Raw genomic sequence first — 55,317 nt, forward strand, 5'->3', positions numbered from 1 at the left:
GCTTCAAGATCGTGTTCGCCCGCCGCAGCTCACGGTTCTCCTTCTCGAGCTGGGCGAGGCGAGCATTGCGATCAGCGGACACCGACGAGGCGTCCTGGCCCTCGGCCTGGGCTTTGCGGACCCAGGTTCGTAGCGCTTCGCGGTGCACGCCGAGTTGCTCGGCGACCCGCACGATCGCACCGTGTGAACGGTCGGGATCGGCCAGGGCTTCCAGCGCCATCCGCGTCGCGCGGTCGCGAAGCTCATCCGGGTATTTGCGTGGTGCTCCCATGATTCGATGATCCTTCCGGGTAATCGATGTCTCCATCAAACCCGGGGCGCTTCAGTCAGCGTTCTGGAGCGCGATCTGGCAGGCGTCGGGGCCGATCAGCGCGGTCCACGTGGCGCCGAGGAAGCTCAGCTCGGAGACCGGGCCGTGGTCGCGGTACCGGCGGGCCATCGTGGCCAGAGGATTCTCGACGTACTCGAGGGTCCCGCCCAGGATCGGCAGGTGGGAGCGGAGGGGGGCCGGACCCGGTCGGTAGACCGGATCTCGCGGATCGCCATCGATTGACATACTGCACCTCTTTGTCGGGTACTCCCAGTGTGTGACAGCACTCACATACTGTCGGCCGAATAGTGAAACCGACAGTGTCGTTTCTCCGAATTCCTCGCGCCTGGTTCCCATCTCGGGGTCACGGGGTCGCGGGGTGGCGGGTGCCGGGTGGCGTGCGCAGGGTGCCGGGATCAGGCGCGGGCGACGAGCGCGGCCACGTCCACGCCGTGGGGGAGTGCGCCGTACTCGGCTGCGCGCTCGTCACCGAGCCTGGCCAGGCAGAACGCCTCGGCGACCGCCGCCGGGGCGTGGGCGAGCAGGACCGCGCCCTGTTGGGCGAGGGCCATGGCCTCGACGAGTCGCCGTGCGAGCGCCGGTGCCGCGGCGGGATCGGCGGCCGCGCGCCCGATCAGCCCCCGGACCCGCTCGACGTGCCGGTCGAACACCTCGTGGGAGCCCAGCTGTGCGGAGATCTCGGCGTCGAAGGCGGCCACCGACTCGGGCTCGCGGGCCATCGCGCGAAGCACGTCGAGTGCGATGACGTTGCCCGAGCCCTCCCACACGGCCAGCACCGGCTGCTCGCGGTAGCGGCGGGCCAGCGGGAACGCCTCGGTGTAGCCGTTTCCGCCCAGGCACTCCAGCGACTCGTAGGCGTGGTTGGGGCCGCGCTTGCACGTCCAGTACTTGGCGACCGCGGTGGCAAGCCGGCGGTACGCGGCGGACTCGTCGTCGTCATACGCCGCCGACAGGCGGAGGGCGGTCCACGTGGCGGCCTCCGCCTCGAGCTGGAGGTCCGCCAGCACGGCGGCCATGGCCGGTTGGTCCACCAGGGTCGCACCGAACGCGGCCCTGTGACGGGCGTGCCACGAGGCCTCGGCCACGCCCTGGCGCATGCCCGCGGTCGCGCCCAACACGCAGTCCAGGCGGGTGCGCCCGACCATCTCGATGATCGTGCGCACCCCACGGCCGGGATCGCCGACCATCCAGCCCAGGGTGCCGTCGAACTCCACCTCGGACGAGGCGTTGGACTTGTTGCCCAGCTTGTCCTTGAGGCGTTGGACCAGGAAGGGGTTGCGCTCGCCGCCCGGGAGGACGCGGGGGACGAGGAAGCAGCTCAGTCCCTCCGGTGCCTGCGCCAGCACCAGGAAGGCGTCCGACTGTGGGGCCGAGCAGAACCACTTGTGGCCGCGCAGCACGTGCAGGCCGTCCCCGACCGGGGTGGCCGTGGTGGTGTTGGCCCGGACGTCCGACCCGCCCTGCTTCTCGGTCATGGCCATCCCGAACAACACCCCCGACTTGGTGGCGGGGTCGCGCAGCTCGGGGTCGTAGACCCTGGACATCAGCGCCGGCTCCCATTCCGCGGCCAGCTCCGGGCTCAACCGCAGGGACGGCACCACGGCGTGCGTCATGGACAGCGGGCACCCGTGCCCGGCCTCGATCTGTGAGACCAGCATGAAGCCGGTGGCCCGCTCCACGGTGGCGCCGGGACCCGGATCCGCCCAGGCGGAGGTGTGCAGGCCGCGGGACACCGAGAACTCCATGATCCGGTGATAGGAGGGATGGAACTCGATCTCGTCCACCCGGTTGCCCCACCGGTCGTGGGCGCGGTGCACCGGGGTCAGGGTGTTGGCCAGCTCCGCGTCGTGCTGGAACTGCTCCGTACCCACGTGTCGGCCGATCTCGTGGAACCGCTCGGTCGCGGCACCCGCCGCGCCGGGAGCGAAGACGCCCACGGCCTCACGGAGTGCGGGATTGAGGGCGTACTCGTCCACGTCCACGCGCGGCGGCGCCTGGTTGAGGACCTCGTGGGTGGTGTGGTTGCGCGTCGTCGACATGTGGTGGGTGCTCCTCCGGCCCGCGGTACTCAGGACTTGAAGTACATGAGTTGGTGGCTGGTGGCGAGCAGGGTGCCGTCGCGGCTCCACAGTCTCGCCGATTCATCGTGGTAGTTGCCGTGGAACCGGTGGGCGTGGACGCTGCCCAGGATGAAGTCCGTGCCCTGGGCCGCGATCTCGTCCGCGGTGGCCAGGTAGTGGATCGTCAGCGTGACCGTTCCCGCGGGGATCGGCCGGCCGAGCCGGAGGAACGACCTGGGGAAGAACGAATCGCACATCGCGGTGAGCGCGACGTGGTCGAGGGGGCGGGGCGGGGTGTCGCGGATCCACATCGTCGTCGTCGAATCCGGGCTCGTCTGTCCCTCCTCGACCGACTGCAACGCCCCCGTCACGAACCGCATGTCGTAGTTGTCCACCCACTTGACCCCACGGTCCGCCGCGGCCGGGGTCAGGTCCTCGGGTGCGGGGACCCCGGGCGGGCCGACCTCGGTCTCCGACCACGTCTCGCGCCGCAGCGCGGTGATCGCCGTGGCGGTGGTGACCACCTGATCGCCCTGGCGCATCTCGAGCCACCAGTGCTGGTTGGAGCGGTTGGTGCGGGTCGGCAGCACCTCGATCTCGAACTCGCCCTCGGCCACCGGGCCCGCGTAGTTCAACGTCAGAGCCAGCGGGTCACCGTGTAGCTCCGGGTGCTTCAGGATCGCCTGCAGCATCGTCGCCGCGGTCGTCCCGCCGAACGGCCCGACCATGTTGGCCCACGCGTCGACCGTGCGGCCCCGGACCAGGTTCTCGCCGCCGCGTTCGAGAGCGACGGCCTGATCCAGAGTGTGTCCAGGGGCGTATCGACCGGTCACGGCACTCTCCTCATCGGGCGGCGTGAGGGGTGCGCCGCCGGGTGGTCCCACCGTACCGAGGGGTCGGGGGGCGCCCGGTCACCACTCACGGTGGTTCTCCGGTGTGACCCGTGTCACCATGGGGTGTACTCGATCGGAGAGGCGATCTCGATGCCCGGAACCGTCAGAACACCGAACGTCAGAACACCGAACATCAGAACACCGAACATCAGAGCCCTGACCGCCACGGCCCTGACCGCCGGCCTGCTCGCGTCCTGGGCGCCCGCTGCATCCGCGGTCAACACCGACTCCCTCATGCCTCCGCCCGCCGGGTGTTCGGTGGACGTGCAGCGGATCGCCGCGCAGACCCCCGGGCCGTTCCCCGGGGTCGGGTGGACGGTGGGGCAGAGCGGGAACCTGTGCGGTGAACTCGGCTACCTGTTCCTGGAGACCGCGGGCGGGACGGTCTCGTCGCCCACCCGTGTCGTGCTGTTCCACCGGGGCGAGCAGGTCGCGACGCAGCCCGGCACCACGCCGCGTGTCCTGCTCGGGCAGCACAGCGACTTCCACGTGGAGCTGCGCGTGCAACAGGAGCCGGTGGCGGGCCAACCGAATGCGGAGGCCGTCTACGCCTCCACCATCTACGTGTGGAACCCGTTCGCCGGCGCGGGGGACGCGACCCCGATCGGTCCGCTACCGCCCGGGATGACCCTCTAGCCAGGGCGACGGGGTGGCGACGTGACCGGGGCCGACGGAGTACGGGGAGGCGGTCAGTCGCCGGTCTACGCGGCCCTCGCGGTGGTCGTGGTGGTCGGGGTCCTCGTCGCGACCGTCACCACCGTCGCGCTGATGCGATCGCGAGACGAGACGTCTCCCGAGGTGACCGCCCCGGCCGGCCCCAGCACCACCGCGACCTCGACCCGGGCCTCTCGCGCCACCACCACCGCTCCCGCCACGCCCACCGCGGTCGTCCCCGCACCCGCGGCGGTGTGTGACGCCGGGGTGATCAACACCGACCTGGGGTACCCGGACAGCGGAGCGCGGATCATCGACTGCGACGCCGGCTGGGCGGTCATGGCCGGCGACATCTCGGGAGACCCGTTCTGGGTGGTGTTCCGGAACGGCCGGTGGCGGCAGGCCGATGGGGTCTCGATCTACACCATGACCTGCCCGGACGAGGCCATCGCGATGGGCGCCCCAGCGTGGATGGCCCGCAGGCACCTCGTCACCTGCCGCACGTCGATGACCTCCGCCGTCGTCCCCACGCCGCGCGCGATGACGACCCGGGGCGCGGCCCCGCCGACGACGATCCGGACCACGGCGGCCCCGACGACGACCCGCGCGCAGACGTCGATGCCGACCTCGACGCCCGCGACCTCGCAGACGCCGACGGGGGCGCCCTCCGACACCTCGACGGCCACCGCGGGGTCAGCGACGGCGGGCACAGCGACGGTCGCGGCCCCCGGCGCCGCAGCGGACCGGGCGCCCTGACGTCCCGCCGGCCGGAGGGCGATCCCCGTCGGGGGGAGGGCGATCTTCCCCGGCCGGATGTCGATCCCCCCCCGGCGGTCAGATGCGCTCGAGGAACCCGGCGATCGCCGCCCATGACTCCTCGGGGGCCTCCTCCACGAGGTAGTGCCCGGCGTCGATCGCGCGGCCCTCGGCCCGGGGCAGCCGGCCGCGCCAGACCTCCAGCGGATCCACCTCCGCGCCCACCTTCCCCCGGGCGCCCCACAGCACGAGCGCGGGCAGGTCCGGCCGGCGGTGCAGATCCGCCTCGTCGTGGGCGAGGTCCACGGTGGCAGCCGCCTGATAGTCGCCGCAGATCGCGTGGATGACGCCGGGTCGAGCGATGGCCTGCTCGTACTCGGCCAGGGCCACCGGATGGAACGCCTCCAGCGGGGAGTAGAGGCCGGCGAGGGCCGAATGGAGGAATCGCACCGGGTCGTCGGCGATCATCGGCTCCGCGATCTCGGGCCGGGCCAGGAAGCCCCAGTGGTAGTAGGCGCGGATCATCTCCGGTGACATCTGCCGCCACACCTCGGTGGTGGGCAGGATGTCGAGCAGCGCCACGCCCCGCACCAACCCGGGCCGATCGAGCACCAGCCGATGCGCGGTCCGGGCACCCCGGTCGTGTCCGATGACGACAGCGGTGTCGTCGTCGGTCCCGTCGCGTTCCCCGTCGCCTGCCGGACCGGACCCACCTCCCCCGAGCTCGCCGATCAGTGCGGTGACGTCGGCGGCCATGGCGCGGAAGGAGAAGTCGTCGTCGAGGCACTCCGAGGCGCCGTATCCGCGCAGGTCGGGAACGGCGACGGTGTGCCGGGTGGCCAGCCCGGCGGCAATCCGGTGCCACATCGCCCCGGTCTGCGGGTACCCGTGCAGCAGCACGACCAGCGGTCCCGATCCGCCGACGCGCACCCTGATCCGGGCGCCGGGCGTCTCGATCACGCGGGAGCGGAAACCGGGGAAGAGATCGGGTCCGTCGGTCACCGGGTCTCCTTGGCCTGAAAGGGGGTCGCCAGGGCGACGCTAACAGGCACAATCGGTCCATGCACCGATCCCGGCGAGCCACATTCGTAGAGTTGACGCAGGGCAGGTCCTTCCCGCCGATGTCCGGCCGCGCGGCCCCGGACCTGGCGGCGGCCGGGTTCGGCGAGTCGGAGTGGGCGTGCAGCGGCGAGGCCGTCTCCTACGACACGGTGGCGACACCGGGCGACGGGCGCGTCGAGCTCACCGAGGCCGATTCCGCGCCGTTCGCGACCCGCGTACTGGTGCGGCAGCCGGAGCCGGGGTCGTTCAGCGGCGTGGTGCTGGTGGAGTGGCTCAACGTCAGTGGTGGACAGGACGCCGCGCCGGACTACACCTACCTCGCCGACGAGATCCTCCGGGCGGGTCACGCCTGGGTCGGGGTGTCGGCCCAGTTCATCGCGGTCGAGGGCGGGGACGCCGCGGTGGGCCTCGGCGGCCAGACCAAGGGACTCCGAGCCCAGCGGCCCGAACGCTACGGGGACCTGCACCACCCCGGCGACGCGTACGCCTACGACATCGTCACGCAGGTGGGGCGCTACGTGCGCGAGCCGGACGGGGAAGGGCCGCTCGCAGGTCTACGCGCGCGGTCGGTCATCGCGGTGGGCGAGTCGCAGTCGGCGTTCGCGCTGACCTCCTACGTCAACGGCGTCCACCCGCGGGTCGGGGTGTTCGACGCGTTCCTCCTCCACAGCCGTGGAGCCGGGTACCTGCCCTTCGACGACCGCGGCCGCGGAAGCGACATCGTCGCCGCCCTCGGTCGCGGCCCGGCGACGCTCCGCGAGGACGTGGGCGCGCCGGTGATGGTGGTGCAGGCGGAGGGTGACCTGATCGGTCGTATCGCCTCCCTGCCCGCCCGCCAGCCCGATTCGGAGTCCGTGGTGACCTGGGAGATCGCCGGCCAGGCCCACGCGGACCTCTACCAGCTGGGTGAGTTCGCACAGTTCGTCGACTGCCACGGCCCGGTCAACAGCGGCCAGCAGGTGTTCGTCCTCCGCGCCGCCCTGAGGCACCTGGTGTCCTGGGTCGCCGGCGGTGCGCGCCCGCCGGCCGCGCCGCCGGTGGAGATCGACGACGACGAGGTCGTCACCGACGAGCTGGGCAATGGCCGGGGTGGCGTGAGGACCCCCGTCGTGGAGGCCCCGGTCGAACAGCTCACCGGAGTGCCCCATCCCGAGGCCCAGCCCCTGTGCATGCTCCTCGGGCGGACCGTCGAGCTCTCCGAGCAGGCGCTGCGGGAGCGGTGGCCCGGTGGTGGGCAGTCAGGGGCAGCTCAGTCAAGGGGAGCGCAGTCGGGGCGTGAGCAGTACCTGGCGGCCTATCGCGCGGCCACGGACCGGCTCATCGCCGAGGGATTCCTCCTGCCCGAGGACCGTGAGGAGATCCTGGCCGACGCCCGCCCGGAGCGCCTCACCTGGTGAGTCGGGCGCGGGTGCCGCGGCGGGGTGCGCGGCCCCAGGTGAGTTCGGGTGATCGCGTGAGCAGGATGACCGCCACGAACAGCGCCTGGGCGCCCACATAGGTGGCCATCACCACGAGGTCGCGGTTCGCCCAGGCGACGAGATCGGGCCGGAAGGCCCCCAACGCGATCAGGCCGTCGGACAGGACGAACAGGGCGCCGCCGAGCGCGCCGACCCAACCGTGGCTCGAGGCGAGCCACGCCACGGCGAGCAGAAGCAGCCCGTAGACCACCACGGCCGGGGCGAGCATCCCGGCCTCCGGAACCGTCACCACCAGCAGCGCGACCGCCACCACGATGAGCAGCAGCGTCCACGCGAACGGCGACCGTCCCCGGTCCACGCGGGTGAACGCGACGATCCACAGCACCTGGGCCGCGGCGAACCCGCCGATCATCGACAGGAACTGCACGTCGGAGGGGACGATCTTCGGGAGTGAGTCCCCGACCCAGCTCGCGGCCAACGCTGCCAGGGCCCAGGGCCAGGCGGGCCCGCGGTCCTCGGGCGGCAGGACGAGCAGCACCACCGCCAGCGCGGGCATGAGTAAGACCTGCGACCAGGCTGCCACCGCGTCGGCGCCGGTCACCAGCGCGACCAGGTGGGCGAGCGTCACCCCGGCGACAGGGCCCCAGCTCAGTGCGCGCATGCGCACGACGCTATCGCCGCTCACCGCCCCGCGCCGTGGGATGCGCCACCTCGTCGTCGTCGCATGATGGCGTGCCACGTCAACGCCACCATCACCGCGGCGCAGCACAGCACGCCCACACCGAACGCCATGGTGATGCCCTCGTCGGTGGAGTAAGTCGACTCGGACGGGTGGGCGGCGAGCACGGCGGCGGACAACGCGGCACCCACAGCGCCGCCGACCGTGCGCAGGACCTGGTTGAAGCTCACGGCGCTGCCGAGTTGGTCCACGGCCACACTCCGGGCGATCAGCGCGGGCATGGCGGCGTAACCGGAGCCGATCCCCGCCCCGAACAGGAACATCCCGACGGCGAGCGTGAGGAAGTTGTCGTGAGCGGACCACAGCAGCAGCGATGCCACGGTCATCACGGCCGCGCCGACCGGCAGGAAGACCGCCATGTCGACCCGGCGCGCGAGGGCACGGACCGCGCGATTTGCCAGGAAGCTCCCCACGGACAGCGGCGCCATCATGAAGCCCGCCCACATGAGCGGGACGGCGAGCCCGAAGCCGGTCCCGGCGGGCGCTTGCGCCACCAGGCTCGCGATCGACAGGCCGATGTACAGCGCGGTGCCCAGCCCGATCGCGGTGGCGTTGGCCAGCAGCACCTCGGGTCTGCGCACCACCCGCAGGTTGATCAGCGGGTACCGGGTCCGCACGCTGTGCACGACCCACATGGACAGGGCGGCCAGGGCTACCGCAAGGGTCGACAGGGCGCGCGGTGAGGTCCAGCCCCACCCCTGGGCCTCGGAGATCCACAGCAGCAGGGTGGCCAGGCCGGCGCCCAGCAGAACTGTTCCCGGCAGGTCGAGGGGCGTGCGCGGGGCGAGCGGGTCGGGCCCGGCGGGCACGAAGCGCCACACCGCGGCTGCCGCGGTGGCCACGAACAGCGCGGCGAAGGCGAACGCGGACCGGTGGCCGAACCCCGCGGCGAGCAGGCCGGTGAGCGGGTATCCCAGCCCCATCCCCACGGAGACCGTGACCGACAGGGTGGAGATGGCCGGTTGGGATTCGGAGTAGCTCAGGTGCCGGCGGGCCAGGGCGATCGTGACCGGGACGGTCCCGTAGAGCAGGCCCTGCAGTGCCCGGCCGATCAGGAATACCGTGAAGCTCGTGGCCACGGTGGCGATGACCGATCCCGTGAAGATCACCGCCAACGACGCCAGGAGCAGCCGCCTGGTGTGGGGGCCGTCCGCCATCCGTCCCATGATCGGGGTGGCCACCGCGCCCACCAGCAGGTTCACGGTGAGCATCCACTGCGCGGCGCTGACGGTGATGCCGAACTCGCCGGCCACCGACGGCACGAGCAGCATGCCCAGGGAGCTGACGATCGCGCTGGTGAGCCCGGCGTAGACCAGGGTCTGGAGGAACCAGCGGGGCGCGGGCGCACGGTCGGTCGAGGTCACCTCGTGCCCTCGGTGTCCAGCCTGCTGAGCAGGGGCACGGCTGAGGCCAGCGTGGCGCGCTCGGACTCGCTGAGCTCGTCGGTGACCGCGTGGACCAGCCACTCCTGCCCGGCCGAGCGTTCGCTGACCAGGCGTGTGCGGCCGCTGTCGGTGAGGGTGATCAGGACCCGTCGGCCGTCGGCGGGGTCAGGGCTGCGGGAGACCAGGCCCATCTCTTCGAGTTCGCGGACCGCACCCGCCACAGCCTGGTGGCTGATCCGCTCGTGCGCGGCGAGGACGGTCGCGGTGAGTGCGCCGTGGCGGTCGAGGCGGGCCAGGATCCCGACCTTCCCCATCGACAGCGTCCGGTGCTCGCCGAGACGCCGCCACAGCGGGCGCAGGGCCTCGCGCAGGTCGGTGGCGAGCGCGGCCGGGTCGGTGGGGTCTGGGCTGGCCGCAGGGTGGGTCTGGTCGGTCACCCGGGCGATTCTACAAGCTGCTTGCGCAATCTACTTGCGAGACTGGGGTCCGAGGCCCGCACCTGCCCCTTGTGCCCCGGCGTTCCCCCGCGCCTTCCCGGCGCTCCCCATCGGCAGGCGCTCCCCATCGAAAAGAGCGTTCCGAACACCTGCTACTCGGCGGATGTGTTCGGAACGCTCTTTTCGATGCAGCGGAACGCTCGTCGCGACGCGCGGGGGTCGGCGGCTCAGTACGTCCCGCAGTTGACCGGCGCCGGGACGCCGTCGATCCGGTCGGCCAGGTACTGCACCGTCCCGCCGAGGCCGGAGAGCATCGGCACCGCGTGGTTGATGACCAGCCCGGTGGCCACCGGCGGGGTGTGGTCGATCACCATCTCGACCGCCGCACCCTGCGCGCACCAGTCGCGGCCGAGCCGCTGTGACTGGTGGCCGGGCACCACGTCGTCGTTCACGGGGGACAGGATCCGCACCGGCGTGGTGGGCGACATGCGGCCGATGCGCTGGCGCTCCAGGTAGTCCATGATGGCCGGATCCTGCCTGGCGATCTCACCGGCGGACTGGCCGGACAGCGTGAAGTTGTTGGTCCGCTGATGGAAGAACTGGATGGCGGTCTCGCCGATGCACTGGTCGGAGGTGGCGGCGAGCATCGCCCGGCCGTGGTCGTTGAGGTAGGCGTCGAGGAGTCGGTTCATCTCCGGGTAGGCGTCGACGAGGCTGTTGAGCGAGTACCCGATCACTCCGGCGATCGCCGACCCGTCCGCCCTCTCGAGGGTGGCCAGGAGGTCGGCGGGCGGCGATCCGGCGGCGGTACCGACGAGGTTCACCTCGGCCGCGTACCGCGGGTGCAGTTCGGCCGCCGCGGCCACCGCGCCGCCGCCCTGGGAGTACCCGGTGAACACGGTGCGCGGCGAGTCGCCGATGTCCGCTCCCGGGACCCGCGGCGCGGCGCGGGCGATGTCCAGCACGGCACGGGCCGAGGACTCGCGGTGGACGTACGGGTGGATGCCGGGCGTGCCCAGCCCCTCGTAGTCGGTCATCGCGACCGCGTACCCGCGGGCCAACAACGCGTAGGCCTGGATGATCTCGTAGCCGAAGCCCACGCCGGGCGGGTCCGTGCGGACCGTGGCCAGGTTCTGGAAGGTCTTCGACGGCGCGCAGTGGTCGGCCTGGCCCTGGGTGCCCGGCGCGAGCACAGCGAGCGGCCGAGTCCCCGGACCCGTCCACGGTGCGCGGGGCTGGAGGTAGGTCCCGGTCACGGCCACCGGCTGATTTCTCGACCCCACGGAGGTGTACATGATCCGCTGGGCGTCGGTCGAGACCGCGCCGGCGCCGTCCGAGAGGAACTCCGCCCCGGGGATGGGAGGGATCGCACCGGCGAGTGGGAACGCCTCGGACTTGACGAGCGCGCCCGCGCCCGCGGGCAGTTGGGCCGGCGGTTGGTAGAACGCGGGAGCGGGGTCGTTGGACGAGCCCTGTGCGGCGGCGACCGGGGCGAGCACGGCCCCGCCGCCGATGGTGGTCGCCAGAGCGGTGGCGAGTGCGGCAGCGCGCATCGCGGTTCGACGAAGTAACACGGTCCCCCCGGACTTAATGTGTCGTGAATCACTGATGAACGGAGTCTAAGTCGCCACCCTCCCGCGTGGGTCGGGCACCCTCCCGGAGCTACCGTCGTGGTCATGACCCAGCGCCCGGGCGGAACCTGTGGGAGCGCGCCCGCGATCGAGGCGCCGCCGACGCCGGACGCCTGCGGGGTGGTCACGCCGGAGGTCGGCCCGCCTAGGCCGACCTGGCCCGCGTCCGCGGAGATCCGGCGGTTCGAGTAGCCCTGAACCCCTCGTGCCCGACCTGCTGTGCGGCTCGACGATGCAGTACCGCCCAATGGGTCGCCAGTATCGATGCGCTGAATCCGAACACGACCCAGGAGAGCGCTGCGGAAACGGGTCCGCCGATGAAGAAGCCGAGCAGCAGAGCGATGACCCAGTTGACGATGAACAGCAGTGCGACCCAGAAGAACCCGAGCAGGGCGCGACCGGGAGTGCACGTGACGGTACGGAGTACGCCCGGGCTCGGCCTTGACGCAAGAGACGCGAGTAGCGGTACCGCAGCCACCGCGACGACGACTGGCAGAATCGGCGACACAACTCCGGCCAGGCCTCCGAGGACGACTGCCGCCGTCGCGCCTATCAGCACCGTCATCGGCGGTACTGAGAACCGTGCGTCGGCATCGACTGCGGCGGCCGACGCCCCCAGGATCAGCCAGAGCGCGAGGATCATCGCCAGTCCTGAGGCGCCCACGCGCAGTGCGAATCCCCACGCACCCTCGGGGGTTGGATCATCGACCACCAGCAGCGCCTGGAGAAGTGCGTTGACGATCACCACCGGGAGCACTACAGGGGCACCTCGGAGACACCCCCGCCACGTCCCGATCATCGCGCGCCCACCGTTCCATTTCGTTCGAGAACGGCCTGCACGGGACCCGAGTAGATGAGGCTCTGCCCGACTCTGAGGTCGAAGGACGCGCCGTCCTCGGAAGTCAGGGTCGCCGTGATGGTCTCGTTGCTGACGGTTTCTCCGACACATCGAAGAGCCGCGCCGTGGCCATCGCACACCGGCGCGACGAGAACGTCGACACCCTGCTCCAGCAGCACCTCGATCGCCGCGTACCTCAGGTCCGCGATCTCCGCTCCCCCGACGGGTGCGAGTGCGTCGATCTGCGAGCATCCCGCCAGGGCAAGCGTGAGGATCAGGCCTCCGGTCGCCCGCTTCACCGCTGCCCCCGTTGCTCGTGGGCGAGGAGGCGCGCGCGCTCGCGCAGGTGCTGCTGTTCCAGCGACGCGTCGGTGATCGCCTCCATCTCGAACGGGGCGGGCAGAAGGAGCTCGGTGTTGCGGTCCAGCGCCGAGCCTCTCCTCATCAGGGGGTTCTCGGCCCAATCGTTCGCGGCCAGCTCCCGACTCCGCGACGCCAGGTCCAGGTACCCGCCCGACGAGCCCGGGGTCACCGGCGACGCGTGATCGAGCACCGTCGTGAACAGTGACAGCGTTCCATCCCGGTTGTCGACGATCTCGACGGTCTGCTGTTGTTGTGGGAAGTCGATGCAGGACGCCGTCGTGATCTCCCAGAAGCCGGTGCGGTCGGCCCGGTGGGCGAGGATCTGATTCTGATGTGTGTGCCCGTTCAGCCAAGCGATCACCACCGGGTACGCCAACAGCATGTCGACGAATTCCTCGGCGCCGTGGAGCGTCATGTCCGAGCCCGGTCTCCGCGCCCGATTCTCCAGGGTCATGCTGTTGTGATGCGTCAGAACCAGGACGAGCTTCTTGTCGGACTGTGCACGGTCCAGCTGGCCCTTGAGCCACTCGAACTGGTCGGCCGGCACCGCACCGTCCGCCCCGGCGACGGCGTTGCAGGTATCGAGTCCGAACAGGCGCACGTGGGGTGTCACATCAGTGGTCCACCAGGTCTCTCCCGAATCGAGGTTGTGCTGGGTGAAGCCGTGCCCGACGGGGCCGGGTGTCGCCGTGGTGTTGAAGTGCTCGGCCATGAACTCGCGTTGCTCGAAGAGGTACCGCCGCGGATCCGAGGTGACTCCACGAAATCCCGGTCTGGTTCCTGACTGGACTCCCCATGCGTCACTCAACCGTTGCAGGGGACTCGCGGTCGCGGCGTATCCGGCCAGAATCGACGTCGAGGTGGCGGCGAGCGTATGGGCCTTCTGCGATCCGACCGCCAGCGAACGCAACTGGGAGGAGAGTCCGAACGTGCCGAGCAGGAGCGTGTCGTGGTTTCCGTACACCGAGTACCACGGCACCGGGAGGCCCACCGACTCGACAGGCCGGGCGATGGCCTCGGCCAACAACCCGGGCAGCCGGGGAAACCCGTAGTCGCCGAACGCGCCACCCGACGGCGACCCCGGTCGGTAGGCCCAGTGCGCGTCCTGCCATGCCTGCACACCCTCGAATACATGGGGGGACCCGCTGTTGGGCGTCACCGCCACCCCGTCGAGAACATCGATGTACCACCGCAACTCGAGATGGGAATGCATGTCGGCGCTGTCGCCGGTGACTATCGCCGCACCGAGGGGCGCCCCGGTCACCGGACTGGTCGAGTTGTCGGCGAAGGCCTTGACCATCGCCGCGGTCACATGAACGGTGAGTGGATCCTGCGGGTGGAACGCCGACCCCCATGTCGCGTGATCCTGAACGATCATCGGTTCGATACGGCAGGGGGACTGCGCGTCGATGACGTGCATATCGGACAGGTGTCCGAGATACAGGAGGGAACGGCGCGAATCCACCCGTGTTGGAGAGGGAGACGCGCGCAGGATGTCCGCTCGCGGAATATGGTCCTCACCAGGTCCCGCGGCCAGGGTCCGATACGAGTGGGCGTCGCCGCCGTTCCTCAGAATCGTCCCCGTCAACGTTGACGGTGGCGCGTCGGGAACCGTCCGAGCGGTCGCGAGCCGGCTGCTCAGCGAACCGGGAGCCACTCCCCACAACGCCGCCAGCAGGCCGACGCGGCTCACGAACTGTCGACGGGATAAACCGGGCATCGACGCTCCTCCGGCCAGGGGTAGCAGAAGAATAGCGCCGGAGTCGGCGGGATGGAACGGGGTGCAATGTCACCGGGTGGAACCCGTTCTGCGCCAACGCGACCTGCACGCACCGCATCCCGGCGGCGGGTCAACCGGTGCGCAGCCGGCCCGCCATCTTGTGCCGTTCCAGCTCGGTCATGCCGCCCCAGACGCCGTAGAGCTCCCGCTCCTCGATGGCGTACCGGCGGCACTGGTCGAGCACCGGGCACTGCCGGCAGAGCTGCTTGGCGAGTTCCTCGTTCTTCCGCCTCGTGCCCTTGAGGTCGTGGTCGTCGTTATAGAACAGGTCCTGGTGGCCGACGCAGTTGCCGCGGTCAGCCCATGCCCATCGATCGTCCACTGCGGTCGAGGCGGCCTCAGCCAAATGATCATCCCACTTCCCGGGTCGGCGACGAGTCGAAAGACCGTGCGCGGAACAACGTCCCATCATCCGTTGTATGAAAGCGGGCGGACTACACCCCCAGGGGTGTGATCGCCGTATCGGGGCATCCGAGGGTTCGTTGCTAAGGTCTGTCCATGCCGGTCAGGGTGACTGTGATCAACGACTACCTCGTCGTCGTAGCCGGGGTGAACGCCATACTCTCGGAGTACGCCGACCGCATCGAGGTCGTGGAGAAGCGCACGGTCTCCAAGGGGGCGGCTCCGGTGGACGTGGCCCTGTACGACACGTTCGCCGCGCCGGTCGGTAAGCACGCCCGCCTGGCCGCGTTGCGTCAGGACCCGTCGATCGGTGCGATCGCGGTCTACTCCTTCGCCGCCGGCCACGCTGCTGTGGAGGACAGTCTGGCGTTGGGGGCGAACGGCTTCCTCTCCAAGTCGCTGTCCGCCCCGGAGCTGGTCCGGGGGATAGAGGAGATCGCGGCGGGGCGCGTCGTGACGATGGTGGGGCCGGGGCTGTCCGCCACGGGGGCCAACGACTGGCCCGCCAAGGAGGCGGGCCTCTCCGCCCGCGAAGCCGAGATGGTGGGCCTGATCGTGCAGGGCATGTCGAACCGGGAGATCGGCGACCGGTGCTACCTGTCGGCCAACACGGTCAAGACCTACATCCGTGCCGCCTACCGGAAGATGGGCGTGAACACGCGCGCCCAGGCGGTGGCCTGGGGAATCGAACACGGCCTGAAGCCCGACCGCCAGGCCTGAAGCCCGACCGTCAGGCCTGAAGCCCGACCGCCAGGCCTGAACCGCGGGAGTCCGGTGGCGGGGAGACGTGGGCCTTGAAATGGGTACCCTAGGGGGGTACTGTATGTCGCATGGCCGAGCACGGATACACCCCGAACAAGGACGACCACCTCAAGCGGCTGCGCCGCATCGAGGGGCAGGCCCGCGGGCTGCAGAAGATGGTCGAGGAGGACAAGTACTGCATCGACATCCTCACGCAGGTCTCCGCCATGACCCGGGCCCTGCAGTCGCTCTCGCTCAACCTGCTCGAGGAACACCTGGGCCACTGCGTGGCCGGTGCGATCGAGCACGGCGGCCCGGAGGCACAGGCCAAGCTCGCCGAGGCCAACGCGGCCATCGCGCGCCTGGTCAAGTCGTAGTCCGCTCCACCGAGCCGCCCTCCACCCATCTGCCACCACCAGAGGAGAACCCCATGTCCGACACCGCCACCTTCACCGTCTCCGGGATGACCTGCGGCCACTGCGTCGCGTCCGTGGAGGAGGAGGTCTCGGAGATCCCCGGCGTCCAGTCGGTCGAGGTCGACCTGGAGTCGGGCCGCCTCGTCGTCGTCGCCCCCCATCCCGTCGACCCCGCGCTCGTCCGCGCGGCCGTGGACGAGGCCGGGTACACACTCCACGACGCGGAATGAGGGAGGACGCCATGACAGGCACCGATATCGCCGGCGGACCGGCGACCACCGTCGTCGACCTCCAGATCGAGGGCATGACCTGCGCCTCGTGCGCCAACCGGATCGAGCGCAAGCTCAACAAGCTCGACGGGGTGACGGCCGAGGTCAACTACGCCACCGAGAAGGCGCGCGTGGAGTACGCCCCGGGCGTGGAGTCGCAACTCCTGCTCGACACCGTCCAGCAGGCCGGGTACTCGGCGCGGCTCCCGCAGCCCCGCACGCCCGCCGCCACCTCGACCCCTCCCGCCGCCGACGGGGCCGCCGCCGCGACGGGACATGCCGGCAACGCCACCGACGACTCCGCGGCCCCTGACCGGGTGGAGAGCCTGCGCCACCGCGTGATCGTCTCCGCGCTGCTGTCGATACCCGTGATCGCGATGGCCATGATCCCGGCGTTGCAGTTCACCAACTGGCAGTGGCTCTCGTTGACCCTCGCCGCTCCGGTCGTCGTGTGGGGCGGGTGGCCGTTCCACCGCGCGGCGGCGATCAACATCCGGCACGGCTCGTTCACCATGGACACCCTCGTGTCGATCGGCACGTCCGCCGCCCTGCTGTGGTCGCTGTACGCCCTGTTCTTCGGCCACGCCGGGATGCCGGGCATGACCCACGGGTTCGAGTTCTCGCTCTCGCCCAGCGACGGCGCGGGGGACATCTACCTCGAGGCCGCCGCCGGGGTCACCACCTTCGTGCTGCTGGGTCGCTACATCGAGGCCCGGTCCAAGCGCACGGCCGGGGCGGCGCTCCGATCGCTGCTCGAGCTCGGCGCCAAGGACGTCGCGGTGCTGCGCGACGGCGTCGAGACGCGGATCCCCGTGGAGAACCTGCAGGTCGGTGACGAGTTCATCGTGCGCCCCGGCGAGAAGATCGCGACCGACGGCCGGATCGTCGACGGCGCCTCCGCCGTCGACACCGCCATGGTCACCGGTGAATCCGTGCCTGCCGAGGTCTCCACCGGCGACGCCGTGGTCGGCGGCACGGTCAACACCAGCGGGCGGCTGATCGTCCGGGCCACCCGCGTGGGATCGGACACCCAGCTCGCGCAGATGGCGCGGATGGTCGAGGACGCACAGTCCGGGAAGGCCGCCGCGCAACGCCTGGCTGACCGCATCTCCGGGGTCTTCGTCCCCGCCGTCCTGGTCTTGGCGGCCGCGACGTTCGCCTTCTGGCTGCTCACCGGATCCGGCACCTCCATGGCGTTCACGGCCGCGGTCGCGGTGCTCATCATCGCCTGTCCCTGTGCGCTCGGTCTGGCCACGCCCATGGCCCTCATGGTGGGGACCGGCCGCGGTGCGCAGCTGGGCATCCTCATCAAGGGCCCCGAGGTCCTGGAGTCCACCCGCCGCGTCGACACGATCGTGCTCGACAAGACCGGCACCGTGACCACCGGAACGCCCGCGCTGGTCTCGGTGACCGCCGCGGACGGCGAGGACGAGACGCAGGTGCTGCGCCACGCCGGCGCGGTGGAGGACGCGTCCGAGCACCCGATCGCCCGGGCCATCGCCGCCGGCGCCCGAGAGCGGGTCGGTGACCTACCGGCCGTAGCGGGCTTCCGCAACACCGAGGGGCTGGGGGTGTCGGGACGGGTCGGAGCCGACCCCACTGACGACACCCGTGACGACGACGAGGTGGTCGTGGTGGGCCGTCCGGCTCTCCTCGCCGAGCAGGAGATGCCGCTGCCCGCCGAGCTCGAGCGGGCGGTCGACGAGGCCTCCGGCCGCGGCCACACCGCGGTGGCGGTGGGCTGGGGTGGCCGTGCCCGCGGGGTGCTGGTGGTGGCCGACCAGATCAAGGACTCCTCCGCCGAGGCGGTCGGGAGGTTCCGCGGCCTGGGTCTCACCCCCATCCTGCTCACCGGCGACAACGCGAGGGTGGCCGCGTCGGTGGCGCAGCAGGTGGGCATCGACCCCGGCCCGGACACCGCGATCTCCGAGACGGTCATCGCTGAAGTGCTGCCAGCGGAGAAGGTGGACGTGATCCGCAGGCTGCAGGCGCAGGGCCGGGTCGTGGCCATGGTCGGCGACGGCGTCAACGACGCGGCCGCCCTCGCCACCGCCGATCTGGGGCTGGCGATCGGGACGGGCACCGACGCGGCGATCGAGGCCTCCGACCTCACCCTGGTCCGCGGAGACCTGCGCGCCGCGGCCGATGCGATCCGGCTGTCCCGCAGCACCCTGCGGACCATCAAGGGCAACCTGTTCTGGGCGTTCGCCTACAACGTGGCCGCGCTGCCCCTGGCGGCGGCCGGGCTGCTCAACCCGATGATCGCGGGCGCGGCGATGGCGTTCTCCTCGGTGTTCGTGGTGGCCAACAGCCTGCGGCTGCGCCGCTTCCGTGCGGCGGAGTAGCGGGTTTCGCACGGTTGCATCCGCGGTGAGCGTGGGTACGGTGACGGCCACGACGCCGACACGCACGACGCCGACACGCACGACGCCGACTAGGAGGTCCACCGGATGACCGCACAGAACCGACCTGGACAGACCGTTCCCGACCAGACAGTTCACGCCCAGACCGTGCCCACTCTCCGCCGAGCCCGCAGGGGCAGCGCCTTCGTCGCACTCACCGCAGCCGCGGTGCTGGCCGCCTCGTGCGGGACCGGGGAGGACTCTCCCGCCGCCGAGGGGACCACCACCCCCCAGGACACCGCCACCACCGCTGACGCGGGAGCCGGGGGCGGGGAGCAGGGCGACCGGGCCTTCGCCACCGCGGAGCTCACCGACCCTGAGGGCGGACCCCTGGGCACGGTGGAGTTCGTCGAGGCCGAGGGCGGCACCCTGGTCACCGTCGAGGCCAGCGGACTCGAGCCCGGATTCCACGGACTGCACATCCACACGACCGGGCTGTGTGAGCCGGACAGCGCCAATCCCAACGACCCCGAGGAGAGGGGCGCGTTCCTCTCGGCCGGCGGGCATCTGGCCGGGCCGGGCGGCGGGGCCGGGCATCCCGAGCACGCGGGCGACCTGCCGCCGCTGTACGTCGCCGGCGACGGGACCGCCCGCCTCACCACCCTGACAGACCGGCTGGACCGGGAGCTCCTGCTGGACGACGACGGTTCGGCCGTGATGATCCACGAGGACCCGGACAACCTCGCCCACATCCCGGAGCGCTACGCACCGGACGGGCCGGACGAGGACACGCTGATGGCCGGCGACGGAGGCAGCAGGATCGCCTGCGGGGTGGTCGTCGGCTGACCCCCTCCGACACGTGACCGGACAACTGTCCGGTCACGTGTCTGATAACCCCCCGATCAGGCGGCCTGCTCTGGTAGCGTCCGCCGCGAACAGGCGCGCGTCACCACGCGCCGCCTCAGGTCGGGAGGGGACACATGGCCATCCGGGTCGCACAGATCGCCACGGGGAACGCCGGGGCGATCGCCCTGCGCCACCTCATCGAGGACCCGCGCTTCGAGCTCGTCGGCGTCTGGGTGCACTCCGCGGACAAGGCGGGCAGGGACGCGGGTGAGCTCGCCGGTCTCGGGGTGGACACGGGTGTCACCGCCACCACGAGTGCGGCCGACATCGTGGCCGCGGCGCCCGACTGCGTGGTCTACTGCGCGATGAGCGACACCCGGCCGGTGGAGGCCGCGCGCGACATCCGCGAGTACCTCGCCGCCGGGATCAACGTGGCGGGCACCGCGCCCACTCCGCTCATCAACCCCGCCGCGGGCGTCCCCGGCAGCGCGCGCGCCAAGCTCGAAGCCGCGGCCCTGGAGGGCGGTGCCACCCTCTTCGTCACCGGCGTGGACCCGGGGTTCACCAACGACCTCCTGCCGCTCGCGATCACCGGCACCTGCCGCGAGGTGCGCCAGGTCCGCTGCACCGAGTTCTCCGACTACGCCACCTACGATTCCACCGAGTCGATGGTCGACGTCATGGGTTTCGGCACCCCGCTCGACCAGACCCCGCTGCTGTTCCTGCCCGGGGTGTTGACGGCGGGGTGGGGGGCGTCGATCCACCTGCTCGCCGCCGGGTTGGGCGTGGAGGTGGACGAGATCACCGAACACGTCGAGCGCGAACCCGCCCCGGAGACCTACGAGGTCGCGGCCTGCACCATCGCCGAGGGCACCCAGGCGGGGTTCCGCTTCCAGATCACCGGCATGGTGGCGGGCGAGCCCGTCATCGTGGTCGAACACGTCACCCGCACCCGGGGCGACCTGCGGCCGGACTGGCCGTACGCGGTCCAGGAGGGGCACTCGTACCGAGTCGAGGTGATCGGTGAACCGTCGTACGTCCTCGACCTGGCCGCGCAGAGCGCGGACGGCGACCACAACTACTCGGCGATCCTCGCCGGGGTCGGCAGGGTGGTCAACGCCGTACCCGCCGTCGTGGCCGCGGCGCCGGGGTTGACCACGACGCTGGATCTGCCGCTCACCGGCGCGCCGGGCATCGTCGGTACGCGCTGACGCGTCGACCGGCGTCGTCACCACAGCTGTTCACGAGTAGAGGGAGTCGTCATGGGTCGGGTCGAGGGCAAGGTCGCCATCATCACGGGTGCCGCGCGGGGGATGGGCGAGGCCGACGCGCGCCGGCTCGTCGAGGAGGGCGCGAAGGTCGTGCTCACCGACGTGCTGGACGATCAGGGCGAGGCCGTGGCGGCCGAGCTGGGGGAGGGCGCGCGCTACCGCCATCTCGACGTGTCCGATGCGGAGCAGTGGAAGGCCGTCGTCGAGGAGACGGTCGCCGACTGGGGCGGGGTCGATGTGCTGGTCAACAACGCGGGGATCGCCAACGGGGCCGAGCTGCACAGGTTCCGGCATGACAAGTGGCAGCAGATCCTGGACGTGAACCTCACGGGGACCTTCTACGGATGTCAAGCCGTCACCGAGACGATGATCGCCGCCGGTGGTGGGTCGATCATCAACGTCTCGTCGATCGAGGGCATGCGCGGTACGCCGTGGGCTCACGGGTACGTGGCCGCCAAGTGGGCCGTCCGTGGGCTCACCAAATCGGTCGCGCTCGAGCTCGCCCCGCACGGCATCCGCTGCAACTCGCTGCACCCGGGCCTCGTGCGCACCCCGATCACCGAGGGGATCCCGGACGACATGATCCCGATCCCCCTCGGCCGGCTGGGCACCGTCGAGGACGTGGCCAACTTCGTGCTGTTCCTGGCCTCCGACGAGTCCTCCTACGCCACCGCCACGGAGTTCGTGGTGGACGGCGGGACCATCAACGGGATCCCGCACAAGCAGCTGTAGGGCGTGACCGCGGCGGCCTACTTCTCCCGCGGCGCTCGGCCCATCAGGTAGAACTCCGGGTTCGGCCGCATGTCGGTGGCGTTGGCCACCCGGTTGCTCAGCCCGAACAGGCCGGTGATCGTCGCGATGTCCCACGCGTCCTCGTCGTCCAGGCCGTGCGCGTGCAGCGCGGCGAAGTCGGCGTCGACGAGCTCGTCGGACCGCAGGTTGACCTTGGTGGCGAAGTCGCAGATGGCGCGTTCCCGTGGGGTCAGCTCGGCCTTGTGATGGCTCACGGCCAACTGGTCGGAGAGGTACGGGTCCTTCTTGACGATGCGGAGGATCGCACCGTGCGCCACCACGCAGAACTGGCAGTTGTTCTGCGCGGAGATGGTCACGATGATCATCTCCTTGTCCGCCTTGGACATGTTCGAGCCCTCGCGGTCCATCACCGCGTCGTGGTAGGCGAAGAAGGCCCGCCACTCCGCCGGGCGGCGCCCGAACATCAGGAACACCTCGGGGACGAACCCGGCCTTCTCCTGCTCCGTCAGAATGCGCTCCCGCAGGTCGTCGGGGAGATCGGCGAGCTCGGCGAGGGGGAAACGGTCGGACATGTGCGGCTCCGGGGGAGTGGGGCGCCCGGGTGGGGCGCCTGGCTGGGGGGCGGGGAACTGAGCAGTGGAGGGGCTCAGGGCTGGAGGGGCTGGAGGTCTGCCCAGAGGCTATGCCGCGTCGCCCGCCGCCGGATCAGGATCGCGCCGCGGACCCCCACGTGTGTACCCGCTCGATCTCCAGCCAGGCGTCGACGCGGGCGCGATCGCGGACCGGGTACGGCTGGTCCGTGTAGTGCCGGGACAGCGCGTCGATGCCGGCCAGGTCCGGGTCCTCGGCGATCTCGGTGATCCGGCCCTGGATGCTCACGTGCGAGTACCAGTCGTCCGCGTCCAGCACGGACAGTGCCACCCGCGGGTCGCGCCGCAGGTGCTGGAGTCGGACCCGGCCGGCGTCCAGGTTGAGGTGGATGCGGCCGGCGACCAGCCGGTACCAGGTGGGCACGGTCACCGGGGAGCCGTCCTTGCGCAGCGTGGCCATGACGCACGGATTCGGCCGGGCGAGCAGGCGGCGCAGGTCGTCGGTCAGCGGGGAGTCGGACGGGTGTGATTCGTGCTGGTGCGATTCGGACTGGTGTGAGTCAGACACGGCGCGGGGTCCTCTCGTCGGTGGCGGGTACTCCGGTCCAGTGTGCGCGTCGTCCGCGCCGAGGGGTGGCGCTATACCCCCGAGGGTTTTACGGTGGAGTGTGTACCTGTTCCCCACGGAAACGGACACACACCATGCTCTTCGAGCGCATCTATGACTACGACCTGGCGCACGCCAGCTACTTCATCGGCTGCCAGAGCAGCAGTGAGGCGATCGTCGTGGACCCCAGCCGCGACCTGAGGCCCTACTTCGAGATGGCCGACCAGCACGGCATGACCATCGTCACGGTCACCGAGACCCACATCCACGCCGACTACCTGTCCGGCACCCGCGAGCTGGCCGCCGCCACCGGCGCCACCGTGTATCTCTCCGACGAGGGCGGCGAGGACTGGCGCTACGGCTTCGAGGGCGAGCGGCTCCGCCACGGCGACACCATCGAGCTCGGCAACGTCCGCCTCGAGGCCGTGCACACCCCCGGCCACACGCCCGAGCACCTGATGTTCCTCGTCACCGACGGCGCGTTCGCCGACGAACCCGGCTACGCACTCACCGGCGACTTCGTGTTCTGCGGTGACCTGGGCCGACCGGACCTGCTCGACGAGACCGCCGGCGGCAGCGACTCCGGCGGTGACGACTCCGGAGCGGACACCCGCGTCGAGAGCGCCGGGCAGCTGTTCGCCAGCCTGCGCGAGCACTTCCTCACCCTGCCCGACCACGTCCAGGTGTTCCCGGCCCACGGCGCGGGTTCCGCCTGCGGCAAGTCACTGGGCGCGCTGCCGTCCAGCTCGGTGGGATACGAGCGGAAGTTCGCGTGGTGGCCGAAGTACGTGGAGAACGATGACGAGGAGGGCTTCATCTCCGAACTCCTCGACGGCCAGCCGGACGCGCCGGCCTACTTCGGGCGGATGAAGCGGCAGAACCGGGACGGCCCCTCCGTCCTCGGCCATCCACTTCCGGAGCTGCCCGAGCTGCCAGCGGAGGAGGTGGCCTCCGGCATCGACTCCGGTGACCTCGTCGTCGTCGACCCCCGACCCGCCGACGACGTCCACGACGGCACCGTCGACCGCGCCATCAACCTCCCGGCCGGTCAGGCCGGCACCTACGCCGGCTGGGCCATCGACCCGGAGTCCGACACCCGCGGCCTGGTCCTCCTCGCCGAGGACGCCGAGGCGGCCGACGAGCTGCGGCGCCACGTCATCCGAGTGGGTGTCGACTCCACGCGCGGGTACGTCACCTCCACCGACGGACTGCCCACGTTCCGTCCGGAGACCGTGGACCCGAATGCCCTGGAGGCCCACGAGCACGCCATGGTGCTCGACGTCCGCGCCACCTCCGAGTACTCCGACGGCCACGTCCCCGGCGCCACCCAGCTGCACGGCGGCCAGGTGATGTGGGAGCGCGACGAGCTGCCCGACCCGGGCACGATCGTCACCTACTGCCAGTCCGGCACCCGCAGCTCGGTCGTGGCCAGCGCGCTGCGCAGCGTCGGGTACGACGTCACCGAACTCGAGGGCAGCTATTCCGCCTGGGAGGAGGCCGGACTGCCCACCGAGTGACCGGCCGGCCGCGGGTCCGCACTCGGCCGCGGGTGTGAACTCGGCCGCGGCCCCACGGCCTCGCCCGCGGGAAGGAACCGTCCCGCCGAGAACTGTCGGCCGTACCCCTCGGCGAACTCGCCGTCGGACCACACCACGTGGCCGCTGATGATCGTGGCGGCCACCGCGCGGTCGTTGCGGTTGACCATGCGGTGGATGCCGCCGAGCTCCGGCATCGCCTCCTCGTGGTAGCCCAGCGACTCGCCGTCGAGGCCGGCCGGGTCGATCACCACCACGTCGGCTCGACGCCCGGGTGCGATCCGCCCGGCGTCGAGCCGGTAGAAGTCGGCGAGTTCTCCGGTGAGCTTGAACACGGCCTCCTCGACGGACAGGAACGGGGTACCCCGACGATCCGCCTCGTGCACGCGCTCGAGCAGACGGACGCCGAAGTTGTAGAAGGCCATGTTGCGCAGGTGCGCCCCGGCGTCGGAGAAGCCGATGGTGATCCCCGGGGTCCGCGCGAGCCGGTTGGCGACCTCCTCGCGCGCGTTGGCGATGGTGGTGGTCCACCGCAGGTCGGCGCCGTGCTCCACGACCAGGTCGAGGAAGCAGTCAGCGGGGTGCAGCGACCGTGCGCGGGCGACGTCGCCGACGGTCCTGCCGACCAGCGACTCGTCGGGGCAGGCCACGATCAGGGCGTCGTCGAAGTCGCGGTGCCACACCCGTGGGCTGAACCGCTTCTCGAAGTCCCGCCGGAACCAGCGCCGGTAGCCCTCCTTCTCGAGCAGATCGGTGCGGGCCATCTCGTCCTTGAGGTGTAGCGCCTCGCGTCCGGAGCCGAACTCCTCGAAGACCACCAGGTCGATCCCGTCGGCCCACACCTTGAAGGTGGTGGGCAGGTGCTGCCACACGAACCTGCCCCTTCCGAGAGTGTTGGCCACCCATGCCAGCGGCCGGAAGATGCGGTTGACCCACGGCTCGGCCAGGGTGTCCGCGGCGGCGAGGAGTGAGACCCGCAGCGGCTTGCGGAAGAGTCCCGTGCTGGTGGCCACGTAGAAGGCCACGTCGACCTTGGTGTTGAGGTTCGGTACGCCCTGCAGGACCCGGTCGCGCCGGCGGAGGATCCGGCTGAGGCGCCGGAACTCCTTCCACGAGGCGTGTGTGGAGGGCAGGGTCCGCGAGCGGTAGCGGTCGCCGTCCATCTTGTCCCACGGGTTGGTCATGGTGGAGACCCCGAGGAAACCCTGGTCGAGGGCCTCGTCCACCCGCCGTTCGATCTCGAGCAACTCCTCCCGACCGGGGGAGTGCTCCGGGTCGGTCGCCCGGCCCAGGCCCATCACGGAGGCGCGGACGTCGGAGTGGCCGAGGAAGCTCGCCACGTTGGGCCCCAGCGGCAGGGCCTCGACCGCGCGCCGCCATGCCGCCGGGTCGGACCAGGACTTCGTGCGCTCGAGTGCCTCGAGGACGGCGTCCCGGGGCAGGGCCTCGACTCGGCTGAACAGGTCGGCCACGTCGACGGTGTCCGAGTAGACCCCGGACAGGGAGCAGTTGCCCACGAGCACGGTGGTCACCCCGTGCCGCACCGACTCGCCGAGCCCGGGGGAGACCAGCAGTTCGACGTCGTAGTGGGTGTGGGTGTCGACGAATCCGGGCATCACCCATCTGCCGTCGGCCTCGATGACGCGGGTGCCGGGCGAGATCGGGAGCGGGGTGGGGCTCACCGCCGCGACGACGCCGGACCGGATCCCGACGTCGGACCGGACGCCCGGCGCGCCGGTTCCGTCGTAGACGGTCCCGCCGTGGATCACGATGTCGAAGTCGGCGCCGCCCGGGCTGGCGTGATCAGTGGTGTCCACGAGGCACTCCCTGGTTTGTGACACAAAACACATACTTCACCAGGCTACCCGGACGCTGGTCCAAGTCCAGACCTCGTCGTAAATTCCCCTGCGCCGCCCGGTCGCCGTGGGCTCCGGCGAGAGGCCGCCGCCCCGGAGTGCCCGTGTCGTCGCGTGGTCACACCCGCTCACGTTTCCCCAGGTGGCGTTCCCGCTCAGGTGCCGTTTGCGACCACTCGCCGGAGGGCGCCCTGGAGCACCGGCGGCACGGCGCCGCCGCGCGGTATCGGCCGGTCGCCGCGCGAGTGAGGCGCCGACGGGCCGGGAGTAGCGTTGTCGCGCATGACCACACGCACGGAGCGCCTCGACGGCCTGCCGTTCACCCGCAAGCACCGCAGGCTGTTGCTCGGATCCGGGGTCGGGTGGGCGCTGGACGCCATGGACGTGGGCCTCATCTCCTTCGTCATGGCCGCGCTGGCAGTGCACTGGGCGCTCACCCCCACCGAGCTGTCCTGGATCGGGTCCATCGGGTTCGTCGGCATGGCGATCGGCGCCGCGCTGGGCGGTCTGCTCGCGGACAGGATCGGTCGCCGCCAGGTCTTCGCCGCGACGCTGCTGGTCTACGGACTGGCCACGGGCGCGGCGGCCCTGTCGACCGGCATCGCGGTGCTCATCGTCCTGCGCTTCATCGTGGGCCTCGGCCTGGGTGCCGAGTTGCCCGTCGCGTCCACGCTGGTCAGCGAGTTCGCGCCCCGCCGGATCCGCGGCAGGGTCGTGGTGATCCTCGAGGGGTTCTGGGCCGTCGGCTGGATCATGGCGGCGCTCATCGGGTACTTCGTGGTCCCGACCGGCGACGACGGATGGCGCTGGGCGCTGGCCGTGGGTCTGGTCCCCGCCGCCTACGCGTTGGTGATCCGGTTCGGGCTGCCCGAGTCGGTGCGGTTCCTGGAATCGAAGGGCCGGGTCGACGAGGCCGAACGGATCGTCCGCGACTACGAGGCCTCGGCCGGGGTCGAGCCGCCCGCCGACTCGGCCGGGGTCGAGCCGCCCGCCGACTCAGCCGGGGTCGAGCCGCCCGCCGCCGCGATCGACGGGGCGGCGACGGACCGGCTCGAGCCCGTCGAGGAGTCCGCCCGCGAGTCGATCTGGTCCCCGCGACTGCGACGCCGGACCGGTGCCCTGTGGATCGTGTGGTTCGGGATCAACTTCTCCTACTACGGCGCGTTCATCTGGCTGCCCAGCCTGCTGGTCTCGCAGGGTTTCGACCTGGTCAGGTCGTTCGGTTACACCCTCATCATCACGCTCGCCCAGTTGCCGGGGTACGCGGTGGCGGCGTGGCTCATCGAGGTGTGGGGCCGCCGCGTCACCCTCGCGGTGTTCCTGTCCGGTTCAGCGGTCGCCGCCGGCCTGTTCGGGCTCGCGGGCTCGCCGGCGACGATCATCGCCGCGGGCATGGCGCTGTCGTTCTTCAATCTCGGCGCGTGGGGCGCGCTGTACGCGATCGGCCCCGAGCTCTACCCCACCAGGACCCGCGGGTCCGGCACCGGCGCGGCGGCCGCGTTCGGGAGGATCGCCTCGATCATCGCGCCACTGCTCGTCCCGGTGATGCTCGGCGCAGGGGGCACCGCGATGGTCTTCGGGGTGTTCGCGGCGGCCTTCGTCGTGGCAGCGCTGGCGGCTTTCACCCTCCCGGAGCGCAAGGGCGTCGCGCTCGAGGAGACCTGACCCGCCTCGCGGCCCGTCGGCCGACCGAGGCGCGGATGCGGCAGCGGGCCGCGGATGTGACGATGACGCGGTGACCCCTCGCGTGATCGGTGCGCTCGTCTCCGTGCTCGGCCTGCTCGTCGTGCTCGGGGGGATCCTGCTGGGCAGCATCGGGGTGGCCACGGGCGGGTGGATCCAACGGGTGGACTGCGGCACCTACTTCAGCCCCGACTACCGCGAGGCCCGGGACAAGGACAACGCCCTCACCTCGTTGAGCTGGGCGGACCTCCTCCGGGGCGAGCGCCCCCAGCCGAGTTCGGAGGCGCAGGAGGCCTGTGACTCCGCCCTCGCCCAACGCAGGGTCCCCGTACTGGCATCGCTGGGCGTGGGGGCGACGATCGTGGCGGTCGGACTCGGTCTGGGAGTGTTCCCCGCGGCGGCGGCCCTCGGGAGGAGAGAGGGCGACGGCGGGCCGGGGATCGCGCACGGGCCGGGGACCGGGCACGGGTCGGGGACCGGGCACGGTCCGGGCAACCCCGCCGGGTAGAACCGTGGACGGCGGGACCCGGCCGAAGGGGTCAGTCCCGCGTCTCGCGCCCGTCGCCCAGCTCGCGGATCCGCTCGGTGGCCGCGCGGAGGCGTTCCTTGCGCGCCTCGTCGTCGGACTCCTTGAGCTCCTCGTAGAGCTCCTCGTCCGAGTCGGTGAACTGCAGGATGGCGCGCGGAACCCCCAGGGTCAGGACCAGCGACGGCCAGACGATCCACGCGTAATCCCAGCCCACCACGAACTGGAGTACGAGGAACGCCACGAGCGTCGCCCCCAGGACCAACCCGTCGAGCGTCTCCACCCTCTTGCCCCGTTTGCGGAGATCCTGGAGCTCGCGATCCGGGTCCGATGCCGCCGGCGACGACGAGGTGCGCACCAGCTCGCCACCGGCCGCCGTGGCCGACTGGACGATCATGCCGTCGACGCTGGTCAGGGGCATGCCGCCCGGGAGATCGCTGAACGACCCGCGCAGCTGACCCAGGGTGCGGGCCGCTGCGATGTCGCCCGAACGGGAGTGGAACTCCGGGTCGTCGAGGCGCCCCGCGGCATAGTGGTCGCCCAGCGCGGTGAGGGCGTGCAGACGCTCGGAGTCCGAGAGCAACAGATCATCGGGATCGGTCATGTGTCCAGGCTATGAGGGGACGCCTCCGACCGCCATAGGTGATCGCACCCATCCGCTGTCATTTCCGGCAGCGTGTCACATCCGGTGACGCTGGTGCGTCGAAGGGGAATGAGTACACATCAGAACGACCACGGACAGCGCAAACAGGTCAGCGCGGGCGCGATGGCACCCATGCTGGCGCTCGAGGCCTACACCCGGGCCCGGGTCTCCCGCTCCGACAGTCACCTCATCAGGCTCCGCGTCTCGGCGGTGAACGAGTGCCGCTTCTGCACCGCCATGCACCGGCGCGACGCCCGTAAAGACGGCTGGGACGACGCCCGGATCGTGGCCGCCGAGGACTGGCCCGCCCACGCCGGTGAGCTGTCCGAGGGGGACCTCACGGTCCTGCGGTTCGCCGACGCGGTCACCCACATCCACGGCGAGGACTCGGTCTCGGACGAGCTCTGGGACGACGTGGTCCGACACCGGGGCGAGTCGGGCACTGGACAGCTGCTGATGGAGGTCGTCACCATCAACGCATGGAACCGGATCGCAGTGGCCACCCGGAAGGATCCGGGCTCGCTCAGGGGCGTGCGCCGGGAGGACATCGATCCCGTTCGCCCGAGGTGACGACGGCCGGTGCGCTCGCCGGACTCGACCGGGCCGCGGTGGACCGGGTCCGGGGACGGCTCCTCGGGGTCGGGTACCGCATCACCGGGACGTGGGCCGACGCGGAGGACGCCGCCGACGAGGCCCTGGCCCGCCTGGTCGGTCTCGAGGCGGGATCGGCGCCCGACAACCCCGAGGCGTGGCTCACCACGGTCACCACGCGCCTGTGCCTGGACCGGCTGCGGCGACGCAGGCGGGAGGACTACGTGGGGGCGTGGCTCCCCGAACCCGTCGACACCGCCCTGTTGCCCTCGGAGCTGGCCGAGCAGCGCGACGACCTGCGGATCGCCGTCCTGCTGGCCTACGAGCAGCTCGGCCCCGAGGAGCGCGCGGCCTTCGTCCTGCGCGAGGCCTACTCCCTGCCCTACGCCGAGATCGCCGGCGCGCTGGACGCGGCCGTGCCCACGGTCCGTCAGTGGGTGAGCCGGGCGAGGCGCAGATTGGACACCGACCTGCGTCCGCCGGAGCGTGCACCGGATGCGGTGATCTCTCGGCTTGTCGAGGCCGTCCTGGCCGGTGACCTCCAGCAGACGATCGAGGTGCTCACCGCGGACGCCCGGGTGGTCTCGGACAGCGACGGGAAGGTCAACGCCGCCCGCAGGGACATCGTGGGGGCCCGCAAGTGTGCGTACTTCCTCATCAAGGCGGCGGAGCTGTCCGACGGCATGATCGCTCCGGTCGAGGTGAACGGGGAGTTCGCGCTGGCTGTGGTCTCCCGTGGGGTCGTCCGGGTGGCCCAGCTGGGTGTGGTCGACGGCCGCGTCACGCGGGTCTACTTCCACTCCAACCCGGCCAAACTCACGCGGCTCGCGTTGCCGGAGGGGTTCGAGCCGAGCGCGTGAGGCGGCGGCCCGCGGCAGCCCGGTCGGGGGCTACTCGGGCACCCACATGGCCATCTCGTTCCCGCCGGGCTCGCGGAAGTGGAACCGTCGGCCGCCCGGGAAGGAGAAGGGCTCGAGGGTCACCACGCCACCCGCGGCCTCGACCCGTCCGCGCGCCTCGGCCAGGTCGGCAACCAGGATCACCATCAGCGGTGCCGGTGACTGCTCGTCGTCGTCGCCCTGGATCCCCACCTCGATCCCGCCGCCGGTGAGGTCGGTGTACGACGTCCCGTACACGGTGGGCGACCAGCCGCACACGGTCGCCAGGAACTCGGCGGTCGCGGGCATCGACGTACTGGGGAATTCGACCATGGTGATCTGGTCCGGGGTCCTGTCCTGCATGCGCCCGACGGTACGGGCACCATGGGTGCGGTGGCGCGGTTTCGATCCCTCTACCCGGTTCTGGCTCCCCCGGTCCTCCTCGCCGCGACGGCCTGCGCGGGCGGGGCCGCGCCGACCCCTGTGCCGTCCCCTCCGACGAGCACCGGCCCGATCGGCGCGGCGAACGTTCCGCTCGACACCACGATCGATGTCCCCGGCTCACGCGCGGCACTCGAGGCGGGACAGGCGGAGATCCGACGGGTCCTCGAGGGCAGGATCGGTGCGGACGGATGGAGAGAGGCGCGCGCGGCGCAGGAGGTCGCCTGTCCCAGTCGGAGCGACGCGGCCGGTGTCGGGGACACCGGGATCGGCAAGTACTACGCCCGCGAGATGCGTCACCCCGACGCGCTGGACCCCACTGGGTGGGACCAGGCCCTGGACGAGGTCGTGAGGGCGGTCGAGCCGCACGGTTTCCGGCTCAGGCCGACAGAGAACCCCGAGGCGACCGACGAGGCGTCGACGCGTCCCGAGATCCGCTACATCTACCTGGTCAACGACCACCAGGACGAGCTGACGCTCTCCACTCACCCGACGATCGGCACCGGCTACGGCGGGTTCGGCGTCTGCCACCCCTGGGGCGACTGACAGTGCGGGACTGACCAGGCGCGGTCCGACAGGCGCGGTGCAGGGTCAGCCTCGAGCCCGATCGCGGGACCGGTCCCAGTGGGCGAGCAGTTCGTGGGCGGCGGCCCGTGGATCGGGCGCGCCCATCACAGCCGACACCACGCACACACCGTCCAGGGCGGTGCCGGCGAGCAGGCCGACGGTCGCGGCGGTGATCCCGCCGATGCCCACCGCCGCGACGCCCCGTCGGTGGGCCGCGCGGGCGATGCGGTCGGCTCCTGCCGGACCGAGCGCCGCAGCGGTGTCGGTCTTGGTGGCGGTGGACCAGACCGGGCTCACCCCGATCACGTCCGGTGCGGGCCCGGGACCGGCCAACGCGACACCGAGTTGCTCATCGGACTCGATCGACAGGCCCACCATCAGGTGGCCCGGGAGTGCGGCGCGGGCCCGCCGGAACGGCACGTCCCGCTGTCCCACGTGCAGGTGCAACCCCAGCTCCCGCGCCACGTCCAGGCGGTCGTTGACGAACACCGGCACGTCGCGGCCCACCCGTGCCCCGGCCCGTCGGGCGGCGTCGGCCACGGCTGCGGCGCGGGTGGCGAACTCGTCGTCGTCGCACTCCTTGTCCCGGACCTGGACGACCCCCACCCCGCCGAGCACGGCCTCGTGGACGATCCGGGGCACCACGTCCCGACCGCCCCCGAGGTGGGGATCGGTGACCAGGTACACCCGCCAGTCGACGGGGCCGTGCGGATCGCCGTGCCCACCAGGGGCGCAGGCGCGGCGCCCGGGGGCCGGGTGGGTCACGGCGAGGCGTCGAGGAGCGTGACCGACTCCGCGATCTCCTCGGGTGTCAGCGTGTACAGTGCGTCGAGCCACGCCACCGCGAACAGGCCCGGCCCGGCGGCGACCCGCCCGGCGGCCGTTCCCGCCGCACCGACGTGGGCGTGGGCGGCGACCACCGCGTCGTGGTCGGGGAGGCCGGCTGCCCGGGCCGCGCCGAGGTAGGCGGCCGTCAGCGCGCCGAGCGCGCAGCCGGTGCCGATCACCTTCTGCAACAGCGGGTGCCCCGAGGTGATCCAGGTGGCGACCGTCAACCCGCCGGAATTGGTGACGACCACGTCCTGCGCACCCGTCACCGCGACCACGCCGCCGGTGCGCTCGGCGAGTATCAACGCAGACGGCAGGGCGGCAGCCACGTCATGTGTCGAGTCCACTCCCCGGCCACCGGCCCCGGCACCGGCCAGCGCGACGATCTCCGAGGCGTTGGCCCGGATCGCGGCGGGGACGTGGTCGAGCCAGCCGGTGGCGAGCCCGGTGCGCAGAGTCAGACCGCCCACCGCGACCGGATCGAGTACCCACGGGGTGCCGTGCTCCCTCGCGGAGCCGATCGCGGCGTGCATGCCCTCCACCTGTTCGGCGGTCGGGTTGCCCACGTTGACCAGCACCCCGGAGGCGACCGCCGCGAAGTCGGCGGCCTCCTCGGGATGGTCGACCATCGCGGGCGCCGCGCCGGCGGCCAGCAGGACGTCGGCCGTGATCTGGCGGACCACCGAGTTGGTCAGGCAGTGCACCAGCGGTTCGGCCCTGCGCATCTCCGAGACCAGGTGCGCGATGTCGACGGAGCTGGAACTGGGGCTGGAACCGGAGCCGGGTGCGGTCATACCCCCAGTGTGCCGCCCCCGGCCGGACGCGGGACGGAATAGGCCCCGCAGGGCGTGGGTTGGACCGGTCATGACCCCCTCCCCGATGCCCCTGTCCGTGATCGACTTCGCCTCCGTCCGCCCCGGTCAGTCCGTCGGTGAGGCGTTGCAGGACTCGGTGGCGTTGGCGCAGAAGGCCGAAGAGCTGAACTACGAGCGGGTCTGGTATTCCGAGCACCACAACATGGGGTCCATCGCCTCCTCCGCGCCGGCGGTGCTCATGGCGCACATCGCCTCGCAGACCGAGCGGATCCGGCTGGGTTCCGGCGGCGTGATGCTGCCCAACCACTCGCCGCTCGTTATCGCCGAACAGTTCGGCACGCTCGCCGAGCTGCACCCGGGCAGGATCGACCTGGGTCTGGGCCGCGCGCCCGGCACCGACCCGCAGACGTTCCGCGCCCTGCGCCGCGAGCCGTCGGCCGCCGAGCACTTCCCCGACGACGTGCGAGAACTGCAGGCCTTCCTGGGAGACTCGCCGTCGGACCTCGCCCGCACCCGCGGGATCACCGCGACGCCCGGACGAGGGACCAGGATCCCGCTCTACATCCTCGGGTCGTCGTTGTTCGGCGCCCAGCTCGCCGCGAAGTTCGGTCTGCCGTACGCGTTCGCCTCGCACTTCGCCCCCGACGCGCTCGAGCAGGCCTCGGCGGTGTACCGCGACCGGTTCGAGCCCAGCGAACAGCTGGCCGAGCCCTACATGATCGCCGCGGTCAACGTGGTGGCCGACGACGACACCGGGCGCGCGGCCCGCGAGCTCCACTGGTATCGCCGCCAGCGCGTCAAGCTGATGGCCGGACGCGGGCGTCACTTCTCGGACGAGGAGCTGGACATGGTGATGGAGTCGGCCGCCGGTCGCCAGATCCTGCACATGATCAGCTGCACCGCCGTGGGGGACGGCCCCGAGGTGCGCGACTACCTGCGGGAGTTCGCCGAGCGCGCGGGCGCGGACGAGTTGATGATCGCCCCTGTGGGGTCGACCCGGGAGCGCGTGCACGGCACGCTAGAAGTGCTGCGTCGGGCTTGGAGTGACTGAAGTAGGCGGATCGTGGTGCGCTTGGTCACGAATTCATCGTCAGGACGTCCCACGGGTGGTTAAGGCCCCCCGTACCGGCCTAGAGTTGATCCATGGCCATTTCTGATGTAGGCGAGTACGCGCATCTCACTTCCGGGCAGATCGACGAACTGGGGCGGGAACTCGACGCGATCAGGGCCGACGTCATCGCCTCGCGCGGTGAGCGGGACTACCGCTATATCCACAGCGTGATCCGGCTGCAGAGGGGGATCGAACTCGGAGCCCGCGCCGTCCTGTATCTCGGCGCGCGGAACCGCACGGCCTGGGCTCTCGGCACGGGCGCGTTGGCCGTCGCCAAGATCCTCGAGAACATGGAGATCGGGCACAACGTCCTGCACGGACAGTGGGATTGGATGAACGATCCGGAGATCCACTCCACCACGTGGGAGTGGGACCTGGTCGGCAGCTCCGCGGACTGGAAGCACACCCACAACTACCTGCACCACAAGTTCACCAACATCGTCGGCTTGGACGACGACGTGGGGTTCGGCGTCCTGCGGGTCACGCGCGACGTGCCGTGGGAGCCCAGGTACTCCGCCAACCTCCTGATCAACACCGTGTTGATGCTGGGGTTCGAGTGGGGGATCGGGATGCAGCACGTGCGGTTCCAGGACGCGTTCCCGAACTCCGGTGCCACGCCCGCCTACCGGCGCACCGCCAAGGCCTTCCTCCGCAAGGCGGGCAAGCAGGTCCTCAAGGACTACATCCTCTTCCCCGTGCTCGCCGGCCCGGCGGGTCGGCAGGCGCTCACCGCCACCGTCACCGCGAACATCATCCGCAACATCTGGACCAACGCGGTGATCTTCTGCGGTCACTTCCCGGACGGGGCGGAGAAGTTCACCCCCAAGGACGTGAAGAACGAGACCCAGGCCGAGTGGTACCTGCGCCAGATGCTCGGCAGCGCCAATCTCGACGGCGGCCCCGTCATGAACCTCATGTCGGGCAACCTGTCGTTCCAGATCGAGCACCACATGTTCCCCGACCTGCCGTCCAACCGGTACTCGGAGATCTCGCTGCGGGTGCGCGACCTGTGCGAGCGGTACGACCTGCCGTACGTGAGCGGGCCGCTGTGGAAGCAGTACCTGCAGTCGTGGCGCACCATCGCCCGACTCTCGCTGCCCGACCGTTACCTGCACCGGACCGCCGACGACGCGGCGGAGACGCGCAGCGAGAAGATGTTCGACCGGATGCCGCAGATGCCCGGCCTGGCGACCGCGCTGGCCGCGTTCCGGCAGAAGGGGCGCGCCCAACTGGTGCACTGAGCGCTTTGGCAGACTGTCCGGCATGTCGCTGAAGAGCATGCTGGAGGCCGCCTCGCGCGGTGGGACCGTCGAGATCACCGACGGTTGGACGCAGGGCCGCGCGATCTACGGCGGGCTGACCGGGGCGCTACTACTCGCGTCGATCAAGGGCCGCCTGCGGGATGCGGCAGGAGACGGGGCCGGAGACGGTGCCGACAAGGCGTCTCCACATCCGTTGAGGTCGTTCACGGTCTCGTTCGTCGGCCCCGCCACGACGGGCGCGGTCGAGGTCCACGCCGAGGTCCTGCGGGTCGGGAAGAACGTCACGCAGGCCCAGGCCACGCTGCGGCAGGACGGAGCGATCGTGGCCACGGCGCTGGCGGCGTTCGGGAAACACCGCGAGTCCACCATCGTCGTGCCCCCGAGGCATCCCATGCCGCAGTTGCCGGAGCCCGGGACCATCGAGCCGTTCCCCTACATCGAGAAGATGACCCCGGAGTTCTACCGCTTCCTCGCGTTGAGGCAGGTCGGTGGCGCACTACCGTTCAGCGGAGCCGAGACCGGCGACCTGTCGGGGTGGGCGCAGCTACGCGAGGCCCCGGAGGAGTTCCACGAGGAGCACCTGCTGGTGCTCGCGGACGCGTGGCCGCCGGCGACCATCCAGATGCTCTCCGGGTTCGCACCCGCCAGCAGCCTGACCTGGACGCTGGAACTGGTGACGGAGATCGGTCCCGACACGATCCCGCCGGAGGCCGTCTTCGCCTACGAGGCGACCACCGATGCCTCCCGGGACGGGTACGCGCACACCCACGCCATGATGTGGCGACCGGACGGGGCGCTGACGGCGATCAGCCGCCAGACCATCACCGTGTTCGGGTGACAGCCGGCGGCTGATCGGGAGGAAGGCCGGACTCAGCCGGCGGCGCGGCTGGCCCTTCGGCGATCGCCGCCACGCGGCTGGCCCGCGCTCTGGGCGATCGTGTGGGTGGCGGCCGAACGCTGACCACCGGAACCCTGACGCGACGAACCCTGGCCCCCGGAACCCTGACGGGTGGAACCGTGGCCACCGGTCCCCTGGGCGCCGGCGCCCTGTGGACGACGAGGACGACGACGGGTGCCATCTGAACCGGACGACTCCTGCCCGCGACCTCCGCGCTCCCCGCCGTCGCGGCCCTGTCCCTGGCGGTTCTGGCCCTGCCCACCCTGGGAGCGGCCCTGGCGCTGCCGGTTCTGGCTCTGGCGACTCTGGCCCTGGCTCGGACGGCCCTCGGGGGCATGGTCCCCGGGGACGTGCGCGGGGGCCTCGGGGGCGTCGGCCAGTGCCGTGGCGGCGTTGGCCCCCACGGGGAGCACGATCTCGCCCGCCGTCACGCCGGCCGACCGCAGCAGTGAGCGCACCTCCCGGACCTGGTCGGAGGTGGCCACGGTGACCACGGTGCCGACAGCACCCGCGCGCGCGGTCCGACCCGAGCGGTGCACGTAGGCCTTGTGCTCGGCGGGCGGATCGGCGTGGACGACCAATCCCACGTCGTCGACGTGGATGCCGCGTGCGGCGATGTCAGTGGCCACCAGCACGCTCGCCTGACCCGAGGAGAACGCGTCGAGGTTGCGGACGCGCGCGTTCTGCGAGAGGTTGCCGTGGAGGTCCACGCTGGTCACGCCGCGGCCGGACAGCTGCTTGGCCAGGCGCTTGGCGCCGTGCTTGGTGCGGGTGAACATGACGGTCCGCTCGTTCACCCCGGCGAGGTCCGCCAGTGCGCGGACGCGGTCGTCCGGGTCCACGTGGAAGACGTGGTGCGCGGTCGCGCCGGGGGTGGCGGAGCCGTCGTCGACCTCGTGCACGACCGGGTTGTCGAGGAACTTCCTGACCAGCTTGTCCACGCCTTGGTCCAGGGTCGCGGAGAAGAGCAGGCGCTGCGCACCCGCGGGCGTGGCCGCCAGGATCCGGGTGACTCCCGGGAGGAAGCCCAGATCGGCCATGTGGTCGGCCTCGTCGAGGACGCTCACCTCGATCGAGTCCATGCGGCAGTGCTTCTGCCCCATGAGGTCCTCGAGCCGGCCCGGGCAGGCCACCACGATGTCGACGCCCTGGTCGAGCGCGCTGACCTGGCGGCCCTGCGAGACGCCGCCGAAGATCACGGTGGTCTTGAGGCCCATCGCCCTGGCCAGCGGCGCGAGCGTCTCGTCGATCTGACGGGCGAGCTCGCGGGTGGGGGCGAGGATCAGCCCACGCGGGGAGTTGCGCTTACGTCGGCCGCCGGCGGGCGCCGAGGCGGCGAGGCGGGTGACCAGCGGGAGGCAGAAGGCGTAGGTCTTGCCGGAGCCGGTGCGGCCGCGGCCCAGGACGTCGCGTCCGGACATCGCGTCGGGCAGCGTGGCCGACTGGATGGGGGTGGGGGTGACGATGTCGACGCCCGTGAGGACGTCGAGCAGGGATGAAGGAACGCCGAGATCGGCGAAGGAACGTGACAAGGGAGGAATCTCCGTACATAGATGGGGCGTCTTGCCCGGCGCGCTCCTGGGTTCCCGCGTCGCTCGGAGGCGACGCGCCCGGTGCGCGACCACGGGAGGTCGACATCCGATTCGGCCCGAGGCAAGAGTGGTACGGGCCGACTCGCCTACCCTACGCCCCATCGGGGTCTCACCCCCACTTCCCCGGGCCGAGTGTGACGAGGTCCTCACTTCCGGGCCCACAGATGGCACGATGTTGTGCGTGCGACTCGACCTGTCTCTACTGCGACGCCCGGAACTGGGCTCGGTGCTGCTCGGGCGGGAGACCGAGTCGCCGCGCCTGAGAACCCTGCGCGTCCGGGTCCTGCTCGTACTGATGCTGCTGGGCTCCAACCTCGTCGGCGTGGCCGTCGCCGCTGTGCTGATCCTCTTCGTCCTTCCGGGTCCCACCCTTCCCTCTCGTGAGTTCATGGTCCCCACGGCGATCGTCGTCCCGGTGTATGTGGCGCTGGCGACGATCGTGGGGACGATCTGGGTGCGTGGTGCCGTCCACCGGCGTGTCGGGTGGTTCCTCGACGGCCGCGAACCCACGGATCGGGAGCGGGTGTGGACTCTCCGTCTGCCCGGCCGGATGACCCTGATCCAGGCTTTCCTGTGGCTGTTGGGCGCGGCCGTGGTCACGCCCGCCTTCGGGGTGATCGACCCCGAGGCGATCCCGTCGGTCGGGTTCACGATCGTCTTCTCCGGGATGGTCGTCTGCGGTGTGGCGTTCCTGTTCGCGGACTTCGGACTGCGTCCCGTCGCCGCGGTCGCCTTGTCCGGAGGCCCGGTTCCCCGCGGCCGGTTCCTGGGTGCGATGACGCGGCTCCGCGTGTCCTGGGCGGTCGGCAGCGGGGTTCCGATCGCGGGATTGATCATCGTGGCGATCTACACGTTGGCGGGTCGGGCCCTGTCGCTGGAACGCCTCGCCGTCATCGTGATCGTGCTCGGCGCCACCTCGCTCCTCGCCGGATTCCTCCTCATCTCCCTGGCCACCGGGTCGGTGCTCGGACCGCTACGCAGTCTCCGCTGGGCCATGGAGGACGTCACGGACGGCGCGCTCTCCCGGCGCGTGGTGGTCTATGACGGCACCGAACTCGGCGAACTCCAGCGTGGGTTCAACCGTATGGCGGCCGGGCTCCAGGAGCGCGAACGGCTCCGGGACCTGTTCGGCCGCCACGTGGGTCGCGACGTCGCGGAGGCGGCCGAGGAGCGGGACCCCGAACTGGGCGGCAGCGCCTCACATGTCGGCGTCGTCTTCGTCGACATCATCGGGTCCACGGAGATGGCGGTGCGGTCCGAGGCGTCGGAGGTCGTCGACGTCCTCAACCGGTTCTTCCGGGTGGTCGTGGAGACGGTCGAGGAGTATGACGGCATCGTGGACAGCTTCCTCGGCGACGCCGCGCTCGTGGTGTTCGGCGCGCCGCGGCCGATGGACGACCCGGCCTCCGCGGCCCTGGCCTGCGCCCGGGTGCTCGGTGAGCGGCTGCCGGCCCGGGTGCCGGGGTGCCGGGCCGGGATCGGAGCCTCCTACGGGGGCGTCGTCGCGGGCTACGTCGGCGCGGACGACCGGCTCGAGTACACGGTGATCGGCGACGCGGTCAACGAGGCGTCCCGGCTGTGCGAGCTGGCCAAGAACCGGTCCGGCCTCGTCCTGGCCTCCGGCACCGCGGTCGCGTCGGCGGGCGACGCCGAGGCCGCCCGGTGGAATCGCGTCGGGTCGGAGGTGGTCCGGGGCCGTTCCGATGCGACGGAGCTGTGCGTGCCGGTCGCCGCCGGGAGCGAGGACCAGCCCGCGGACCACGGCGGTGGCGCTACCTCAGCGTGACGTCCGTGCCGATGAGCGCGACCTCGAGACCGCCGGGCACCACGCGGGCGCCGTGGATCGACACCCCTTCGGGCAGGGAGGCGACCGTCGAGTCGACGGTGCCGGTGATGCCGGAGAACAGCCCGTCCGGCAGGGGGATGCCGATCAGCTCGGTCTGCTCAGGGGTCAGGGTGAGTCGGCCGCCGGAGACGCCCGGGGCCACGCCGATCTCGGCGATCCCGCCGATGTCCGCACGCAGCAGACCGGCCTGCGCGTCCGGGCGCACGGAACGGACCTCGGTCAGGCCGGCCACCGGGGAGTCACCGGCCGGGTTCCCCTCCGCAGCCGCTGCGGCGAGCTGGTCGCCGCTGAGCGTCGCGGTGCCGTCCGCCGACGCGGCCAGGATCGCACCGTCCACCATCCTGACCGAGTAGCCGGTCACGTCGATCCGGGGCACGCCTGCGTCACCGGGGGAGGTCATCCGGACCGTGTCGACGGCCCGCGTGGTGGCCAGATCCCAGAGGATCGGCGTGGGTCCGAACCCCACCGACACCGGGGCCCCGAGTCGCGCCGACGCCTCGCGCTCCGCCCGATCCGCCAGGTACCACCGGGCGCCGAACTCGGCGGCCACGGCAAGCCCCAGCACCAGGAGCAGCAGCACGAGCAGGGAGCAGCCGCAGCCGCCTCGCCGGCGGTCGCGCCGTCCTCGTCGGTCGATCGGGTCTCGTCGTCGCATCCACGTATCGTGCCGGACCGTCGGGCCGGGGGCCACCGGCGGTCCGGTTGCGGGCCTGGGGGGTCCGGCCCCACGATCAGGCTATGACCGAGACCCAGGACGCACGCACTGACACCAGAACCGTCGTATTCCTCGTGGCCGGCGAGGGGATCGAACGGGTCGAGCTGACCGAGCCGTGGGGGGCCGTGACCGAAGCCGGTCACACGGCGCTCCTGGTCAGCACATCCGACGGCGAGGTCGACCTGGTCGACCACCTCACCCCGGCCGGCACCCAGGCGGTCGACCGGACGAGCGCCGACGTGACCGCCGCCGACGTCGACGTCCTGGTCCTGCCGGGTGGCGTCGCCAACCCGGATGCCCTGCGACAGGACCAGCACGCGGTGACCCTCGTCCGCGAAATGGTCGAGGCGGGCAAGCCCGTCCTGGCCATCTGCCACGCGCCGTGGGTCCTGATCGAGGCCGAGGTCGTCCGCGGGCGCCGCGTCACCTCCTACCCCAGCCTGCGCACGGACCTTGTCAACGCCGGTGCCGAGTGGGTGGATGAGGAGCTGGTCAGCTCGGACGGCGTGTTCACCAGCCGCAACCCGGACGACCTCCCGGCCTTCTGCGACGCCCTGCTGGGAGCGATCCGCGGAGTGGACTAGGGCACCGGAGACCGGTCGGGCGCGGCGGAGGGGGGCGGGAGATGATCGGCATCTACGTCCACAACCGTGGGCGGGGTCATCTCCACCGCGTGCTCCCCGTGATGGGTGCCCTGCGGGAGCGGGGCCTCGATGTGACGGTGCTGATCGCAGGACAGTTCGACGACGCGCTCCTCCCCCCGGGGGCCCGGGTCGTCCACCTCCCTCCCGGCATCGACGACGAGGAGGACGCGGAGGAACTCACCCTCTCGGCCCGCCGCGCCGCCGTCGCCTGGATCGACCACGCACGCCCTCGCGCGTTCTGGGTCGATTCCTCGCCCGCCATGTCGCTGGCCGCGCGGATGACCGGGATCCCGATGGTCAGCACCCTCCCTCCGGGGGTGAGGGAGGACGAGCCCCACCTGCTGCGCGTCCGCGCGGCGGAGCGTCTGATCGGGGCGTGGCCCCCGGGCGTGCACCAGGCCACCCTGCGGCGGACCGAGAGCCCGGTGGCGGAGATCGGGGGCGTGTCCCGGTTCGAACGACGGGACCGTGAACCACGGGACCGTCGTCGCCGACCCCGGGTGGTCCATCTGAACGGCTCCGGGTCGGGCGGGGACCACAGGTTCTGGCGGGCGGTGAGGACCACCGCTCGCGACCTCGGGGTGACCGAGTGGCTGGAGATCGGCGGCCCGGACGGATCGTGGCACGAGGACCCGTGGCCCGAGTTGTGCTCCGCCGATGTGGTGGTGACCGGTGCCGGGCAGGCGTCCGTGGCCGACGCCGCCTGTGCTGACGTCCCACTGGTGGTGGTCCCGGGTCGCCGGCCGTACGGGGAGCAGGACGCCACGGCCGAGGCGCTCGACGGGATCCCGGGGGCGTCGGTGATGCGATACGGCAACGGCCCGACGGCGGTCGCCCGGGCGGTCATGGAACAGGTCGACCGCTTCCGCGACGGGGAGTCGACCGGGATCAGGTCGTGGTGGGGTGTCGACGGAGCGGCGTCCCGCGCCGCCGAGGTGATCCGGGCCGCGACGACGGGGCTCGTCAGGTGACGAAGTGCGGTCCGCGCCGGATTGCCGAATTCTCACTTCCGCGACAATCTTGCTGACCAAGCAAGTAGCACAGGGGTTCTCAGGTAGTTAGGCACGCCTTGGTGTGCCGGTTTCCGTTTGACCTCTCCCTGTCGGCTGACAGGATGAAGGTCCGCGTTCTGAACATCCAGGGCTCATGGCAGGGCACTTCAGCCGCGCGGAAAGGAGATGCCGTGCCCCGATACAGAAACCTCGAGCCGACCGCCGAGTTCTGGTCCTGGCGGGACGACGCCGCCTGCATCGACCTCGAAGACCTGTTCTACAGCGCAGACGACGAATCCAAGGGGGAGCGCCGCCGCAAGGAGGAGAAGGCCAAGGCCGTCTGCCAGGGCTGCCCGGTGTTCGACCCCTGTAGGCAGTTCGCCATGGAATCGAAGGAACTGTACGGGGTCTGGGGTGGCACGACCGAGTCCGAACGGCACGCCATGGCGGGCCGGCACCGGACCGGCTGACACCGGCCGACCGACCGGCTGACGCCGGCCGACCCCGCGGGGGTTAGAGATCCTCCCGCGGGGTCGCCTCATGACCGGTGATACCCGCGGACCGGTTCCGCTCCTTGAGCTCGGCCTCGTAGACGTGGCGACGCCCTCCGGTGACCTCGTCGCGGACGGCCTTGCTCACCTCGCGGGCCGTGGTCCAGAACCCGTCGTCGAACTCCTCGACCATCTGGAACGTCCACCGCCCGTGGAGGACGTTCACCCCGACCATCTCGGTACGGATCAGCTCCGCGAGCTCCGTGCGGCCGACCGCCTCCAGCTGATCCGCGGCCTGCTGGTAGAGGATGTCCGCGCGCCCGATCAGCTGGTGCAGGTCGTAGAGGTGGCCACGGGCCCGCTCGACGTACTCCAGTGCCTCGGTGGCGGTGCCTGCGGCCTCCACCTCGGCATCGGTCGCGCCGGGGGGTCGCCGATGCGTCTCGTCGACGCTCGGCGTCCGGTCTCCGCCGGCAGCCCCTTCGTCCCCCCGGTCGTCCGCCACCGTCAGACCGTGCGGGTCAGGCGACGGAGCTGGTTCGGGGCGGTCCGGTGCTTCAGGGCGGTGACCAGGCCCGACCGGGGGCCCGCGTGATCGTCGTAGGTCCGCGGCTCACCCTCGAACATGCGCTCCGACCTGGTTTCCGGCGCGTCGTCCGTGGTGGCCTTGAGGAAGCGGTCGGGCAGCGAGAGCTTGGCGATCGTGCGCCACGACTGCCAGTACTGCTTGTAGAGCGGACCCGTCGTGTACGGCAGATCCCAGCGACGGCAGACGTCCTGGACCTTCTCCGAGATCTCGCCGTACCGGTTGGACGGGATGGTGGGGAAGAGGTGGTGCTCGATCTGGTAGGAGAGGTTGCCCGACATGAAGTGGGTGAGCTGGCTTCCGGTGAAGTTGGCGGAGCCGAGCATCTGACGCAGGTACCACTGCGCCTGGGTCTCCTCGGAGAGGTCCTCCAGGGTGAACTTGTCCGCACCGTCCGGGAAGTGCCCGCAGAAGATCACGGCGTTGGACCACAGGTTCCGGATGACGTTGGCGGCGGCGTTGGCGGCCATCGTCGACTTCCAGTTGGGGCCCGACAGGAGCGGGAACCACACGTAGTCCTTGCCCACCTGACGGCGGGCCTTGCGCAGGAACTGCCCGATGCGCCGCTTCTGCTCGGCCCGGCCGGACGAGTTGATGGTGCCCGGCGCGATCTCGAGGTGCTGGACCCCCACGCCCCACTGGAAGGTGAACGCCAGGATGGTGTTCCACACCAGGTTCAGTGAGTACGCCGGGTTCCACGGCTGGTCACGCGTCACACGGACCACGCCGTACCCGACGTCGTCATCCATCCCGATGATGTTGGTGTACGTGTGGTGGTGATGGTTGTGAGTGGCCTTCCAGTGCTCGGAGGTGCCCACGATGTCCCACTCCCAGGTGGTGGAGTGGATGACCGGGTCGTTCATCCAGTCCCACTGCCCGTGCATCACGTTGTGGCCGAGCTCCATGTTCTCGATGATCTTGCCCGCGGCCAGCATCCCGGTGCCCACCAGCCACGCCGGGCGGTACCCGGAGAAGAGGAGGACCGCCCGGCCACCGGCCACCAGGCCGCGCTGGAGCCGGATCGTGTTCTGCACGTACCGGCGGTCGGATTCGCCGAGCGAGTCCACGACTTCCTGGCGGATCGCGTCGAGTTCCTCACCGATCGCCTCGACGTCCTCGGCGGAGAGATGGGCGTATTCCTTCACGTCTGATATCGCCATGGGTTGACGGTACGGAGGGCCGGTGGAGTTGTCGACCGGAAAGGTCCAATCGGCGAGTCGATCCTCGATGAATCCTCAGCCGCCTATGATCCCTCCCATGGCACTCGTCGAGATCTCAGGCGTGAACAAGCACTTCGGTGACTTCCAGGCGCTCAAGGACATCACCATGTCCATCGATCAGGGCGAGGTCATCGTCGTGATCGGCCCCTCGGGCTCGGGCAAGTCGACGCTGTGCAGGGCGATCAACAGGCTCGAGACCTTCGAGTCGGGCTCGATCACCATCGACGGCAAGGAGCTGCCCGAGGAGGGCAAGGCGCTCGCCAAGCTCCGTGCGGACGTCGGCATGGTCTTCCAGTCGTTCAACCTGTTCGCGCACAAGACGATCCTCGAGAACGTCACCCTCGGCCCCATCAAGGTGCGCAAACAGTCCAAGGCCGTCGCGGAGAAGCGGGCGATGGAACTGCTGGAGCGGGTGGGTGTCGAGCACCAGGCGTCCAAGTACCCGGCCCAGCTCTCGGGTGGTCAACAGCAGCGTGTCGCCATCGCGCGGTCCCTCGCGATGGACCCCAAGGTCATGCTCTTCGACGAGCCCACCTCCGCCCTGGACCCGGAGATGATCAACGAGGTCCTCGACGTGATGACCGGGCTGGCGAGGTCCGGGATGACCATGGTCGTGGTCACCCACGAGATGGGATTCGCGCGCAAGGCCGCCGACCGCGTCATCTTCATGGCCGACGGGGAACTGGTCGAACAGGCCACCCCTGAGGATTTCTTCACCAACCCGCAGAGCGCCCGTGCCAAGGACTTCCTGTCCAAGATCCTGACCAACTGAGTCGGCTCGGGTCCGCTCACCACCCCCGAACCGGGCCCCCGTTCCAGAATCACCTCCCCCAGATCTCGACCCACCCATTTCACGAGGAGAACACATGAACTTCCGACGGATCGGATCGGCCGCAGCGGCGGTCACCCTGGCTCTCGGCCTGGCCGCGTGCGGGAACGATGACGGGGGCGAGAACCAGCTCCGGATCGGCATCAAGTTCGACCAGCCGGGCCTGGGGCTGAAGGTGGGCAACGACTACAACGGGCTCGACGTCGACGTGGCCACCTACGTGGCCGAGAAGCTCGGCACCCCCGCCGAGGACATCGAGTGGGTCCAGGCACCGAGCGCGCAGCGCGAGACCCTCCTCGAGACCGGGCAGGTGGACATGATCGTGGCCACCTACTCGATCACCGACTCCCGCAAGGAGAAGGTCGACTTCGCCGGACCGTACTTCATCGCCGGCCAGGACCTCCTGGTCCGCGCGGACGACGACAGCATCACCGGGCCGGAGTCGCTCGACGGCAAGCGCCTGTGCTCGGTCTCCGGGTCGACCTCGGCGCAGAACGTCCAGGAGGAGGTCCCGGGGGTCAACCTCCAGGAGTTCGGCACCTACTCCGAGTGCGTCTCGGCACTGGTCTCCAACGCGGTCGACGCACTCACCACGGATGACACGATCCTCGCGGGTTACGCCGCGCAGGACCAGTACCAGGGTCAGCTCAAGGTGGTCGGATCCCCCTTCTCCGAGGAGCTCTACGGGATCGGTATCCAGAAGGGCGACACGGAGAAGTGCGAGCAGATCAACGAGGCCATCCGCGAGATGATCTCCGACGGCAGCTGGGACGCGGCCGTCGAGGAGAACCTCGGAGCGGCGGGCTTCGAGCCGGGAGAGGGCAACCCGCCCAACCCGGACGCCTGCGCCTGATCTGACCTGACAACTCCTCCGCGCCACCGGTGAACGGTGGCGCGGAGGCCCTCCACACCTCATGACGGAAGGTGGACCATGGGCGATATCTTCGCCGACTATGACGTCCTCGGGGCGGTGTGGGTCACCATTCAGCTCTCGCTCCTCGGGACGGTGGGCGCATTGGTGCTGGGGACGATCATCGCGATCCTGCGGGTCTCCCCGGTGGCCGTCCTCCGCGGACTCGGCACCTCCTACGTCAACATCTTCCGGAACCTGCCGCTGACGCTGCTGATGGTGTTCAGCATCCTCGGCCTGTCCTTCATCCTCCAGCTGTCCGTCTCGGACGACTTCGCCCGCAACGCCTTCTGGTGGGCCGCGATCATGCTCGCTGTCTACCACGCGGCGTACGTCTGCGAGGCCCTGCGCTCCGGTGTCAACACGGTCCCGGTGGGCCAGGCCGAGGCCGCCCGGTCCATCGGACTCGGGTTCGGGCAGTCGCTGCGGGAGGTGATCCTCCCGCAGGCGTTCCGAGGGTCCATCGCACCCATGGGTTCGGTGATCATCGCTCTCATCAAGAACTCGACGGTCGCCGCCGTCATCGGCGTGGGCGACTCGGCCGGGCTGCTCCAGGTGATCACGGAGAACGAGGGCGCGAGCCTGCCGACGTTCTTCTTCTTCGCCATGGTGTTCGTGATCCTCACCCTCCCGATCGGACTCTGGACCACGTCCCTCTCACGGAAGCTGTCGGTGAAGCGATGAGCACCCAGGCCGTCCTGTTCGACGCCCCGGGCCCCAAGGCCCGCCTCCGCCACAAGATCTTCACGGTGATCGGTGCCCTGATCGCCGTCGGCATCGCCTACGTGGTCTACATCCAGTTCGAGGCCGCCGGCCAGCTGCAGGCGTTCATGTGGGAGCCGTTCGTCACCGACCCGGAGGTGTGGACCTCCTACCTGATCCCCGGTCTCAAGGGGACGTTCACCGCGGCGGCCATCTCGATCGTCCTCGCGGTGATCTTCGGGCTGCTCTTCGGCATGGGCAGGCTCTCGCCGTTCGCCCCACTGCGGTGGTTCTGCGGCGTGATCGTGGAGTTCTTCCGCTCGGTCCCGGTGCTGCTGATGATGGTGTTCGCCTACTTCGGCTACTTCGCAACCTCGAACCTTGTGCCCAACCAGCACGCGCCGCTGGCCGCGGTGGTCACCGCCCTGACCCTCTACAACGGTGCGGTCATCGCGGAACTCGTCCGCTCCGGAGTCCACGGACTGCCCAAGGGGCAGACGGAGGCCGGGCTCGCCGTGGGCCTCACCCCGGGGCAGGTGCTCCGCTCGATCCAGCTACCGCAGGCACTCACGGCCATGCTCCCGGCGCTCGTCGGCCAACTCGTCGTGGTCCTCAAGGACTCCGCACTCGGCTACGGCATCACCTACCTGGAGTTGCTCAACTGGTCCAAGACCCTGGGGTCCGCCTACGCCAACACCGTTCCCGCGTACATCGTGGCGGGCATCCTCTTCGTCGTCATCAACTACTCGCTCACCAAGTTCGCCGTGTACCTCGAAGGTCGGCTGAAGAAGCGCCGCGCCAGGGCCTGAGCCGCCGCGCCGCGCACCGCCAGAGACCCGCACCGTCGAGACCCGCGCCGCCAGAGACCCGCACCGTCGAGAAGGACGTTCCGCACACATCGCCCGAGAGGGCAGGCGCGGAACGTCCTTTTCGATGGCGGGGCGTGCTACTTCCGTGGCGGGGCGTGCTACTTCGGTGGCATCCGGATGCCACCGTCGACGCGGACGGTCTGCGCGTTCATGTACGGGTTGGTGAGAAGCTCCATCACCATCGACGCCAGCTCGTCGCCCGAGCCGAGGCGCTTGGGGAACAGCACGCTCTCGCCGAGCTTGGCCTTGAACGCCTCGGAATCGGGGCCCTCACCGTAGATGGGGGTGTCGATGAGGCCGGGGGCCACGGTGTTGAGGCGGATACCGGCGGCCGACAGGTCTCGGGCGACGGGCAGGGTCAGGCCCACGATGCCGCCCTTGGACGCGGAGTACGCGGCCTGGCCGATCTGACCGTCGAACGCGGCGACGGAGGCCATGTTGACGATCGCGCCCTTCTGGCCGTCGTCGTCGGCCTCGCCGCGGGACATGGCCGTGGCGGCCAACCGCAGCATGTCGAACGAGCCGATGAGGTTGATGTCGATGACCTTGCGGAACGAGTCGAGGTCGAAGGCGGAGGCGAACTCGCCGTCCCGGCCGATCGTGCGCTGCGCCCACCCGATGCCGGCCGAGTTGACCAGGTACCGCAGCGGACCCAGTTCGAGAGCGGCCTCGACGGCCTTGACGTTGTCCTCGGTTTTGGTCACGTCGACAGCCACGAACGCGCCCCCGACCTCGTTCGCCAGGGCCTCGCCCTTCTCGGCGTTGAGGTCGGCGACGACCACCTTCGCCCCCTGGGCGGCGAGCTGACGGACGACGGCGGCGCCGATTCCCGACGCACCGCCTGTGACGATTGCACTTGCTCCGGAGATATCCATGCCAGAACCGTAACAAGCAGACGAGACCGACATCGCGGACACGGGTCGTTCAGTCGGGAAGTCAGCCTGCCTCGCCCTCGACCACCACGTCCCACCGGATGCCGAACCGATCGTGGACCTGCCCGTAGAGGTCCCCCCACGGGGCGACCTCGAACGGCATCGCCATCTCGCCCCCGCTACCGGTGACCTTGTCCAGGAACGCACGGGCCTCGTCCTCGGTGTCGAACCCCAGGAGGAACGAATAGACATCGTTCCTCGGCTGCGGGAGGGTCTCGCCCATCGCATCTCCACCGGTCAGGGTGATCCCGGGGGCCTCGAGGGTCGCGTGCGCCACCGACCCGTGGGGCGGGTCGAACGGGAAGTCCTCGGTGGAGGGGAACTGGTCGTAGGTCATCACCTCGAGCGTCCCCCCGAAAAGTTCCTGGTAGTAGGGGAACGCCTCGGCTGCGTTGCCGGGGAAGGAGATGTAGGGGACGCAGGTCATGGCCATGGTCGGAGCCTCTCGTCACGGGTGACCGCGTGCCGGTGCGACCCGGTAGACGCCACGCTAGACCTACTCGTGGCACAGGTCACGTTAAATCTCGCCGTCGTCGTCTCCGGTCTCGGCGTCCTCGCCGCTCGGTCCGGCCGACGCAGGTCGCCGGCCGGCCAGTGCGAGCAGGCGGGCACGCGAATCCGCCCCGAGCGAGACCGGGCCCGCTTCGGCGAGCACGTCGAACGACCGCATCAGCTCCACCACTCTCCGGGCGTGGTCGAGGGTCCAGGCGGCCAGGTCCTCCGCCTCCTCGGACTCCCACGTCCGCGGCTCGAGATCGTGCGCGTGGACCAGCAGTTCGAACACCCGCAGCGCGAGGAGGTCGCGAACCGGTATCTCGGCCAGTCGGTGCGGGACCAGCGCGTCGGCGTCCCGGGCCCGCGCGAATTCCTTTCGCAGGCCGGCGGACGTGCGGTGCAGGGCGGGGACCGGCCTCTCGCCGGCGTGGTCGGCGGTGCGGGTCCACGCGATCTCCGCTTCCGGCAACCGCGGGAAGTAGGCGGCGTAGCGCAGCCCGCCGCCCAGGACGTGATTGGCGCAGTCGCGTCGGCTCCATCCCGGGCAGGCGCCGCAGTCGCCCTCGAGACCGCCGGAGAGCGCGCGGCCGAACAGGGTGGTGGCGCGGTCGAGGACCGCGAGGTCCTCCGGGCTCAACGGGGTCGGGGTCACGGGCACCTCATCTGCAGGAATGTCTGGCCCTCACACTAGGTTGACTGGGACGGTGTGACCAGATCGCGCCAGCCCTTCAGCCGTGACGAGAAAGGACCGATACCCGCCATGAGCCCGCAGACCTCCGGTGCAGCAGAGACCCGGGAGTTCCAGGCCGAGACCCGGCAGCTGCTGGATCTGATGATCCACTCGATCTACTCCAACCCGGACACCTTCCTCCGAGAGGTCATCTCCAACTCCTCGGACGCGCTGGACAAGGTGAGGCTGGCCGCGATTCAGGACTCCTCGCTGGGGGTCGACACCTCGGACCTGCACATCGAGTTGATCCCCGATGAGCAGGCCCGCATCCTGACGATCCGCGACAACGGCATCGGGATGTCCCGCGACGAGGTGGTGGACCTCATCGGCACGCTTGCGAAATCGGGCACCGGGCAGATGCGGGAGGCTCTCGCGGCGGCGCGCGCGGCGCAGGAGGCGGGCGAGGCCAGCGAGCAGGTGACCGCCGATCTCATCGGGCAATTCGGTATCGGGTTCTACTCCACGTTCATGGTCGCCGACGAGGTCACGTTGGTCACCCGTAAGGCCGGCGAGACCACCGGCACCCGCTGGACGTCGGGAGGCGAGGGGACGTACACGATCGAGGAGGCCCCCGATGCTCCTCAGGGCACCTCGGTGGTCCTCCGGCTCAAGCCCGCCGGCGGGGACGCGGCGCTGCCGGACTATGCCGCGGAGTCCACGCTGCGCCGGGTCGTGCGCACCTACTCTGACTTCATCTCCTGGCCGATCCGCATGGAGGTGCAGCGCCCGGCACCGGAGCCGACGGGGGATGACGACGAGGGGAACGACCCCGCCGCGGAGAGCGCGCTCACCGAGACCGTGACGCTCAACTCGCAGAAGGCGCTGTGGACGCGGCCCCGCTCCGAGGTGACTGATGAGGAGTACGCGGAGTTCTACCGTCACGTCTCCCACGCCTGGGACGAGCCGCTGGAGACCATCACCCTCAAGGCGGAGGGGACGTTCGAGTACCAGGCGCTGCTGTTCCTGCCCACCCAGGTGCCGTTCGACCTGTTCTCGCCGGACGCCAAGCGCGGCGTTCAGCTCTACGTCCGCAGAGTCTTCATCATGGACGACTGCGAGGAGCTGGTGCCTCCCTTCCTGCGCTTCGTCAAGGGCATCGTCGACGCCCAGGACCTCTCGCTCAACGTCTCGCGCGAGATCCTGCAACAGGACCGTCAGGTCCGCGCGATCCGCAAGCGACTGGTCAAGCGGGTGCTGCAGACCATCGAGCAGCTCAGGACCGAGCGTCCCGAGGAGTTCCGTTCGTTCTGGAAGAACTTCGGCGCGGTTCTGAAGGAGGGCCTGATCTCCGATGTCGACGCCCGCGAGCAGCTGCTGGCCGTGAGCACGTTCGCGTCCACTCGTCCGCGTCCGGAGGAGTCCGACGGGGTCACCGAGGTTCCAGAGGGTTCAGAGGGCACCGAGGGCACCGGGGGCGAGGACGAGGCGGGCACGACGATCGCCGAGTATGTCTCCCGGATGGTCGAGGGGCAGGAGGAGATCTACTACCTCACCGGCACGTCCCGTGCGGCGGTGGAGAACTCCCCGCATCTGGAGGCGTTCCGGGCACGGGGTGTGGAGGTGCTGGTGCTCACCGACCCGGTCGACGAGGTGTGGGTCGACGCGGTCGGCGAGGTCGACGGCAGGCGGCTGCGCTCGGTGGCCAAGGGTGATGTGGACCTGTCCGGTATCGGAGCCGAGGGCCAGGACACGACGGGCGAGGCGGATTCCGCGGAGTTCGCCGGGTTGCTCGGCTGGCTGGGCGAGGAGTTGGCCGACGAGGTCAAGCAGGTGCGACTCTCGCATCGTCTGACCGAGTCCGCCGCGTGCATGGTCGGCGACGAGTTCGACATGACCCCGCAGCTCGAGGCCATGTACCGGGCCTCGGGCATGGAGTTGCCGACCAGCAAGAGGATCCTGGAACTCAACCCGTCGCACCCTCTGGTCGAGCGGTTGCGGACGCAGCATGCCGAGGACCCGTCGGCCCCGGGGCTCGCCCAGTCGGCGCGCCTGCTCTCGGGTGCGGCGGTCCTGGCCGAGGGCGGGACGCTGTCGGACCCCGCTGCGTTCGCCCGACTGCTGGTCGACCGGATCTGACGAACGGTCAGTCGATCGTCGCCCCGCGGGTGTCCGGGTCGGATCCCGCGGGGCGCCGGCCGCCTCCCCAGTAGCCGCAGACAGCTCCGATCACGCCGCCCAGTGCGGTCTCCACCGGAGTGTGGTGATCGATCCGGACCCGGGCCCAGGCCACGGGGGGAATCAGAGTGAGCAGCCGCCAGTAACGGTGCGACAGTTCCCGGGCCAGCACCGCGATGACGCCGGCCAGGACCGCGATGTGGAAGGAGACCTTGACCCGAGTGGTGGCGGCGCCCGCGACGCCCAGTGCCACGAGGGCGGCCCGGGTCATGCGCCTCAACTCGGGCGGTGCTTCGCGACGTCGTTGGGCCACCATCAGTGTCACCACCGACCCGGCGATGCCGGCGATCACGAGCGGGCGGTCCTCCCGCCGGGTGACGTGGTGATCGGACAAGGCCTTACGTCGGACCCTCCAGGCGATGGCCGCCTGCGGCACCAGCCCCAGCCCCGACGCGGTCGCGAGGCCCCAGCCGGGCGAGCCCACGCGGCGCCCGAGGTGGAGCGAGCCGACCGTGAGCACCACCCAGGGAGCGAAGGCCTCGGTCAGGATCACCTCCGGGGCCGCCCTCCGGTCACCCCGCGGGTGGGGGTCCATCACGCCTCCGGGCGCGAGAGCAGCCGCGGGACGTAGTCGAGGCGGTCGGCGAGCCACATGATCGTGGCCACCTCGCCCACCCAGGCCAGGCTGACGCACCAGCCGGCGAGGACATCGCTGGGGAAATGGACCCCGAGGTACATGCGGGTCACCCCGACCGCGGGGACGTACGCTGCAGATCCCGCGATCACCGGGTACCGCCATCCGGTGGGCCAGGCGAGTACGCAGGCGCACCCGGCGAGGGCCGCGCTCGCCATCGCGTGTCCGCTGGGGAACGAATAGCTCTTCTCCTGCACGATGTGGGCGAAGAAGGTGGGGCGGTCGCGCCGGTACAGGAGTTTGAGGACCGAGTTGATGATGGTGGACCCGACCAGGGACACCGTGAGCAGCGCGGCCGGGCGACGACTGCCCCGCACGTACGCCAGGTAGCCGGCGGCGGTGAGGGCGAAGACGGGAACCGCGGTGACCCCACCGAGTTCGGTGACGGCCCTGACGATCCGGGTGGTGCGTGGTGTGTGCCGCCGACGCAGCCACAGCATGACGGGCCGGTCGAAGGGAAGTTTGGCGCCGGACCTGATCCTCTCGGCCAGTTCCACGAACCCGATGACGGGCACGGCGAAGCCCGCGAAGGCCACCCCGAAGACCACCCAGGTTCCTCGAGGCAGGGGTTCCTGGCCCCTGTCGATGATGCTTCCCAGGAGCCCGTCGGAGGGGGCCAATGGTCGCAGGACGTCTTTCGCCGCGGTCAGGGTCCGGGTGCGACGGGAGGTCGTCGTGCGGGACATGACCACACCCTAGGCACAGTGGCGCGGCGGCGGGGGATCCCCGCGAACAGCGACACCGCCCGCGGGCCGGGGGGCGTGGCTACTGTGGATCGTGGCGACCCGACCAGCGGAGGACGAATGACCCAGACCCGTGTGGAACGAGACCTCCTCGGCGAGAGAGAGGTTCCGGCTGACGCCTATTACGGGATCCACACCGTGAGGGCGGTCGAGAACTTCCCGATCGCCTCCACGACCATCAGCGACATCCCGGACTTCATCCGCGGGATGGTCATGGTCAAGAAGGCCGCGGCGCTGGCCAACGTGGAGATGGGTGTCCTGGACCCGGACGTCGCCGAGGCCATCGTCGGTGCCTGCGACGAGATACTCGTCGACGGCCGCTGCATGGACCAGTTCCCCTCGTGCGTCTACCAGGGTGGGGCAGGGACGTCGGTCAACATGAACACCAACGAGGTGGTGGCCAATCTCGCGCTGGAGCGGATCGGGCAGCCGAAGGGCGCCTACGACGTGATCAGCCCCAACGACGACGTCAACCGTTCGCAGTCCACCAACGACGCGTACCCGACCGGGTTCCGGATCGCCCTGTGGCACTCCCTCGAGCGGCTCGAGCCTGCCATCGTCGCGTTGCGCGAGGCCTTCTACGACAAGTCGGAGGAGTTCCGCGAGGTCCTCAAGATGGGTCGCACGCAGTTGCAGGACGCGGTCCCGATGTCATTGGGGCAGGAGTTCGGCGGGTTCGCGGTGACGCTCGACGAGGAGCTCCACGTCCTCGGCGCCGCGGCCCGGATGCTGCTCGACGTGAACCTGGGCGCCACGGCCATCGGCACCGGGGTCAACACGCCACCGGACTACCGGCGTGCGGTCATCGAGCACCTGCGGCTCGTGACCGGTCTGCCGGTGACCGGGGCGATGAATCTCATCGAGGCGACCAGCGACACCGGCGATTACGTCAACGTCCACGCGGCCCTCAAGCGGACCGCGTCGAAGGTGTCCAAGATCTGCAACGATCTGCGCCTGCTGTCCTCCGGTCCGCGGGCGGGTCTCAACGAGATCAACCTCCCGGAGCTCCAGGCGGGGTCCTCGATCATGCCGGCCAAGGTGAACCCGGTGATCCCGGAGGTGGTCAACCAGGTCTGCTTCAAGGTGATCGGCAACGACGTCACGGTGACGATGGCGGCCGAGGCGGGCCAGCTGCAACTCAACGTGATGGAGCCGGTGATCGCCCAGGCGATGTTCGAGTCGATCTCGTTGCTCACGTCCGCGATGGAGACCCTCACGGAGAAGTGCGTCCGGGGCATCACCGCCAACGTGGAGGTGGCGCGCCGCAACGTCATGGACTCGATCGGGATCGTCACGTATCTCAACCCGGTCATCGGGCACCACAACGGTGACCTGGTGGGGCGGGAATGTGCGCGATCGGGTCGCGGCGTCCGCGAGGTCGTGTTGGAGATGGGTCTGCTCTCGGCGGAGGAGGTCGATGACATCCTCTCGCCGTCGAACCTGTTGCGGCCCCGGTACAAGGGCAAGTCCAGCGGTCAACTTGCGGCCGTACCCTCCGAGGACCTGTCGGACCCCACCTGAGACACCGGGCACCCCGGTCACGGGTGAGGGTGGCCGGGGGTTCTGCGGTGCCGGTCGGACCGGGACGTTAGCCCCGAAATGCACTGAAACCTGTTACCGCAGCGGCTAACGTCGGGGTATGAGTTCTCCCACCACCCGTGTCGTCGCGGGTCGCCAGATCACGTTCCCGGTCCCCGTCGTCTCCGCCTCGATTTCGGGCGCCGCATTCCTGTCGCGGACGACAGTGGCCCGGCGGCTGATCGCCGCCGGGCCCCAGTCCGCCGTCCTGGACTCCGCCGGGGCCGAGCCGGTCTCGCTGCCGGGTGGCCGGACGCCGGTCACGATGATCCACGTCCGCTACCACGATGTCCCGGGCAATGTCCTGGGCGGCTATCACGAGGTGGGGTTGGCGTTCCAGGTCAAGGTCCCGGGAGTCGGGGTGCGGCAGCACATCCACGAGCTGCCGGTCGACCAGGACTTCACCCTCGCGGCCG

The 55,317-nt window shown here is 70.6% G+C and carries 60 protein-coding genes (1 of these 60 only partly in view); 30 read left to right on the forward strand and 30 right to left on the reverse strand.

The annotated features are described in order from the left end of the window. The 5 genes from CEY15_RS12565 to CEY15_RS18810 all read right to left on the reverse strand — a co-directional run. On the reverse strand, positions 1–271 hold a 271-nt coding region (locus CEY15_RS12565), incomplete at its 3' end, for a transposase (protein WP_176475106.1). Positions 272–322: 51 nt separating this feature from the next. Continuing rightward, entirely contained in the window at positions 323–556 is a 234-nt protein-coding gene (locus tag CEY15_RS12570; protein WP_245847608.1) for a hypothetical protein, read from the reverse strand. A 170-nt stretch (positions 557–726) separates the two neighbouring features. After that, positions 727–2,370 (reverse strand): acyl-CoA dehydrogenase family protein, encoded by a 1,644-nt coding sequence (locus CEY15_RS12575; RefSeq protein WP_095718735.1) that lies wholly within the window; start codon positions 2,368–2,370, stop codon positions 727–729. Positions 2,371–2,399: 29 nt separating this feature from the next. Continuing rightward, a complete protein-coding gene (locus CEY15_RS12580; RefSeq protein WP_095718736.1) occupies positions 2,400–3,224 on the reverse strand; it encodes an acyl-CoA thioesterase in 825 nt (274 codons plus the stop codon). A gap of 113 nt (positions 3,225–3,337) precedes the next feature. Then, on the reverse strand, positions 3,338–3,520 hold the full coding sequence (locus CEY15_RS18810) for a hypothetical protein (RefSeq protein ID WP_245847609.1): 183 nt from the start codon (positions 3,518–3,520) through the stop codon (positions 3,338–3,340). Here CEY15_RS18810 and CEY15_RS12585 point away from each other — a divergent pair. Both CEY15_RS12585 and CEY15_RS12590 read left to right on the forward strand, forming a co-directional pair. Further along, a complete protein-coding gene (locus CEY15_RS12585; protein WP_241731242.1) occupies positions 3,519–3,920 on the forward strand; it encodes an LppP/LprE family lipoprotein in 402 nt (133 codons plus the stop codon). The two genes, CEY15_RS18810 and CEY15_RS12585, sit on opposite strands and share 2 nt — an antisense overlap. Positions 3,921–3,941: 21 nt before the next feature. Further along, positions 3,942–4,694, forward strand: coding sequence for a hypothetical protein (locus tag CEY15_RS12590; protein ID WP_095718738.1), 753 nt, complete (start codon positions 3,942–3,944; stop codon positions 4,692–4,694). A 78-nt stretch (positions 4,695–4,772) separates the two neighbouring features. On the opposite strand, the gene CEY15_RS12595 is transcribed toward CEY15_RS12590, so the two are convergent. Next, the gene (locus CEY15_RS12595; RefSeq protein ID WP_095718739.1) at positions 4,773–5,696 is read right to left on the reverse strand and encodes an alpha/beta fold hydrolase; all 924 of its coding nucleotides are present in this window, start codon (positions 5,694–5,696) and stop codon (positions 4,773–4,775) included. A 59-nt stretch (positions 5,697–5,755) separates the two neighbouring features. Here CEY15_RS12595 and CEY15_RS12600 point away from each other — a divergent pair, with 59 nt between their 5' ends. Then, complete coding sequence (locus CEY15_RS12600) at positions 5,756–7,153, forward strand: alpha/beta hydrolase domain-containing protein (protein ID WP_245847610.1); 1,398 nt, start codon at positions 5,756–5,758, stop codon at positions 7,151–7,153. On the opposite strand, the gene CEY15_RS12605 is transcribed toward CEY15_RS12600, so the two are convergent. The 8 genes from CEY15_RS12605 to CEY15_RS12640 all read right to left on the reverse strand — a co-directional run bounded on the left by CEY15_RS12605 (position 7,143) and on the right by CEY15_RS12640 (position 14,693). Further along, positions 7,143–7,835, reverse strand: coding sequence for a lysoplasmalogenase family protein (locus tag CEY15_RS12605; protein WP_141244258.1), 693 nt, complete (start codon positions 7,833–7,835; stop codon positions 7,143–7,145). The two genes, CEY15_RS12600 and CEY15_RS12605, sit on opposite strands and share 11 nt — an antisense overlap. Before the next feature lie 20 nt (positions 7,836–7,855). Then, on the reverse strand, positions 7,856–9,277 hold the full coding sequence (locus CEY15_RS12610; RefSeq protein WP_095718742.1) for an MFS transporter: 1,422 nt from the start codon (positions 9,275–9,277) through the stop codon (positions 7,856–7,858). Continuing rightward, positions 9,274–9,735 (reverse strand): MarR family winged helix-turn-helix transcriptional regulator, encoded by a 462-nt coding sequence (locus CEY15_RS12615; protein WP_428844199.1) that lies wholly within the window; start codon positions 9,733–9,735, stop codon positions 9,274–9,276. Before CEY15_RS12615 ends, CEY15_RS12610 begins: the two co-directional genes overlap by 4 nt. 227 nt (positions 9,736–9,962) lie before the next feature. Further along, the gene (locus CEY15_RS12620; protein WP_245847611.1) at positions 9,963–11,309 is read right to left on the reverse strand and encodes a lipase family protein; all 1,347 of its coding nucleotides are present in this window, start codon (positions 11,307–11,309) and stop codon (positions 9,963–9,965) included. Positions 11,310–11,511: 202 nt separating this feature from the next. After that, positions 11,512–12,123 carry a hypothetical protein gene (locus tag CEY15_RS12625; RefSeq protein ID WP_095718744.1) on the reverse strand — a complete coding sequence of 204 codons (612 nt, stop codon included), beginning with the start codon at positions 12,121–12,123 and terminating at the stop codon, positions 11,512–11,514. Between the two features lie 38 nt (positions 12,124–12,161). Then, positions 12,162–12,503: a hypothetical protein gene (locus tag CEY15_RS12630; protein WP_095718745.1), complete on the reverse strand. Its 342-nt coding sequence runs from the start codon at positions 12,501–12,503 to the stop codon at positions 12,162–12,164. Further along, positions 12,500–14,287: a TIGR03767 family metallophosphoesterase gene (locus tag CEY15_RS12635; protein WP_095718746.1), complete on the reverse strand. Its 1,788-nt coding sequence runs from the start codon at positions 14,285–14,287 to the stop codon at positions 12,500–12,502. Before CEY15_RS12635 ends, CEY15_RS12630 begins: the two co-directional genes overlap by 4 nt. A 130-nt stretch (positions 14,288–14,417) precedes the next feature. After that, a complete protein-coding gene (locus CEY15_RS12640; RefSeq protein ID WP_241734284.1) occupies positions 14,418–14,693 on the reverse strand; it encodes a WhiB family transcriptional regulator in 276 nt (91 codons plus the stop codon). A gap of 152 nt (positions 14,694–14,845) precedes the next feature. Between CEY15_RS12640 and CEY15_RS12645 the strand changes: the two genes are divergently transcribed. The 7 genes from CEY15_RS12645 (at position 14,846) to CEY15_RS12675 (ending at position 21,366) form a co-directional block, all read left to right on the forward strand. Beyond that, a complete protein-coding gene (locus CEY15_RS12645; protein WP_095718748.1) occupies positions 14,846–15,469 on the forward strand; it encodes a helix-turn-helix transcriptional regulator in 624 nt (207 codons plus the stop codon). A gap of 110 nt (positions 15,470–15,579) precedes the next feature. Then, a complete protein-coding gene (locus tag CEY15_RS12650; RefSeq protein WP_095718749.1) occupies positions 15,580–15,867 on the forward strand; it encodes a metal-sensitive transcriptional regulator in 288 nt (95 codons plus the stop codon). 53 nt (positions 15,868–15,920) lie between these two features. Next, positions 15,921–16,136, forward strand: a complete 216-nt coding sequence (locus CEY15_RS12655) for a heavy-metal-associated domain-containing protein (protein WP_095718750.1) — start codon at positions 15,921–15,923, stop codon at positions 16,134–16,136. An 11-nt stretch (positions 16,137–16,147) separates the two neighbouring features. Next, a complete protein-coding gene (locus CEY15_RS12660; protein ID WP_095718813.1) occupies positions 16,148–18,520 on the forward strand; it encodes a heavy metal translocating P-type ATPase in 2,373 nt (790 codons plus the stop codon). Positions 18,521–18,625: 105 nt separating this feature from the next. After that, a complete protein-coding gene (locus CEY15_RS12665; protein ID WP_095718751.1) occupies positions 18,626–19,363 on the forward strand; it encodes a superoxide dismutase family protein in 738 nt (245 codons plus the stop codon). A 134-nt stretch (positions 19,364–19,497) separates the two neighbouring features. Continuing rightward, entirely contained in the window at positions 19,498–20,574 is a 1,077-nt protein-coding gene (locus CEY15_RS12670; protein WP_095718752.1) for an NAD(P)H-dependent amine dehydrogenase family protein, read from the forward strand. A 51-nt stretch (positions 20,575–20,625) separates the two neighbouring features. Next, positions 20,626–21,366, forward strand: coding sequence for a glucose 1-dehydrogenase (locus CEY15_RS12675; protein WP_095718753.1), 741 nt, complete (start codon positions 20,626–20,628; stop codon positions 21,364–21,366). Positions 21,367–21,383: 17 nt separating this feature from the next. Here the strand turns inward: CEY15_RS12675 and CEY15_RS12680 are convergent, their stop codons facing one another. Beyond that, positions 21,384–21,959, reverse strand: coding sequence for a peroxidase-related enzyme (locus CEY15_RS12680; protein WP_095718754.1), 576 nt, complete (start codon positions 21,957–21,959; stop codon positions 21,384–21,386). 133 nt (positions 21,960–22,092) lie between these two features. Further along, positions 22,093–22,545 carry a PPOX class F420-dependent oxidoreductase gene (locus CEY15_RS12685; protein WP_428844200.1) on the reverse strand — a complete coding sequence of 151 codons (453 nt, stop codon included), beginning with the start codon at positions 22,543–22,545 and terminating at the stop codon, positions 22,093–22,095. A 134-nt stretch (positions 22,546–22,679) separates the two neighbouring features. Here CEY15_RS12685 and CEY15_RS12690 point away from each other — a divergent pair, with 134 nt between their 5' ends. Then, a complete protein-coding gene (locus CEY15_RS12690) occupies positions 22,680–24,101 on the forward strand; it encodes an MBL fold metallo-hydrolase (protein WP_095718755.1) in 1,422 nt (473 codons plus the stop codon). Here the strand turns inward: CEY15_RS12690 and CEY15_RS12695 are convergent. Further along, entirely contained in the window at positions 24,062–25,936 is a 1,875-nt protein-coding gene (locus tag CEY15_RS12695) for an N-acyl-D-amino-acid deacylase family protein (RefSeq protein ID WP_095718756.1), read from the reverse strand. The two genes, CEY15_RS12690 and CEY15_RS12695, sit on opposite strands and share 40 nt — an antisense overlap. A gap of 321 nt (positions 25,937–26,257) precedes the next feature. On the opposite strand from CEY15_RS12695, the gene CEY15_RS12700 reads away from it, so the two are divergent. Together CEY15_RS12700 and CEY15_RS12705 are read left to right on the forward strand one after the other, a co-directional pair. Next, entirely contained in the window at positions 26,258–27,640 is a 1,383-nt protein-coding gene (locus tag CEY15_RS12700; protein WP_095718757.1) for an MFS transporter, read from the forward strand. 70 nt (positions 27,641–27,710) lie between these two features. Next, complete coding sequence (locus CEY15_RS12705; RefSeq protein WP_141244259.1) at positions 27,711–28,166, forward strand: hypothetical protein; 456 nt, start codon at positions 27,711–27,713, stop codon at positions 28,164–28,166. A gap of 31 nt (positions 28,167–28,197) precedes the next feature. Here the strand turns inward: CEY15_RS12705 and CEY15_RS12710 are convergent, their stop codons facing one another. Next, a complete protein-coding gene (locus CEY15_RS12710) occupies positions 28,198–28,788 on the reverse strand; it encodes a DUF1707 SHOCT-like domain-containing protein (RefSeq protein WP_095718759.1) in 591 nt (196 codons plus the stop codon). Between the two features lie 108 nt (positions 28,789–28,896). On the opposite strand from CEY15_RS12710, the gene CEY15_RS12715 reads away from it, so the two are divergent. Together CEY15_RS12715 and CEY15_RS12720 are read left to right on the forward strand one after the other, a co-directional pair. Continuing rightward, positions 28,897–29,397, forward strand: a complete 501-nt coding sequence (locus CEY15_RS12715; RefSeq protein ID WP_241734378.1) for a carboxymuconolactone decarboxylase family protein — start codon at positions 28,897–28,899, stop codon at positions 29,395–29,397. Further along, on the forward strand, positions 29,394–30,278 hold the full coding sequence (locus CEY15_RS12720) for a sigma-70 family RNA polymerase sigma factor (protein ID WP_095718761.1): 885 nt from the start codon (positions 29,394–29,396) through the stop codon (positions 30,276–30,278). Before CEY15_RS12715 ends, CEY15_RS12720 begins: the two co-directional genes overlap by 4 nt. Before the next feature lie 30 nt (positions 30,279–30,308). On the opposite strand, the gene CEY15_RS12725 is transcribed toward CEY15_RS12720, so the two are convergent. Continuing rightward, positions 30,309–30,659: a VOC family protein gene (locus tag CEY15_RS12725; RefSeq protein ID WP_095718762.1), complete on the reverse strand. Its 351-nt coding sequence runs from the start codon at positions 30,657–30,659 to the stop codon at positions 30,309–30,311. A gap of 30 nt (positions 30,660–30,689) precedes the next feature. Between CEY15_RS12725 and CEY15_RS12730 the strand changes: the two genes are divergently transcribed. Continuing rightward, positions 30,690–31,283: a hypothetical protein gene (locus CEY15_RS12730; RefSeq protein ID WP_141244260.1), complete on the forward strand. Its 594-nt coding sequence runs from the start codon at positions 30,690–30,692 to the stop codon at positions 31,281–31,283. A gap of 45 nt (positions 31,284–31,328) precedes the next feature. On the opposite strand, the gene thiE is transcribed toward CEY15_RS12730, so the two are convergent. Together thiE and thiM are read right to left on the reverse strand one after the other, a co-directional pair. Then, positions 31,329–32,069: a thiamine phosphate synthase gene (thiE, locus tag CEY15_RS12735; RefSeq protein ID WP_095718764.1), complete on the reverse strand. Its 741-nt coding sequence runs from the start codon at positions 32,067–32,069 to the stop codon at positions 31,329–31,331. Next, positions 32,066–32,857 (reverse strand): hydroxyethylthiazole kinase, encoded by a 792-nt coding sequence (gene thiM, locus CEY15_RS12740; protein WP_428844201.1) that lies wholly within the window; start codon positions 32,855–32,857, stop codon positions 32,066–32,068. Before thiM ends, thiE begins: the two co-directional genes overlap by 4 nt. Positions 32,858–32,996: 139 nt before the next feature. Between thiM and CEY15_RS12745 the strand changes: the two genes are divergently transcribed. The 3 genes from CEY15_RS12745 (at position 32,997) to CEY15_RS12755 (ending at position 36,158) form a co-directional block, all read left to right on the forward strand. Then, entirely contained in the window at positions 32,997–33,998 is a 1,002-nt protein-coding gene (locus tag CEY15_RS12745; protein ID WP_095718766.1) for an LLM class flavin-dependent oxidoreductase, read from the forward strand. Between the two features lie 92 nt (positions 33,999–34,090). Further along, positions 34,091–35,299: a fatty acid desaturase family protein gene (locus CEY15_RS12750; protein ID WP_095718767.1), complete on the forward strand. Its 1,209-nt coding sequence runs from the start codon at positions 34,091–34,093 to the stop codon at positions 35,297–35,299. A gap of 22 nt (positions 35,300–35,321) precedes the next feature. Continuing rightward, positions 35,322–36,158 carry a thioesterase family protein gene (locus tag CEY15_RS12755; RefSeq protein ID WP_095718768.1) on the forward strand — a complete coding sequence of 279 codons (837 nt, stop codon included), beginning with the start codon at positions 35,322–35,324 and terminating at the stop codon, positions 36,156–36,158. Between the two features lie 32 nt (positions 36,159–36,190). On the opposite strand, the gene CEY15_RS12760 is transcribed toward CEY15_RS12755, so the two are convergent. Beyond that, complete coding sequence (locus CEY15_RS12760; protein ID WP_095718769.1) at positions 36,191–37,750, reverse strand: DEAD/DEAH box helicase; 1,560 nt, start codon at positions 37,748–37,750, stop codon at positions 36,191–36,193. Between the two features lie 232 nt (positions 37,751–37,982). Between CEY15_RS12760 and CEY15_RS12765 the strand changes: the two genes are divergently transcribed. Continuing rightward, positions 37,983–39,596 carry an adenylate/guanylate cyclase domain-containing protein gene (locus CEY15_RS12765; protein ID WP_095718770.1) on the forward strand — a complete coding sequence of 538 codons (1,614 nt, stop codon included), beginning with the start codon at positions 37,983–37,985 and terminating at the stop codon, positions 39,594–39,596. Here CEY15_RS12765 and CEY15_RS12770 read toward each other — a convergent pair. Continuing rightward, complete coding sequence (locus tag CEY15_RS12770; RefSeq protein ID WP_095718771.1) at positions 39,583–40,311, reverse strand: LmeA family phospholipid-binding protein; 729 nt, start codon at positions 40,309–40,311, stop codon at positions 39,583–39,585. The genes CEY15_RS12765 and CEY15_RS12770 overlap by 14 nt on opposite strands. A gap of 83 nt (positions 40,312–40,394) precedes the next feature. Here CEY15_RS12770 and CEY15_RS12775 point away from each other — a divergent pair, with 83 nt between their 5' ends. From CEY15_RS12775 to CEY15_RS12785, 3 genes are all read left to right on the forward strand, one after another. After that, complete coding sequence (locus tag CEY15_RS12775) at positions 40,395–40,955, forward strand: type 1 glutamine amidotransferase domain-containing protein (RefSeq protein ID WP_095718772.1); 561 nt, start codon at positions 40,395–40,397, stop codon at positions 40,953–40,955. 41 nt (positions 40,956–40,996) lie between these two features. After that, a complete protein-coding gene (locus CEY15_RS12780) occupies positions 40,997–41,986 on the forward strand; it encodes a glycosyltransferase (protein WP_095718773.1) in 990 nt (329 codons plus the stop codon). Between the two features lie 212 nt (positions 41,987–42,198). Further along, the gene (locus tag CEY15_RS12785; RefSeq protein ID WP_095718774.1) at positions 42,199–42,477 is read left to right on the forward strand and encodes a WhiB family transcriptional regulator; all 279 of its coding nucleotides are present in this window, start codon (positions 42,199–42,201) and stop codon (positions 42,475–42,477) included. A 43-nt stretch (positions 42,478–42,520) separates the two neighbouring features. On the opposite strand, the gene CEY15_RS12790 is transcribed toward CEY15_RS12785, so the two are convergent. Together CEY15_RS12790 and CEY15_RS12795 are read right to left on the reverse strand one after the other, a co-directional pair. Beyond that, on the reverse strand, positions 42,521–43,003 hold the full coding sequence (locus CEY15_RS12790; RefSeq protein ID WP_095718775.1) for a hypothetical protein: 483 nt from the start codon (positions 43,001–43,003) through the stop codon (positions 42,521–42,523). Between the two features lie 2 nt (positions 43,004–43,005). After that, a complete protein-coding gene (locus CEY15_RS12795) occupies positions 43,006–44,244 on the reverse strand; it encodes a fatty acid desaturase family protein (protein ID WP_095718776.1) in 1,239 nt (412 codons plus the stop codon). Between the two features lie 97 nt (positions 44,245–44,341). Here CEY15_RS12795 and CEY15_RS12800 point away from each other — a divergent pair, with 97 nt between their 5' ends. The 4 genes from CEY15_RS12800 (at position 44,342) to CEY15_RS12815 (ending at position 47,554) form a co-directional block, all read left to right on the forward strand. Next, the gene (locus CEY15_RS12800) at positions 44,342–45,076 is read left to right on the forward strand and encodes an amino acid ABC transporter ATP-binding protein (RefSeq protein WP_095718777.1); all 735 of its coding nucleotides are present in this window, start codon (positions 44,342–44,344) and stop codon (positions 45,074–45,076) included. Positions 45,077–45,170: 94 nt separating this feature from the next. After that, complete coding sequence (locus CEY15_RS12805) at positions 45,171–45,986, forward strand: glutamate ABC transporter substrate-binding protein (protein WP_095718778.1); 816 nt, start codon at positions 45,171–45,173, stop codon at positions 45,984–45,986. 78 nt (positions 45,987–46,064) lie between these two features. Next, entirely contained in the window at positions 46,065–46,727 is a 663-nt protein-coding gene (locus CEY15_RS12810) for an amino acid ABC transporter permease (RefSeq protein WP_095718779.1), read from the forward strand. Further along, positions 46,724–47,554 (forward strand): amino acid ABC transporter permease, encoded by an 831-nt coding sequence (locus CEY15_RS12815; RefSeq protein WP_095718780.1) that lies wholly within the window; start codon positions 46,724–46,726, stop codon positions 47,552–47,554. The genes CEY15_RS12810 and CEY15_RS12815 overlap by 4 nt, the downstream gene beginning before the upstream one ends. Before the next feature lie 158 nt (positions 47,555–47,712). On the opposite strand, the gene CEY15_RS12820 is transcribed toward CEY15_RS12815, so the two are convergent. From CEY15_RS12820 to CEY15_RS12830, 3 genes are all read right to left on the reverse strand, one after another. Then, positions 47,713–48,489: an SDR family NAD(P)-dependent oxidoreductase gene (locus CEY15_RS12820; protein ID WP_017837357.1), complete on the reverse strand. Its 777-nt coding sequence runs from the start codon at positions 48,487–48,489 to the stop codon at positions 47,713–47,715. 61 nt (positions 48,490–48,550) lie between these two features. Then, a complete protein-coding gene (locus CEY15_RS12825; RefSeq protein WP_095718781.1) occupies positions 48,551–48,979 on the reverse strand; it encodes a VOC family protein in 429 nt (142 codons plus the stop codon). 84 nt (positions 48,980–49,063) lie between these two features. After that, positions 49,064–49,693 carry a maleylpyruvate isomerase N-terminal domain-containing protein gene (locus CEY15_RS12830; protein ID WP_095718782.1) on the reverse strand — a complete coding sequence of 210 codons (630 nt, stop codon included), beginning with the start codon at positions 49,691–49,693 and terminating at the stop codon, positions 49,064–49,066. 108 nt (positions 49,694–49,801) lie between these two features. Here CEY15_RS12830 and htpG point away from each other — a divergent pair, with 108 nt between their 5' ends. Further along, a complete protein-coding gene (gene htpG / locus CEY15_RS12835; protein ID WP_095718783.1) occupies positions 49,802–51,847 on the forward strand; it encodes a molecular chaperone HtpG in 2,046 nt (681 codons plus the stop codon). A gap of 7 nt (positions 51,848–51,854) precedes the next feature. On the opposite strand, the gene CEY15_RS12840 is transcribed toward htpG, so the two are convergent. Both CEY15_RS12840 and CEY15_RS12845 read right to left on the reverse strand, forming a co-directional pair. Next, the gene (locus CEY15_RS12840) at positions 51,855–52,481 is read right to left on the reverse strand and encodes a hypothetical protein (protein WP_095718784.1); all 627 of its coding nucleotides are present in this window, start codon (positions 52,479–52,481) and stop codon (positions 51,855–51,857) included. Next, positions 52,481–53,266 (reverse strand): phosphatase PAP2 family protein, encoded by a 786-nt coding sequence (locus CEY15_RS12845; protein WP_095718785.1) that lies wholly within the window; start codon positions 53,264–53,266, stop codon positions 52,481–52,483. Before CEY15_RS12845 ends, CEY15_RS12840 begins: the two co-directional genes overlap by 1 nt. 117 nt (positions 53,267–53,383) lie before the next feature. Between CEY15_RS12845 and aspA the strand changes: the two genes are divergently transcribed. Together aspA and CEY15_RS12855 are read left to right on the forward strand one after the other, a co-directional pair. Next, entirely contained in the window at positions 53,384–54,844 is a 1,461-nt protein-coding gene (gene aspA / locus CEY15_RS12850) for an aspartate ammonia-lyase (RefSeq protein ID WP_095718786.1), read from the forward strand. 118 nt (positions 54,845–54,962) lie between these two features. Further along, on the forward strand, positions 54,963–55,317 hold the 5' portion of the coding sequence (locus CEY15_RS12855) for an acetoacetate decarboxylase family protein (protein ID WP_095718787.1). 422 nt of this gene lie beyond the right edge of the window; only the first 355 of its 777 coding nucleotides appear in the window; it begins with the start codon at positions 54,963–54,965; the stop codon falls past the right edge of the window.

Source organism: Dietzia natronolimnaea, from assembly GCF_002289575.1.
GTDB classification, from domain to species: Bacteria; Actinomycetota; Actinomycetes; order Mycobacteriales; family Mycobacteriaceae; genus Dietzia; species Dietzia natronolimnaea_A.

Bases quoted from the DNA above. Each gene is read 5' to 3' on its own strand.
- CEY15_RS12570 (WP_245847608.1), bottom strand. From the start codon at position 556: ATGTCAATCGATGGCGATCCGCGAGATCCGGTCTACCGACCGGGTCCG.
- CEY15_RS12575 (WP_095718735.1), bottom strand. From the start codon at position 2,370: ATGTCGACGACGCGCAACCACACCACCCACGAGGTCCTCAACCAGGCG.
- CEY15_RS12585 (WP_241731242.1), top strand. From the start codon at position 3,519: ATGCCTCCGCCCGCCGGGTGTTCGGTGGACGTGCAGCGGATCGCCGCG.
- CEY15_RS18810 (WP_245847609.1), bottom strand. From the start codon at position 3,520: ATGAGGGAGTCGGTGTTGACCGCGGATGCAGCGGGCGCCCAGGACGCG.
- CEY15_RS12600 (WP_245847610.1), top strand. From the start codon at position 5,756: ATGCACCGATCCCGGCGAGCCACATTCGTAGAGTTGACGCAGGGCAGG.
- CEY15_RS12605 (WP_141244258.1), bottom strand. From the start codon at position 7,835: ATGCGCGCACTGAGCTGGGGCCCTGTCGCCGGGGTGACGCTCGCCCAC.
- CEY15_RS12635 (WP_095718746.1), bottom strand. From the start codon at position 14,287: ATGCCCGGTTTATCCCGTCGACAGTTCGTGAGCCGCGTCGGCCTGCTG.
- CEY15_RS12645 (WP_095718748.1), top strand. From the start codon at position 14,846: ATGCCGGTCAGGGTGACTGTGATCAACGACTACCTCGTCGTCGTAGCC.
- CEY15_RS12650 (WP_095718749.1), top strand. From the start codon at position 15,580: ATGGCCGAGCACGGATACACCCCGAACAAGGACGACCACCTCAAGCGG.
- CEY15_RS12655 (WP_095718750.1), top strand. From the start codon at position 15,921: ATGTCCGACACCGCCACCTTCACCGTCTCCGGGATGACCTGCGGCCAC.
- CEY15_RS12660 (WP_095718813.1), top strand. From the start codon at position 16,148: ATGACAGGCACCGATATCGCCGGCGGACCGGCGACCACCGTCGTCGAC.
- CEY15_RS12665 (WP_095718751.1), top strand. From the start codon at position 18,626: ATGACCGCACAGAACCGACCTGGACAGACCGTTCCCGACCAGACAGTT.
- CEY15_RS12670 (WP_095718752.1), top strand. From the start codon at position 19,498: ATGGCCATCCGGGTCGCACAGATCGCCACGGGGAACGCCGGGGCGATC.
- CEY15_RS12675 (WP_095718753.1), top strand. From the start codon at position 20,626: ATGGGTCGGGTCGAGGGCAAGGTCGCCATCATCACGGGTGCCGCGCGG.
- CEY15_RS12680 (WP_095718754.1), bottom strand. From the start codon at position 21,959: ATGTCCGACCGTTTCCCCCTCGCCGAGCTCGCCGATCTCCCCGACGAC.
- CEY15_RS12690 (WP_095718755.1), top strand. From the start codon at position 22,680: ATGCTCTTCGAGCGCATCTATGACTACGACCTGGCGCACGCCAGCTAC.
- CEY15_RS12700 (WP_095718757.1), top strand. From the start codon at position 26,258: ATGACCACACGCACGGAGCGCCTCGACGGCCTGCCGTTCACCCGCAAG.
- CEY15_RS12710 (WP_095718759.1), bottom strand. From the start codon at position 28,788: ATGACCGATCCCGATGATCTGTTGCTCTCGGACTCCGAGCGTCTGCAC.
- CEY15_RS12715 (WP_241734378.1), top strand. From the start codon at position 28,897: ATGAGTACACATCAGAACGACCACGGACAGCGCAAACAGGTCAGCGCG.
- CEY15_RS12725 (WP_095718762.1), bottom strand. From the start codon at position 30,659: ATGCAGGACAGGACCCCGGACCAGATCACCATGGTCGAATTCCCCAGT.
- thiM (WP_428844201.1), bottom strand. From the start codon at position 32,857: ATGCGCAGGGCCGAACCGCTGGTGCACTGCCTGACCAACTCGGTGGTC.
- CEY15_RS12745 (WP_095718766.1), top strand. From the start codon at position 32,997: ATGACCCCCTCCCCGATGCCCCTGTCCGTGATCGACTTCGCCTCCGTC.
- CEY15_RS12750 (WP_095718767.1), top strand. From the start codon at position 34,091: ATGGCCATTTCTGATGTAGGCGAGTACGCGCATCTCACTTCCGGGCAG.
- CEY15_RS12755 (WP_095718768.1), top strand. From the start codon at position 35,322: ATGTCGCTGAAGAGCATGCTGGAGGCCGCCTCGCGCGGTGGGACCGTC.
- CEY15_RS12765 (WP_095718770.1), top strand. From the start codon at position 37,983: ATGTTGTGCGTGCGACTCGACCTGTCTCTACTGCGACGCCCGGAACTG.
- CEY15_RS12770 (WP_095718771.1), bottom strand. From the start codon at position 40,311: ATGCGACGACGAGACCCGATCGACCGACGAGGACGGCGCGACCGCCGG.
- CEY15_RS12775 (WP_095718772.1), top strand. From the start codon at position 40,395: ATGACCGAGACCCAGGACGCACGCACTGACACCAGAACCGTCGTATTC.
- CEY15_RS12780 (WP_095718773.1), top strand. From the start codon at position 40,997: ATGATCGGCATCTACGTCCACAACCGTGGGCGGGGTCATCTCCACCGC.
- CEY15_RS12795 (WP_095718776.1), bottom strand. From the start codon at position 44,244: ATGGCGATATCAGACGTGAAGGAATACGCCCATCTCTCCGCCGAGGAC.
- CEY15_RS12800 (WP_095718777.1), top strand. From the start codon at position 44,342: ATGGCACTCGTCGAGATCTCAGGCGTGAACAAGCACTTCGGTGACTTC.
- CEY15_RS12805 (WP_095718778.1), top strand. From the start codon at position 45,171: ATGAACTTCCGACGGATCGGATCGGCCGCAGCGGCGGTCACCCTGGCT.
- CEY15_RS12810 (WP_095718779.1), top strand. From the start codon at position 46,065: ATGGGCGATATCTTCGCCGACTATGACGTCCTCGGGGCGGTGTGGGTC.
- CEY15_RS12815 (WP_095718780.1), top strand. From the start codon at position 46,724: ATGAGCACCCAGGCCGTCCTGTTCGACGCCCCGGGCCCCAAGGCCCGC.
- CEY15_RS12820 (WP_017837357.1), bottom strand. From the start codon at position 48,489: ATGGATATCTCCGGAGCAAGTGCAATCGTCACAGGCGGTGCGTCGGGA.
- CEY15_RS12825 (WP_095718781.1), bottom strand. From the start codon at position 48,979: ATGGCCATGACCTGCGTCCCCTACATCTCCTTCCCCGGCAACGCAGCC.
- htpG (WP_095718783.1), top strand. From the start codon at position 49,802: ATGAGCCCGCAGACCTCCGGTGCAGCAGAGACCCGGGAGTTCCAGGCC.
- CEY15_RS12840 (WP_095718784.1), bottom strand. From the start codon at position 52,481: ATGGACCCCCACCCGCGGGGTGACCGGAGGGCGGCCCCGGAGGTGATC.
- CEY15_RS12845 (WP_095718785.1), bottom strand. From the start codon at position 53,266: ATGTCCCGCACGACGACCTCCCGTCGCACCCGGACCCTGACCGCGGCG.
- aspA (WP_095718786.1), top strand. From the start codon at position 53,384: ATGACCCAGACCCGTGTGGAACGAGACCTCCTCGGCGAGAGAGAGGTT.